The organism is Bacteroides sp. AF34-31BH, assembly GCF_003602795.1.
In the GTDB taxonomy this organism is placed as follows: domain Bacteria; phylum Bacteroidota; class Bacteroidia; order Bacteroidales; family Bacteroidaceae; genus Bacteroides; species Bacteroides uniformis.
The window spans coordinates 1-57,671 of sequence record NZ_QTLV01000013.1 but is presented as its reverse complement, the minus strand read 5'-3'; the positions used below and the strand labels follow the sequence as shown (position 1 = coordinate 57,671).

General features: G+C 40.9%; 59 protein-coding genes and 2 pseudogenes (1 of these 61 running past the window's edge). 19 read left to right on the top strand and 42 right to left on the bottom strand.

Annotated features, from left to right (window positions below):
* Both DWZ67_RS16910 and DWZ67_RS16905 read right to left on the bottom strand, forming a co-directional pair.
* A protein-coding gene (locus DWZ67_RS16910; protein ID WP_005830923.1) for a succinate dehydrogenase/fumarate reductase cytochrome b subunit crosses the window boundary here: on the bottom strand, window positions 1–213 show its start. It extends 486 nt beyond the left edge of the window; only the first 213 of its 699 coding nucleotides appear in the window; its start codon is at window positions 211–213; its stop codon lies off the left edge, out of view.
* A gap of 162 nt (window positions 214–375) precedes the next feature.
* The gene (locus DWZ67_RS16905; RefSeq protein ID WP_022400963.1) at window positions 376–1,278 is read right to left on the bottom strand and encodes a helix-turn-helix domain-containing protein; all 903 of its coding nucleotides are present in this window, start codon (window positions 1,276–1,278) and stop codon (window positions 376–378) included.
* Between the two features lie 105 nt (window positions 1,279–1,383).
* Here DWZ67_RS16905 and DWZ67_RS16900 point away from each other — a divergent pair, with 105 nt between their 5' ends.
* Entirely contained in the window at window positions 1,384–1,986 is a 603-nt protein-coding gene (locus DWZ67_RS16900) for a phosphatase PAP2 family protein (RefSeq protein WP_005830921.1), read from the top strand.
* A gap of 82 nt (window positions 1,987–2,068) precedes the next feature.
* Here the strand turns inward: DWZ67_RS16900 and DWZ67_RS16895 are convergent, their stop codons facing one another.
* From DWZ67_RS16895 to DWZ67_RS16875, 5 genes are all read right to left on the bottom strand, one after another.
* The gene (locus DWZ67_RS16895; protein ID WP_034529349.1) at window positions 2,069–3,682 is read right to left on the bottom strand and encodes a S41 family peptidase; all 1,614 of its coding nucleotides are present in this window, start codon (window positions 3,680–3,682) and stop codon (window positions 2,069–2,071) included.
* A 31-nt stretch (window positions 3,683–3,713) separates the two neighbouring features.
* Window positions 3,714–4,172: a pantetheine-phosphate adenylyltransferase gene (gene coaD, locus DWZ67_RS16890; RefSeq protein ID WP_005830918.1), complete on the bottom strand. Its 459-nt coding sequence runs from the start codon at window positions 4,170–4,172 to the stop codon at window positions 3,714–3,716.
* On the bottom strand, window positions 4,169–6,103 hold the full coding sequence (locus DWZ67_RS16885) for a DNA topoisomerase IV subunit B (RefSeq protein ID WP_373123983.1): 1,935 nt from the start codon (window positions 6,101–6,103) through the stop codon (window positions 4,169–4,171). Before DWZ67_RS16885 ends, coaD begins: the two co-directional genes overlap by 4 nt.
* A gap of 117 nt (window positions 6,104–6,220) precedes the next feature.
* Entirely contained in the window at window positions 6,221–7,357 is a 1,137-nt protein-coding gene (locus tag DWZ67_RS16880; RefSeq protein WP_120139382.1) for an N-acetyltransferase, read from the bottom strand.
* Window positions 7,358–7,507: 150 nt separating this feature from the next.
* Window positions 7,508–8,488, bottom strand: coding sequence for a calcium/sodium antiporter (locus DWZ67_RS16875; RefSeq protein WP_120139405.1), 981 nt, complete (start codon window positions 8,486–8,488; stop codon window positions 7,508–7,510).
* A gap of 168 nt (window positions 8,489–8,656) precedes the next feature.
* Here DWZ67_RS16875 and DWZ67_RS16870 point away from each other — a divergent pair, with 168 nt between their 5' ends.
* On the top strand, window positions 8,657–10,462 hold the full coding sequence (locus DWZ67_RS16870; RefSeq protein ID WP_117887734.1) for a mechanosensitive ion channel family protein: 1,806 nt from the start codon (window positions 8,657–8,659) through the stop codon (window positions 10,460–10,462).
* 9 nt (window positions 10,463–10,471) lie between these two features.
* Here the strand turns inward: DWZ67_RS16870 and DWZ67_RS16865 are convergent, their stop codons facing one another.
* The 12 genes and pseudogenes from DWZ67_RS16865 to DWZ67_RS16805 form a co-directional block, all read right to left on the bottom strand.
* Window positions 10,472–11,764 carry a WD40-like domain containing protein gene (locus DWZ67_RS16865; protein WP_034522959.1) on the bottom strand — a complete coding sequence of 431 codons (1,293 nt, stop codon included), beginning with the start codon at window positions 11,762–11,764 and terminating at the stop codon, window positions 10,472–10,474.
* A 179-nt stretch (window positions 11,765–11,943) separates the two neighbouring features.
* Entirely contained in the window at window positions 11,944–12,873 is a 930-nt protein-coding gene (locus tag DWZ67_RS16860; protein WP_005830908.1) for a metallophosphoesterase, read from the bottom strand.
* Window positions 12,874–12,933: 60 nt separating this feature from the next.
* Complete coding sequence (locus DWZ67_RS16855) at window positions 12,934–15,702, bottom strand: TonB-dependent receptor (RefSeq protein WP_005834321.1); 2,769 nt, start codon at window positions 15,700–15,702, stop codon at window positions 12,934–12,936.
* A gap of 273 nt (window positions 15,703–15,975) precedes the next feature.
* On the bottom strand, window positions 15,976–17,223 hold the full coding sequence (locus tag DWZ67_RS16850) for a THUMP-like domain-containing protein (RefSeq protein ID WP_119958604.1): 1,248 nt from the start codon (window positions 17,221–17,223) through the stop codon (window positions 15,976–15,978).
* A 201-nt stretch (window positions 17,224–17,424) separates the two neighbouring features.
* Complete coding sequence (locus tag DWZ67_RS16840) at window positions 17,425–18,192, bottom strand: M15 family metallopeptidase (protein ID WP_057098019.1); 768 nt, start codon at window positions 18,190–18,192, stop codon at window positions 17,425–17,427.
* Between the two features lies 1 nt (window position 18,193).
* Window positions 18,194–19,345 carry a hypothetical protein gene (locus DWZ67_RS16835; RefSeq protein ID WP_243635181.1) on the bottom strand — a complete coding sequence of 384 codons (1,152 nt, stop codon included), beginning with the start codon at window positions 19,343–19,345 and terminating at the stop codon, window positions 18,194–18,196.
* Window positions 19,346–19,484: 139 nt separating this feature from the next.
* A complete protein-coding gene (locus DWZ67_RS16830; protein WP_005830884.1) occupies window positions 19,485–20,699 on the bottom strand; it encodes a sodium ion-translocating decarboxylase subunit beta in 1,215 nt (404 codons plus the stop codon).
* A 2-nt stretch (window positions 20,700–20,701) separates the two neighbouring features.
* A complete protein-coding gene (locus tag DWZ67_RS16825; RefSeq protein WP_008662481.1) occupies window positions 20,702–21,139 on the bottom strand; it encodes a hypothetical protein in 438 nt (145 codons plus the stop codon).
* Window positions 21,140–21,235: 96 nt separating this feature from the next.
* Entirely contained in the window at window positions 21,236–21,676 is a 441-nt protein-coding gene (locus tag DWZ67_RS16820) for a hypothetical protein (RefSeq protein ID WP_229081845.1), read from the bottom strand.
* Window positions 21,677–21,787: 111 nt separating this feature from the next.
* A pseudogene (locus tag DWZ67_RS16815) lies at window positions 21,788–22,267 on the bottom strand (LytR/AlgR family response regulator transcription factor); the annotation flags it as partial.
* Between the two features lie 92 nt (window positions 22,268–22,359).
* Window positions 22,360–22,578 (bottom strand): annotated as a pseudogene (locus DWZ67_RS20495) (hypothetical protein); the annotation flags it as partial.
* 234 nt (window positions 22,579–22,812) lie between these two features.
* Window positions 22,813–23,229, bottom strand: coding sequence for a hypothetical protein (locus DWZ67_RS16805; RefSeq protein ID WP_005834337.1), 417 nt, complete (start codon window positions 23,227–23,229; stop codon window positions 22,813–22,815).
* Between the two features lie 353 nt (window positions 23,230–23,582).
* Here DWZ67_RS16805 and DWZ67_RS16800 point away from each other — a divergent pair, with 353 nt between their 5' ends.
* From DWZ67_RS16800 to DWZ67_RS16755, 10 genes are all read left to right on the top strand, one after another.
* Complete coding sequence (locus DWZ67_RS16800) at window positions 23,583–23,855, top strand: hypothetical protein (protein WP_120139380.1); 273 nt, start codon at window positions 23,583–23,585, stop codon at window positions 23,853–23,855.
* Window positions 23,856–23,943: 88 nt separating this feature from the next.
* Entirely contained in the window at window positions 23,944–24,915 is a 972-nt protein-coding gene (locus DWZ67_RS16795) for a phage integrase SAM-like domain-containing protein (RefSeq protein ID WP_120139379.1), read from the top strand.
* 110 nt (window positions 24,916–25,025) lie between these two features.
* Complete coding sequence (locus DWZ67_RS16790) at window positions 25,026–25,325, top strand: helix-turn-helix domain-containing protein (RefSeq protein ID WP_022400974.1); 300 nt, start codon at window positions 25,026–25,028, stop codon at window positions 25,323–25,325.
* 3 nt (window positions 25,326–25,328) lie between these two features.
* The gene (locus tag DWZ67_RS16785; RefSeq protein ID WP_120139378.1) at window positions 25,329–26,573 is read left to right on the top strand and encodes a hypothetical protein; all 1,245 of its coding nucleotides are present in this window, start codon (window positions 25,329–25,331) and stop codon (window positions 26,571–26,573) included.
* Window positions 26,574–26,619: 46 nt separating this feature from the next.
* The gene (locus DWZ67_RS16780) at window positions 26,620–27,348 is read left to right on the top strand and encodes a leucine-rich repeat domain-containing protein (RefSeq protein WP_120139377.1); all 729 of its coding nucleotides are present in this window, start codon (window positions 26,620–26,622) and stop codon (window positions 27,346–27,348) included.
* 15 nt (window positions 27,349–27,363) lie between these two features.
* Window positions 27,364–27,705 (top strand): hypothetical protein, encoded by a 342-nt coding sequence (locus tag DWZ67_RS16775; RefSeq protein ID WP_044469167.1) that lies wholly within the window; start codon window positions 27,364–27,366, stop codon window positions 27,703–27,705.
* 192 nt (window positions 27,706–27,897) lie between these two features.
* Window positions 27,898–28,647: a phage Gp37/Gp68 family protein gene (locus DWZ67_RS16770; RefSeq protein WP_120139376.1), complete on the top strand. Its 750-nt coding sequence runs from the start codon at window positions 27,898–27,900 to the stop codon at window positions 28,645–28,647.
* A gap of 138 nt (window positions 28,648–28,785) precedes the next feature.
* Window positions 28,786–29,100: a hypothetical protein gene (locus DWZ67_RS16765; protein ID WP_120139375.1), complete on the top strand. Its 315-nt coding sequence runs from the start codon at window positions 28,786–28,788 to the stop codon at window positions 29,098–29,100.
* Window positions 29,097–29,879 (top strand): hypothetical protein, encoded by a 783-nt coding sequence (locus DWZ67_RS16760; RefSeq protein WP_120139374.1) that lies wholly within the window; start codon window positions 29,097–29,099, stop codon window positions 29,877–29,879. Before DWZ67_RS16765 ends, DWZ67_RS16760 begins: the two co-directional genes overlap by 4 nt.
* A 226-nt stretch (window positions 29,880–30,105) precedes the next feature.
* Entirely contained in the window at window positions 30,106–32,958 is a 2,853-nt protein-coding gene (locus DWZ67_RS16755) for a BT4734/BF3469 family protein (RefSeq protein WP_120139373.1), read from the top strand.
* A gap of 137 nt (window positions 32,959–33,095) precedes the next feature.
* Here DWZ67_RS16755 and DWZ67_RS16750 read toward each other — a convergent pair whose 3' ends face one another.
* On the bottom strand, window positions 33,096–34,781 hold the full coding sequence (locus DWZ67_RS16750) for a hypothetical protein (protein WP_025019250.1): 1,686 nt from the start codon (window positions 34,779–34,781) through the stop codon (window positions 33,096–33,098).
* Between the two features lie 47 nt (window positions 34,782–34,828).
* Window positions 34,829–35,896, bottom strand: a complete 1,068-nt coding sequence (locus DWZ67_RS16745) for a dsDNA nuclease domain-containing protein (protein ID WP_025019249.1) — start codon at window positions 35,894–35,896, stop codon at window positions 34,829–34,831.
* A 473-nt stretch (window positions 35,897–36,369) separates the two neighbouring features.
* Here DWZ67_RS16745 and DWZ67_RS16735 point away from each other — a divergent pair, with 473 nt between their 5' ends.
* Window positions 36,370–36,675: a hypothetical protein gene (locus DWZ67_RS16735; protein WP_025019248.1), complete on the top strand. Its 306-nt coding sequence runs from the start codon at window positions 36,370–36,372 to the stop codon at window positions 36,673–36,675.
* A gap of 91 nt (window positions 36,676–36,766) precedes the next feature.
* On the opposite strand, the gene DWZ67_RS16730 is transcribed toward DWZ67_RS16735, so the two are convergent.
* The 5 genes from DWZ67_RS16730 to DWZ67_RS16710 all read right to left on the bottom strand — a co-directional run bounded on the left by DWZ67_RS16730 (window position 36,767) and on the right by DWZ67_RS16710 (window position 39,847).
* Window positions 36,767–37,351 carry a hypothetical protein gene (locus DWZ67_RS16730; RefSeq protein WP_120139372.1) on the bottom strand — a complete coding sequence of 195 codons (585 nt, stop codon included), beginning with the start codon at window positions 37,349–37,351 and terminating at the stop codon, window positions 36,767–36,769.
* A gap of 425 nt (window positions 37,352–37,776) precedes the next feature.
* Window positions 37,777–38,142: a type II toxin-antitoxin system HigA family antitoxin gene (locus DWZ67_RS16725; RefSeq protein ID WP_016277803.1), complete on the bottom strand. Its 366-nt coding sequence runs from the start codon at window positions 38,140–38,142 to the stop codon at window positions 37,777–37,779.
* 4 nt (window positions 38,143–38,146) lie between these two features.
* The gene (locus DWZ67_RS16720) at window positions 38,147–38,440 is read right to left on the bottom strand and encodes a type II toxin-antitoxin system HigB family toxin (protein WP_120139371.1); all 294 of its coding nucleotides are present in this window, start codon (window positions 38,438–38,440) and stop codon (window positions 38,147–38,149) included.
* 249 nt (window positions 38,441–38,689) lie between these two features.
* Window positions 38,690–39,562: an urea transporter gene (locus tag DWZ67_RS16715; protein ID WP_120139370.1), complete on the bottom strand. Its 873-nt coding sequence runs from the start codon at window positions 39,560–39,562 to the stop codon at window positions 38,690–38,692.
* An 18-nt stretch (window positions 39,563–39,580) separates the two neighbouring features.
* Window positions 39,581–39,847: an HU family DNA-binding protein gene (locus DWZ67_RS16710; RefSeq protein WP_120139369.1), complete on the bottom strand. Its 267-nt coding sequence runs from the start codon at window positions 39,845–39,847 to the stop codon at window positions 39,581–39,583.
* A gap of 138 nt (window positions 39,848–39,985) precedes the next feature.
* Between DWZ67_RS16710 and DWZ67_RS16705 the strand changes: the two genes are divergently transcribed.
* The 6 genes from DWZ67_RS16705 (at window position 39,986) to DWZ67_RS20170 (ending at window position 45,098) form a co-directional block, all read left to right on the top strand.
* Entirely contained in the window at window positions 39,986–40,897 is a 912-nt protein-coding gene (locus DWZ67_RS16705; RefSeq protein ID WP_120139368.1) for a helix-turn-helix transcriptional regulator, read from the top strand.
* Window positions 40,898–40,941: 44 nt separating this feature from the next.
* Window positions 40,942–41,331, top strand: coding sequence for a hypothetical protein (locus tag DWZ67_RS16700; protein ID WP_120139367.1), 390 nt, complete (start codon window positions 40,942–40,944; stop codon window positions 41,329–41,331).
* A 595-nt stretch (window positions 41,332–41,926) separates the two neighbouring features.
* Window positions 41,927–43,963 carry a hypothetical protein gene (locus DWZ67_RS16695; RefSeq protein ID WP_133302954.1) on the top strand — a complete coding sequence of 679 codons (2,037 nt, stop codon included), beginning with the start codon at window positions 41,927–41,929 and terminating at the stop codon, window positions 43,961–43,963.
* Window positions 43,964–43,978: 15 nt separating this feature from the next.
* On the top strand, window positions 43,979–44,536 hold the full coding sequence (locus DWZ67_RS16690) for a GIY-YIG nuclease family protein (RefSeq protein WP_120139365.1): 558 nt from the start codon (window positions 43,979–43,981) through the stop codon (window positions 44,534–44,536).
* A 76-nt stretch (window positions 44,537–44,612) separates the two neighbouring features.
* Window positions 44,613–44,876, top strand: a complete 264-nt coding sequence (locus DWZ67_RS16685; protein WP_120139364.1) for a hypothetical protein — start codon at window positions 44,613–44,615, stop codon at window positions 44,874–44,876.
* Window positions 44,877–44,945: 69 nt separating this feature from the next.
* Window positions 44,946–45,098, top strand: a complete 153-nt coding sequence (locus DWZ67_RS20170) for a hypothetical protein (RefSeq protein WP_165852488.1) — start codon at window positions 44,946–44,948, stop codon at window positions 45,096–45,098.
* A 123-nt stretch (window positions 45,099–45,221) separates the two neighbouring features.
* Here the strand turns inward: DWZ67_RS20170 and DWZ67_RS16680 are convergent, their stop codons facing one another.
* From DWZ67_RS16680 to DWZ67_RS16600, 16 genes are all read right to left on the bottom strand, one after another.
* Window positions 45,222–45,506: a helix-turn-helix domain-containing protein gene (locus tag DWZ67_RS16680; protein WP_120139363.1), complete on the bottom strand. Its 285-nt coding sequence runs from the start codon at window positions 45,504–45,506 to the stop codon at window positions 45,222–45,224.
* A 17-nt stretch (window positions 45,507–45,523) separates the two neighbouring features.
* Entirely contained in the window at window positions 45,524–45,703 is a 180-nt protein-coding gene (locus tag DWZ67_RS20300; protein WP_120139362.1) for a hypothetical protein, read from the bottom strand.
* Between the two features lie 11 nt (window positions 45,704–45,714).
* A complete protein-coding gene (locus tag DWZ67_RS16670) occupies window positions 45,715–46,524 on the bottom strand; it encodes a hypothetical protein (protein ID WP_120139361.1) in 810 nt (269 codons plus the stop codon).
* Between the two features lie 222 nt (window positions 46,525–46,746).
* Window positions 46,747–46,995 (bottom strand): hypothetical protein, encoded by a 249-nt coding sequence (locus DWZ67_RS16665; protein ID WP_120139360.1) that lies wholly within the window; start codon window positions 46,993–46,995, stop codon window positions 46,747–46,749.
* Between the two features lie 497 nt (window positions 46,996–47,492).
* A complete protein-coding gene (locus tag DWZ67_RS16655; protein WP_120139359.1) occupies window positions 47,493–47,867 on the bottom strand; it encodes a hypothetical protein in 375 nt (124 codons plus the stop codon).
* Window positions 47,828–48,130, bottom strand: a complete 303-nt coding sequence (locus DWZ67_RS19995) for a hypothetical protein (protein WP_133302953.1) — start codon at window positions 48,128–48,130, stop codon at window positions 47,828–47,830. Before DWZ67_RS19995 ends, DWZ67_RS16655 begins: the two co-directional genes overlap by 40 nt.
* Window positions 48,131–48,147: 17 nt before the next feature.
* Window positions 48,148–49,137, bottom strand: a complete 990-nt coding sequence (locus DWZ67_RS16650; protein ID WP_120139404.1) for an HNH endonuclease signature motif containing protein — start codon at window positions 49,135–49,137, stop codon at window positions 48,148–48,150.
* A gap of 13 nt (window positions 49,138–49,150) precedes the next feature.
* Window positions 49,151–49,777: a hypothetical protein gene (locus tag DWZ67_RS16645; RefSeq protein WP_120139403.1), complete on the bottom strand. Its 627-nt coding sequence runs from the start codon at window positions 49,775–49,777 to the stop codon at window positions 49,151–49,153.
* 600 nt (window positions 49,778–50,377) lie between these two features.
* Entirely contained in the window at window positions 50,378–50,698 is a 321-nt protein-coding gene (locus DWZ67_RS20295) for a hypothetical protein (RefSeq protein WP_133302952.1), read from the bottom strand.
* A gap of 331 nt (window positions 50,699–51,029) precedes the next feature.
* The gene (locus DWZ67_RS16630; protein ID WP_120139357.1) at window positions 51,030–51,413 is read right to left on the bottom strand and encodes a DUF2200 domain-containing protein; all 384 of its coding nucleotides are present in this window, start codon (window positions 51,411–51,413) and stop codon (window positions 51,030–51,032) included.
* Between the two features lie 138 nt (window positions 51,414–51,551).
* Entirely contained in the window at window positions 51,552–52,007 is a 456-nt protein-coding gene (locus tag DWZ67_RS16625; protein WP_120139356.1) for a hypothetical protein, read from the bottom strand.
* 198 nt (window positions 52,008–52,205) lie between these two features.
* Complete coding sequence (locus DWZ67_RS16620) at window positions 52,206–52,919, bottom strand: hypothetical protein (protein WP_120139402.1); 714 nt, start codon at window positions 52,917–52,919, stop codon at window positions 52,206–52,208.
* 5 nt (window positions 52,920–52,924) lie between these two features.
* On the bottom strand, window positions 52,925–53,359 hold the full coding sequence (locus DWZ67_RS16615) for a hypothetical protein (protein WP_120139355.1): 435 nt from the start codon (window positions 53,357–53,359) through the stop codon (window positions 52,925–52,927).
* A complete protein-coding gene (locus tag DWZ67_RS16610; RefSeq protein WP_120139354.1) occupies window positions 53,356–53,697 on the bottom strand; it encodes a hypothetical protein in 342 nt (113 codons plus the stop codon). Before DWZ67_RS16610 ends, DWZ67_RS16615 begins: the two co-directional genes overlap by 4 nt.
* Window positions 53,698–53,834: 137 nt before the next feature.
* Window positions 53,835–57,194, bottom strand: coding sequence for a M64 family metallopeptidase (locus DWZ67_RS16605; RefSeq protein WP_120139353.1), 3,360 nt, complete (start codon window positions 57,192–57,194; stop codon window positions 53,835–53,837).
* Between the two features lie 22 nt (window positions 57,195–57,216).
* On the bottom strand, window positions 57,217–57,671 hold a 455-nt coding region (locus tag DWZ67_RS16600; protein WP_165852487.1), incomplete at its 5' end, for a BACON domain-containing protein.

Below are 57,671 nucleotides of genomic sequence, written 5' to 3'. Positions count from 1 at the left end.
GATGATGTGGATGATGAATAAGGCAGCCAGACCTACCGTAGCCACCAATGCGTACCAGTTTGCTCCCAGGAACTCACAAACCATGTTGTAGCCATTAGCCGAGACTAATGCAACCAGGTTCATCGCCATGTGAAATGTCAGAAACAGGACAAGGGCGATACCGGTAACGCTCATCACCACTTTCCTTCCTACAGATGAATTACTTAACCACATAAATGATTGAATTTAAGTTATTTAATAGTTTGAAAATTTGTTCTATCAGGATACTTCTGTAAATGTTTCGCAAAAATAGGAGAAATCCAGCGATAAAGCAAGCGATTAAAGAAATAATTCCGTAATCCGGCAGAATGCGAAGTTTACGGACAAGTAAAAGGTTTACTCGTCCTCCTGGTCTTTGCCTTGCTCTTTGCAGATAATGGAAATCTTTTCTCCGTTTGCTGAACGTTTTCTCAGGGCGCGGGGCGTGTCTCCGAAAGAGTCTTTGCAGAAGTGGGCAAAGTGGGATAGGGAATCAAAGCCATAGCGGGCGCTGATGACTGAAATGCGTTGTTTGGTGTATTGCAGGTCGTTCAGAATTCCTTCACGTTTCTTGTCCAGAATCCATTCATAGACCGGGACCCCATACATATTTTTAAACAGACGGCGGAATGTGGTGGTGGTATATCCGCCGAGGTGGGCAAACTCTTCCACATTCTTCACCTTGTCGTAGTTCTGCATGACGAAATATTGGAAGCTTTCCGTATAAGTGCTGATGGGGTAGAAGAATGTACTGATTTGGTGTAGCGGATAGTAGCATGTCAATATGTATACCAATTCCTGGCATTTCATTTCAATGTATTTGCTGCACGCATAGGGTTGCTCGTTGAGGTAGCAGGCAAGGCTTTTCAGGAGCCCTTCGAGCATGGAAATCGCGGTAAGCGGGGTATAAGTCAAGGGGGCTTCCGAGCGTTTCAGTATCTCCTTGTAGCGCTCTTCGCAAATCAGAGGAAGCTCGGTGAACCAATAGACAATATATTCCACTTCGGTCAAAGCCAGGAGTTCTACTTTGGAGCCGATGGCTTGCAAGATGAGCTGGCGGCTTTGGAGAGTGGTGCCCGGATATTCGTCACTGTTTACAAGTAATTCACCTTTCAGCATAAATATCATGCTGTTCTGTGTGCACTTTTCAGCAGAGAAATGTTGTCCCTTGGGGTAGTGGCGGTAAACCAATACTCCTTCTGATTTTTGGGGACATACCATACAATCAATCTGTCGGTTGCAGCAAGTTTCCAGTCTCATGAAATGATTAGCGAATTATTATAAATGTGGCAACAAAGATAGAATTTTTTTGTGAAAACTCTATCTATTTGTCCTATCTTTGCGTCAAACTAATATAAAGGACTTATGAAAAAGGCTATTTTTTTTGTATATTTTATCTGCCTTGTTGTATCCGGTCTTTCGGCACAGAATTGGGATATTAACACTTTGCACCGGGTTAACAGTTGGGATGGCAAGTTTGTCCGTAACTATAATAAGATAATTTCACGTTCGGAGCCCTATGTTGCTGTCGGTGTTCCGGTGGCGATGGCGGTTGCCGCTTGGATAAAACATGATAAGGGTTTGCTGAAAGATGCGGTCTACGTAGGTACAAGTGTAGCGGGGGCTTTTGTTGTGACTTATGGAATGAAATATCTGGTGGACCGTGAGCGTCCTTATGATAAATATCCCGACAGAGTGCATGCATATAGCCATGAAGGCAGCCCGTCTTTTCCTTCTGGACATACGGCGACGGCTTTTGCCCTTGCCACCTCGCTCAGTGTAAAGTATCCTAAATGGTATGTGATAGCTCCGTCTGCCCTGTGGGCTTGTTCCGTGGGAGTTTCCCGTATGAACGAGGGAGTGCATTATCCGTCAGATGTGTTGGCGGGGGCTGCAATCGGTGCTGGATGTGCTGTGGTCAACATCTACGTCAACAAGTGGCTGAATAAGTGGCTGTTCGGAGAATGATTTTAGGCGCGAATTACGCGGAATACGCGGAGTTAGATAAACTAAATCCGCATAATCCGCGCCTAAGTTTGTTTCAAGTCGGCTATTGGATAATAGTGCTGTAGATGCCTTCGTTCAGCACTTTTAGAGCTTGCTGCACGCTCTGGTTCGTGCTGTTCATCACCTGGAAGTATTCGTTCATGTCCCATAGGTCACGGGCTATCAAGGCTTTAAGTTGTGTCTTGATGAGCGGTAGGGATTGGTTGTACTGTTTCTCGTCAAACTTGATTTTCTCTTTGTCGGCAAGCGTACGTATTTCGGCAAGGAAGTTATCGTCTATCTCGAACTTCTCGTTGAAGGCTTCGAATTTCTTGTATTTGTTCTGCAACTCCTTCCGGTGCTTCTCGATGTAGCCGGTAGTGGCTTTGATAACCACGCCTTTGGCTACGAGGTTGCGGTGATAGTCTGTGTACTGGGTAGTGTCGATGGGGACGAAGAAGTCGGGCATGATACCTCCACCTCCGTAAACGGTACGTCCCATACGCTTGGTCTGTGCTTTCAGGGAGTCGGCAAAATGGATACTGTCCGCATGAATCATTTCTCCATGATTGAAGCGGTCTATCAGTTCCTGGTTATACTTATCCTGACTGTTCTCGCCGGTTAGGCGGCCGTCGAGGTTGGCGGTGCTGTCGTAAGGCTTCTGGATACAACGGCCCGAAGGAGTATAGTAGCGGGCGATAGTGAGGCGAATCATGGAACCGTCCGGCAGGTCGATAGGACGCTGTACTAATCCCTTGCCGAAGGTGCGGCGTCCTACTACCACGCCTCTGTCCCAGTCCTGGATGGCTCCGGTCACGATTTCACTGGCAGAAGCGGAGTACTCGTCCACCAATATGATGAGACGGCCGTTCTTGAAGTTGCCCGTACCTTTGGCAAAGAAATCACTGCGGCGTGCGGCTCTTCCTTCGGTGTAGACGATGAGTTCTTTTTGCTTCAGAAATTCGTTGGCAAGGTCGATGGCGGCATTCAGATACCCTCCTCCATTTCCTTGCAGGTCGAGGATGAGGTCTTTCATTCCTTTCTTTTGCAGGCTTTTCAGGGCTTCTGCAAACTCTTCGGCGGTGGTTGCCCCGAAGCGGTTGATACGGATATAGCCGGTTTTGGGTTGTATCATGTAAGATGCGTCCAGGCTGAGGATGGGAATTTTGTCACGCTTCACGGTGAAGTACAGCTGGTCGTCCACGCCACGGCGCACAATGGTGAGTTTCACTTCCGAGTCTTTCGGTCCGCGCAGGCGGCTCATAATATCTTCCGTGCTCATTTTTACTCCGGCAATGGCGCTGTCATTGACGGCTACGATACGGTCGCCGGCAAGGATGCCCACCTTCTCGGAAGGTCCGTTGCTCACGGGTTGTATCACAAGCAGGGTATCTTCTATCATCTGAAACTGTACGCCGATGCCCTCGAAATTGCCTTGCAACGGCTCGTTCATCTTCTTCACTTCTTCGGCGTTGTTGTAGGTGGAGTGCGGGTCGAGTTGTGCCAGCATCTTGATGATGGCTTCTTCCACCAGCTTGTCTTCATCCACCTTGTCCACATAAAGGTTGGTGATGGCAAACTCTGCCATTTGCAGTTTGCGCAGGGCTTCATTGTTCGGCTTTTGCGCTTGCGCCGTCACCGCGCATATACATATTATAATAGTAAATAGTTTTTTCATCATTTCCATTTTAATCCCTAATCCTTTATCCTTAATCCCTAATCTCCATTCCCTCCGGTATGAACATGCTTATGTCCTTGCCGTATTGCAGCAGTTCGCGCACGGTGGTGGAACTGACGCAGGTAAGTTCTGGCTCGGTGAAGAGCAGGATGGTTTCTATGCCGGTCAGTTTGCGGTTGATGTCGGCAATGGTTTCCTCGTATTCGAAATCCTTCACGGTGCGTATGCCGCGTATTATCAGACTGGCATCTACCTGCCGGGCAAAGTCGATAGTCAGGCAGTCATAGGACTGCACAATGATGCGCGGCTCGTTCCGGTAGTAGTCTCGTATCATTTGTTCGCGCTTTTCCAAGGGGAAATACGTATTCTTATTTTCATTGATGCCGATGCCTATGACGATTTCGTCTATAAAAGTCAGTGCACGGCTCACTACCGAAGAGTGTCCGATAGTAAACGGGTCGAATGTTCCCGGAAAGATAGCTCTTCTCATGATGCCAAATCTTCTTCTATAACCAAGTTGTTGATAATAAAGTTTTGTCGTTCCATGGTATTCTTACCCATGTAGAATTCCAGCAGCTCTTTTACGAGGTCTGTCTTGCGCAGGGACACTTGTTCCAGACGCATATCCTTGCCGATAAAATGCTTGAACTCGTCGGGCGAGATTTCTCCCAGACCTTTGAATCGGGTGATTTCGGGGTTGGGACCCAGTTCTTCAATGGCTTTCACACGTTCCTCCTCTGTATAGCAATAACTTGTCTTCTTTTTGTTGCGCACGCGGAAGAGAGGGGTTTGCAGGATATATACATGCCCTTTCTTTATCAGGTCGGGGAAGAATTGCAGGAAGAAGGTGATGATGAGCAGGCGGATGTGCATGCCGTCCACATCGGCATCGGTAGCTACGATGACTTTGTTGTAGCGCAGTGTCTCTATGCCGTCTTCTATATTCAAGGCTGCTTGAAGCAAGTTGAATTCTTCGTTTTCATAAACTACTTTCTTGGTGAGTCCGTAGGAATTTAGCGGTTTACCACGCAGGCTGAATACTGCTTGGGTATTCACGTCGCGGCTCTTGGTGATGGAACCGCTGGCAGAGTCTCCCTCGGTAATGAAGATGCAGGATTCGGTTTCCTGGTCTTTGCCTTTACCGTCACTCAAGTGGTAGCGGCAGTCGCGCAGCTTGCGGTTGTGCAGGTTGGCTTTCTTGGCGCGTTCGCGTGCCAGCTTGGTGACGCCGGCAATGGCTTTGCGCTCTTTCTCGGAGTCTTGTATCTTTTGCAGCATCACTTCGGCCACAAGCGGGTTCTTGTGGAGGTAGTTGTCCACTTCCGTCTTGATGAAGTCTCCTACGTATTTGTTCACCGTGGGGCCGGCGGGCTTGTGTTCCTGCGGCGCGGCAGGCCACATGTTGTTGCTGCCCAGTTTCGTTTTGGTCTGGCTCTCGAACATGGGTTCCTCCACGTCGATGGCAATGGCGGCTACCAGTCCGTTGCGGATGTCGGCATATTCCTGGTTCTTGTTGTAGAACTCCTTGATGGTACGGGCAATGTGTTCCTTCAAGGCAGTCTGGTGTGTGCCGCCTTGGGTGGTGTGTTGCCCGTTGACAAAGGAGTAGTACTCTTCGCCGTATTGGTTGGTGTGTGTGAAGGCAATCTCGATGTCCTCTCCTTTTAGGTGGATGATGTCGTAAAGGCCTTCGCTGGTCATGTTGTCTTTCAGCAAGTCCTCCAGCCCGTGGCGGGAAATGATGCGCTGGCCGTTGTAAATGAAGGTGAGGCCCGTATTCAGGTAGGTGTAGTTGCGCAACAGGGTTTCTACGAACTGGTTCTGGAAGGAATAGTTCAGGAAGAGTGTGGCGTCCGGTTCGAAGAAGATATAGGTTCCGCTTTCTTCTGTCGAGTCTTCGGTCACATCACTCAACAGCGTTCCTTTCTCGAAGATGGCGGTACGTACTTTGCCGTCGCGGTAACTGCGTACCTCGAAACGGCTACTCAGCGCATTGACCGCCTTGATGCCCACGCCGTTCAGTCCGACACTTTTCTTGAAAGCCTTTGAATCATATTTACCCCCGGTATTCAGTTTGCTGACCGCCTCTACCAGTTTGCCTTGCGGAATGCCTCGTCCATAGTCGCGTACGCTGACACGCAGACTGTCTTCTATAGTCACTTCTATACGCTTTCCGGCACCCATCTTGAACTCGTCGATGCTGTTGTCCATCACTTCTTTCAGCAACACATAGATGCCGTCATCGTTCTGTGAGCCGTCGCCCAGACGGCCTATGTACATACCGGAACGGACACGGATATGCTCCATGTCGTCCAGGTGGCGGATGTTGTCGTCGGTATATTCCACGCTGGAAACGGGGCTCTCTGTGATATTGTTGTCTGCTTCTTCCAGCGGCAGGGTCATATTGTTGTTATCTTCCATAAGTACGTTATTCCTTCATATTGCGCATTGCGACAAAGGTAATGAGAAATTCGGGGGTTCGCAAAAAAATAATGTCTTTTATGGACTTCTGACAAGCTTATATTCTGGATTTAGAACTTATTTTATTCCTTTCACAAAGCATCTTCTCCGTTTATGCTGTTCCGTCTTGAAGTACTCCCACTGCGCTTGCACCTTGCCGTTCAGCTCCAGCTCCGGATTACTCTCGGCATACTCGAAACCAAGTTGCTGATAGACGGGGATAAGGTCGGAGAACAACAATGCATTTACCCCCTTGTTCTGATACTCCGGTTTCACGGCAACCAGCAGCAAATCGAGCATCTTGGGATATTTCTTCAAGAAGATGGTCTTGGCCAGGTGATACCAACCCATAGGAAGCAGGCGCCCGTGGGCTTTTTGCAACGCTTCGGCGAGTGACGGCATGGAAATGCCTACGGCAAGCAGCTGGTCATCGGCATCGGTAATCAATGTCACCATGCGTAGGTCGAGGATGGGCAGGTACATCTTGACGTATTGGTCAATCTGCCGTTGGCTCAGTGCAGAATAGCCATAGAGTGGCTGATAGGCTTCGTTCATCAGTTCGAAGATGGCCTGACCGTAGTCTTGGGCAATCTTCTTGGCAGATGTGTATTTCTTTACCTTGAGGTTATACTTGCGCTGGATGAGGTCGGAGATGCGCTTGTGCTTGTCGGGTATGGCGTCGGGAATGTAGATTTTGTATTCCACCCAATCGGCATCCTTCTCAAAGCCCATGCGTTCCAGATGTTGCGGATAGTAGGGATAGTTATAAATGGTGGCCATGGTGCTGAACTGGTCGAATCCTTCGATGAGCATACCTTCGGCATCGAAATCTGTGAATCCCAGCGGGCCTTGTATATGTGTCATTCCCCGTTCTTTTCCCCATTCTTCCACGGTGCGAATCAGGGCATCGGAGACTTCCGCATCATCGATGAAGTCTATCCAGCCGAAGCGGACTTCCTTTTTGTTCCAGGTTTGGTTTGCCTTGTGGTTGATGATGGCAGCTACACGTCCTACGATTTTACCTTCCCGATAAGCCAGGAAATAGTCGGCTTCACAAAATTCGAATGCAGCGTTTTTCTTCTTGTTGAAGGTGTTGAGCATGTCATCGAAAAGGTCGGGGACGGAATAAGGGTTGTTTTTGTATAGCAGGTAGTTGAAACGGATAAAGCGCTCCAGTTCCCGTCTTGTGGTTACTTTCTTGATTGTAATTGCCATAGTTGTTCAATATTGAGACCACAAAGGTAATGCAAACTGAGAGCAGAACAAAATAAGCTTGCTTATTTTTTATGCCGAGGTACAGCTTGCCTTATTTAAAAATACGTGATAATCTTTAAAATACCGCGTAGGGTGTTTGTAAATTTGCTGTTAGAGGTTGTATATCAGTACCGCTGTGTAGGCAATGTAGCAGAGAATCAGAATGCTTCCTTCCACCCGGGTGATGATGCGTTTCCCGAAAAAGATACCGAACAGCCAAAGCAGGATGCTGGACCCTACGAGTACCCACAAATCGAAATTGGTGATGCCCGTCAGACGCAGTGGAGTGATGGAGGCCGAACAACCCAGTACGAAGAATATATTGAAGAGATTACTTCCGATGACGTTTCCGATGGCTATTTCGGGGTTTTTCTTCAAGGCGGCTACGATGGAGGTGGCGAGTTCGGGTAATGAAGTGCCGCCTGCTACGAGCGTGAGACCGATGATGGATTCGCTGACACCCAATCCGCGGGCTATGCCGCTGGCACCGTCTACAAAGAAATTACCTCCGATGATGAGGCCGGCAAGTCCGCCGAGAATGTATAGGGCGGACTTCCACGCGGGTAACAGCCTGATTTCGTCTTCTTCCTGTAAGTGCTCCTTTTCCGGTTCCTTCATACTTCCATCCCTTTTTGCAATGGCAAAAGTATAACTCAGGAAAATGGTAAAGAAGCATAGCAGCAATAGGCCGTCGGTGATGCTGAGTATGTTCTCCCCACTGCTGTCCAGTAAGACGTCGTTGGCACAAATCAGCAGGGCGAAGGATGAAAGGATGCAAAGGGGTATTTCGCGTTTCAGTGTGTTACGGGTAATGGCTATCGGGGCAAAAAGGGCCGTACAACCCACAATCATCAGGGTATTGAACGTATTGCTTCCCACCACATTGCCAATGGCAATGTCTGCACTGCCTTTGAGAGCAGAGGATATGCTGACGGTGAGTTCCGGTGCGGAAGTGCCGAAGGCAACAATGGTAAGCCCGATGACGATGGACGGTATATGGAAACGTTTGGCAACGGATGCGGCACCGTCTGTCAAGCCATTGGCACCCAGAAGAATGAGGAGCAGTCCTCCGACAAGAAACAATATATTCATAGGTATGTCAATTTTGAGTACAAAGATAGTGCAAACCGGATACAGAACTTTCATGTTTGCATGAAAAAGTTATGTCGATTAGGGTAGGAAGTTAAAAACATTCCGTATGTTTGAAGCATTTATTGGGTATATTTGCATAATTAAAGAATCAAATCAAGAAGTTTATATATGAAGGTTATCCGTGCTTTCTGTCTTTGTTGGCTGTTGATGCTGGCGGACGGAGTGTCAGCTCAGTTGGTAGATAAAGTGCTCAGTGTTTTAGGTGAGGATAGTGTGGGGAGTGTCACAGTGGCAAGGACTGACTCCGATTCGATTCAGTTGTCGCTTGTCCGGCAGGAGTTGGAAACAGCCCGGCTGAATGAGGCGAACCTGCGGATGGAAATGGAGCAGATGAAGTTGGCGGGCTATGCGGCCGATTCGGTGAAGCTGGCATTGCAGAAACAACGCATTGATTCGTTGCGGACGGTGACACCGGGTATTCCGGTGGTGGTGGAGAAGGACACTTTGTTCTATCTGTATGCCAAGCGTGGAGGGCATACGCCCCAACAGCGAGCCAAAGATGTAAGCAACGTCATCGAAGCATTGGGTACGCGTTTCAATCTGCGTCCGGACTCTGTTTATTTAGAGAGTACGGATATTGTTACAGACTTGATGTATGGCGAAAAGGTCATCATTTCCTTTACCGATCAGGATGCTTTGTGGGAAAACTGTACCCGCGACCAGCTGGCCGCCAGCAAGAGGCATGTCGTGGTGGACAAACTGAAAGCCATGCAGAAGGAGCATAGCTTGTGGCAGTTGGGTAAGCGTATCTTGTACTTTATCCTGGTGCTTATGGGACAGTTCTTCTTGTTCAAGTTTACCAACTGGCTGTTCAGAAAACTCAAACTACGCATTCAGAAGCTGAAGGATACCAAGCTGAAACCGATTTCCATTCAGGATTATGAATTGTTGGACACGCAGAAGCAGGTCAACCTGCTGGTGTTTGTTGCCAACCTGGTGCGCTATGTGGTCATGTTGTTGCAGTTGCTGCTGACGGTTCCACTGTTATTCTCCATTTTCCCTCAGACCAAGAGTTTGGCTTATACATTATTCTCCTACATCTGGAATCCTATAAAGGTTATTCTGAATGGAATAACCGACTATATACCCAATCTGTTCACAATCTTTGTGATATGCTATGCGGTGAAGTATCTGGTCAGACTGGTGCGTTATCTTGCCAATGAGGTGCAGGCTGAACGGCTGAAGATAAACGGCTTCTATCCGGATTGGGCCATTCCTACCTATCATATTGTGCGCTTCTTGCTTTATGCGTTTATGATTGCCATGATTTACCCTTATCTGCCGGGTTCCAAGTCGGGAGTCTTCCAGGGAATCTCCGTGTTTGTCGGCTTGATTGTTTCGCTCGGTTCCAGTACGGTTATCGGCAATATCATTGCAGGACTGGTCATAACCTACATGCGGCCTTTCAAGCTGGGTGACCGCATCAAGCTGAATGACACTACTGGCAACATCATTGAGAAAACACCGCTCGTCACCCGCATCCGTACTCCGAAGAATGAGGTGGTGACCATTCCGAACTCTTTCATCATGTCTTCCCATACGGTCAATTACAGCCAGTCTGCCCGTGAGTATGGATTGATTATCCATTCGGAGGTCAGTATTGGCTACGATGTTCCGTGGCGGAAGACACATCAGCTGTTGATAGAGGCTGCATTGAATACTCCTGGAGTGATAGATGATCCCCGTCCGTTTGTATTGGAGACTTCCCTTCAGGATTATTATCCGGTTTATCAAGTGAATGCCTATATTAGGGATGCCAACAGCCTTAGCCAGATTTACTCTGATTTGCATCAGAATATCCAGGATGCCTTCAACGAAGCAGGCATCGAAATCATGTCTCCTCACTACATAGCTACGCGTGACGGCAGTGAGACGACCATACCCAAGGATGACTTACGGGAGAAAAAGCAGTAAGGGAGCCGGTTATCGTGCCAGTAAAATCTCTGCAAACGGTACGTAGAACATAAACATCCTCCATTCCTTTGTCTGGAAATCATAAGTTTCGATGAAGTCGCCTTCACGATAGCCTGCAAACTGCACGTAGAGTTTCCTTGTCTGCCCGTCCTTGGAGTAGTACATGGCAGCGGAGCGTACGGCGTTGGGGTAGGTGGCGAAAGGCTCTTTCAAGTTTCCGGCAGTAGTATCCCATAAGCAGAATTGCGTATCTCCACCATTGGCACGGGAAACGATATAGCCTCCTTTGCATTGCAGGCTGTTTGGGTTTTCGGGGGATGGTTCCATAATCCGGAAAGGTATCAAGGCTTCGGCCTTGATGGGGTCGTAGCAATGCATCTTTTCTTTGGCGATGTCTATCACGACGGGCGAGAAGGTGCCGTCGCCGTTGTTGGCCGAGAGCAGCATGTGGGCGTCGGCTATCACGCCCGGATAGCGTGAGAGGGATTCGGGCTTCAGTCCATCCGGTAATGGTATTTCGGGAGTATGTATCGGTGGCATATTCAACCGGGTATATACCGGATAAGAGATGCTACAGTAGGTGAGGAGCTTATCTCCGGCCATTTCCAGGGAAACAGTGTTGTTGAAGTCCGAGCAGATGGTAATTGCGTTACGTTCTACCGGGTTACACCAATAGTGCATGCAGAGGTCGTATCCGTCGATGAAACTACTGCCGTCTTTCTCCCGTATCCCGCAGAGGATGTTGGTGCCGGGGATGTTGGCGGCAAGGTGGAAATCTTCGTCGTCATGGAACTGGATTACTTCCGATATTTCTTGTGTTACCAGGTCGATACGGGTGATGCCGCGGGGAACGGTCGGTGTGTAAATGGCGTGGGAGTTGGTGATACCGTAGAGATATGGTTCTTCGGGGGATTGTCCGTCGGCTACCGAAATCTGGCCGAGAGGCTGAAGCTGTCCTGCCCGTTCCAGGAACATTTCTACCCGTGAGGCGGGCCAGTGTCCGGGGGCAAGGAAAGTAATGCTGTTGGTGGTTTGCTCCGTGGTAACGGCGCGTGTGTAGCGTGAATACCCTTCGGGAAAGAGAGGATTGTCGGCTATCGGCCAGTAGATGTCCAATATGATTTGGTCGCCGCTCTGCAAGCCGTCGGCTTTGACGGTCACGGCATCACCGGGATTGAAGGTCTTTCCGGCATCGGATATGGTGATATTGGTCACAAAAGCGGGTTGTTTCTCTTTGTCGTCATCACTGCAAGCGGCAAGTAGCAGGCTGATTAGTAGCAGGAAGTGTATCTTCTTCATCATAGTTATGTATTGACAAATGCAAATATAGGGCTTTTTCTTGTATTCCTGCGGATAGGCTTTGTTTTTGTCGTATGAGATGGAAAAATCCTCCTACGAAACATGGTCTTTTGCTTCGTGGGAGGAAAGTGGTTGTTCGGCAGGGCTTCGGGGGAATGCGCCTGCTTGCGTGCCGGCTTGGATTATTTGCTGCGCGTCACCGTGTGCAATACATTCCCTTTCTTGTCAATCATGCGCAGTTCCAGTGTCTTTTTGCTGGCCGATACAATGGAGAAACCCGGTTCGGGGCTGCAGAATACGGTCCCTTCGATGGGCTTCACCTTGCGGGCGAGCGAACCGGCAGAATTGGTGATATAGTCGATGTCGCTGCCTGCCACGCGTACGTGCTGGAAGTTGTGGATGTGCCCGCAGATGTACATATCCACCTTGTGCTTGCGCAGGATGGGATCGAGACGTGCCTGCATATCCGCGCGTTCGCTCTCGTCCTTCGGGGTTTCGGCATAGATGGGATGGTGTCCGGCAACGATAACCCAGTCCTCTTTGGCGGCAGTCAGTACGGAATCTATCCAGGAAAGTTGTTGCTGGTAATCCTGCTTGCAGGCATCGGGATAGGTCTCGCTTTCGTTGCGGTATTTGTCAATCATCGGGGCGGTGTCTACCCAAAGGATGCGGATGGTAGCGCCGTTGTCCTCGAACGTCTTGGTATAATAACGGGCGGGCATGGTCCAGCGGCGGCTGATATTACTGTAGTCGAGCACAGCCTGCGTATTACCGCGGTATTCGTGGTTGCCCAGCAGGGGAAACCAGTCTATCATCAGCTCCGGGTGGCTGTAAATAAGTTCGTAGTTGGTCATCCAAAGCGGGTCGTTCACGCTACGTACGCCTTCAAAGTGGTGTACATCGCCGGTGGCAAGAACGAATTCGGGGCCTACTTCTTCTGCCATTTGTCCCATCAGTTCGGCGATGGGCTTTTGGTCGTAGTAGCCGTTACGGCCGAGGTCGTTGGCTACGTAGAAGTTGAACTTCTTGTCGAAGATGGAGTAATCGGTGATTTGGGCAATGGCTGCGTTGCCGAGTAGGGCAATAAACAGTAAAAGGAATATTTTCTTCATTGTCATTATTAAATTGTTGAGTAGTTAATGTTGATAACTTGTTGAGATAGAATTCGCTGTTTAAAAATTAATCTTCACTCCCGCATTCACTTTCACGCCGTAGTATTCTGCCTGCATGGTACGGTCTTTTGTGCCCTGGTAGTAGCGTAGCGGCTGGTTCAGCAGGTTGTTGGCTTCGGCGTAGAAGGTAGTCTTGAACTTCTTTCCGAAGGTATAGCTGGCGTTTACGTCCATATAGTTCACCTTGTCGTAGTAGCGGTCGTAGAAGGTGCTTTCTCCCATTTCGTCGATGAAATCGGAAGCGAAGTTATAGCTCAGGCGCAGATTCAGACCGCCTTTCTCAAAGTATAGGGAAGCATTTGCGGTATGCTCCGGAGAGCCTGGCATGCTCAAGTCTTTCTCATTCTCGCGGCCTTCGAAGTTGAAGTCTTCCACACGGGAGTGGGTGTAGGTGTACGTTCCGTAGAAACCTACACATTTCAGAGCGGGAGCAATGAAGCTGAAGTCGCGCTGGTAGGATAACTCTACCCCTACCAGGTTGGCGTTGCCCGCATTCTTGGGTTGGGTGAAGCGGGTGTAGGTGTTACCCTGGTATTCGTAGTTGGTGCTCACCTGGTCTACGATGAAGTCGTCTATCTTCTTGTAGAAGATGCCGGCACTTATCAGACCGATGCTGCGGAAGTAGTAGTCGGCACTCAAGTCGAAGTTGTAGGAGACGGTAGGTTTCAGCTCCGGGTTTCCGATGGTGATTTCGTTGTCGGAACGTTTGATGTTCACACTGGGCACGAGGGCCGAGTATTTGGGGCGTGACAAGGTTTGGGTAAACGAACCGCGCACTTTGAAGTCATCGTTTACATTCCACTTTACGAGCAGCGACGGCAGGAAGTTGATGTAGCTGTTGCGCTGACGGTCGGTCTTGCTGGTGAGGTCTTCGTCGGCATCGTAGGTGCGTCCCGTATAGGCAAGGTTGGTGTTCTCTATGCGAAGTCCGGTCATCAGTTCCACGTCTTTTGTCAGTTTTTGGTCGAAGCGGAGGTAGCCGGAAGTCACGGTTTCGCGGGCGTTGAAGTTTCCGGCAAGTTCTTCCTGTACCTGCTCTTTCTCAAAGAGGGAAGCGTTGTTCAAGTCTAAAGAGCCGGTGTATTCCTTGCTGGCGTAGATGCCTGCCTGGTATTTGTTGTTGGGCATGAAGTTCTTGTTGGTCTGGTCCACTGTATTTGCTAGGCTGTTCGTCATGAAGGCATCCTCGTCCAGAGGAGAGTATTCGTAGAAGTCCACTTCTTTATCCTTGGTCTTGCGCACTACCTTTGCGCCGAACTTCAGCTTGTTGCCGTTCTTGAAGGGAAGTTTGAAGTTGGCGGAGAACTTCAGGTCCTGCTCCTTGATGTCTTCCTGCTGTTCCGTCAGCTCTTTCAGGCTGAATTCATCGTTCAATGTCATGGTAGAGCCTGTTTTGGGGCTGGCAAAGGGTTGGCGTTCGTCGCTCAGGTCCATGTCGAACTTCTGTTTCTTCAGTTGGAAGTCGATGTAGCGTTCGTTGGGACGTTCTTCGCTGGCTTTGGCATAGCTGGCGTGCCAGTCCATGGAGAGGGCGCCGAAGAGGTGTTCGCCGCCGAGGGCAAAGTCCATGGTGCGCTGGCGTTCCAGGCGGGCGTTACGGTTGTCCGGCGTACCGGCTTTGGTCTGTATGCGTACGGTGGCGTTGCCGTCGGGGTCAAGGTCTTTCAGCGTGGTACGGTAGCGATTCTCCCAGTCGTTGCGGTTGTTGAAGATGCCTTTGAAGGTCAGTTTGTGGTTGGCATTGATGTCCCAGTCCAGTGCGGCAGAGTAGCTTTGGCGTTCGCGGGTGACGTAGTATTGGCGGATTTGGTAGTCGTTGACGTACGTCTTGCCGTTGTCATCCTGCTCCCATACAAATTCGGTGTCGTAGGAACCGGAAGGTGAGTTCTGATAGGAGGCCGATACAATCAAGCCGAGTTTGTCGTTGAAGAAGCGGTCGCCGTAGGTGAAGCCAAGGTTCAGTTGCGCCTTTTCGCTCACCCAGTTGTAGCCGGTTCCGGCGGTGGCGGCAATGGTACGCTTGTAGGGGGAGTTCTTGGTGACGAGGTTGATGCTGCCGCCGATGGCGTCGCCGTCCATATCGGCGGTTACTACCTTGTTCACTTCGATGGTCTGAATCATGTCTGCCGGAATGAGGTCGAGCTGTACGTTGCGCGTATCGCCTTCGGCAGAGGGAACGCGGTTGCCGTTGATGGTGACGGAGCTGAGGTCGGCACTCGTGCCCCGCACTTGCCCGAAGCGTGCCTCGCCTTGGTCGTACTGCACGTTGATGCCGGAGATGCGTTTAAGGGCGTCACCGATGTTGGAGTCGGGGAACTTGCCTACCTGGTCGGCAGAGACTACATTCGTAATCCCCATGTTGTTTTTCTGTGAGTTGATGGCACGGCGCTGTCCCTGGAAGGCGCCGCCTACCACCACTTCCTGCAACTCCACGCCTTCGTTCAGTACGACGTCTTTTTCCAGTGTACGGCCTGCGGGGATGGTGATTTTCAGTTCTACGGGAGAGTAGCCCACGTAGCTCACCTTTACTGTATAGGTTCCCGGGTCAAGGTTAGAGAAAGTGTAGAAGCCGTTGACGTCGCTCGTCACGCCAGTGTGTAGTTTCTCGATGTAGATGGATGCGCCCGGGAGAGTTTGTTTAGTGGCGTCGATGATGCGTCCACGTACAGTTCCTTGTTTCGTGACATTTGCTTTTTCGTCGGCAATGGCCGTATTGACGGTGGCGGTGAATAGGAGTAAGAATAAGAATGCTCTCAAAATCTGTTTCATACTTGTTATTATCTGTTAATAATCTGCCGCAAAAGTAGAGGGTTGCCGTTACGTGGAGGTTGCGGAGCGTTGAAGAACAGATAACGATTCAGTTACAATGAGGTTACATAAATTCTTGGAGGTAGTACCTTTTCGGCGGTATCTCCCTTTGCCGTCATCTGGCAGATTGACGCTAAAGATGCACGAGATGTGCATCTCGGACTGTATGAGATGTACATCTCGAGCAACATGAGATGTACATCTCGTGCAGGGGAAGGTATAGGGGTTGGTGTCTTATCCCGTAGCCTGGCAGCGGATAAGTACCTTCTTCTCGTCTGCCAGAGTAGTGGCAAAGAGATAAGTGCCTCCCCCTTCGGCCAATTTCAGTCGTTTGCGCAGTTCGGCCACGGTGGCGGGGAAGTTGCGCACGGTGAGGTTCGCCTTTTTCTCGGCAGCCAGCATCTCTTTCACTTCTTTCTTGCCGAAGCCGCAGGAGGAGGTAATCCGGAACTTGCGGCCGGGGAAGTCCGGCAGGAAGTGGTCCGAGGTGTAGAGGTGGCTGTTGGGATGCAGTTTTTCCACCTTATACAATGAGGAGAGGCTGCGGAATGCACCGGCTTTCAGCACGGAGGCATTCGGTTCGTAGAGGTATGATTTCAGTTGAGGGGTGTAGGGGCATGCACGCTCCTTCTCCTGCCGGCGGGTGAAGACGAGGGCTTGGGGAGCCGGTACACCGGTGAAGTTGACGCAATGGATGGGGATGTCGTCTGCCGGCACTCCTTCGCCTTGTCCCAGCAAGAGCAGCAGTTCCTTGCATTCGTTGCCCACGGAGACGATGTGTGCCTGGTGGACATGCTTCAAATCGTTCAGGGCAAGGGTGAGGTCGAGCATGGGGGAGAGTTTTACCAGTACGTGTCTTGCCTTGCGTAGCAGCAGTTCTTCGAGGGCGGCTATATCGGGTTCGCAGTCGCCGATGGCTACGGTCTTTCCACCGTGTCCGTCGCGGCGGGCAGGGTCTATGAATATACAGTCCACGGGCTCCATCTCTTGCAGATGGCAGACGCTGTCTGCGTGGCAGACGGAGATGTGGTTCAGGCCGAGGACAGGGAAGTTGTGTGCGGCTATCTGGCAGAGGGTTTCCTGGCGCTCGACGTAAGTGGCATGCCCGAAGCGGGAGGAGAGATAGGCGCAGTCGATGCCGAAACCTCCGGTGAGGTCGGTAAAGGTGCCGGCTGATGCGGGGGTACTGTTCTGCGCGGGATGTTCTTGTTCTGTATGTAGCAGGTTAGTTATAATCTCCGCTTTATACTGTGCCGTTGCTTGGGAGGAGCATTGTTCCAGAGAAAGGTGGGCGGGGTAGAGTATATGCTCGTTCTCGGCCCATGCGGGTATCTTCTCTTTGGCAATCTGCCAGCCGGAAATCTGTGTGATGGCGGCGGGCATGTCTACCGAAGGGTAGCGGCGTGCCTGCAAGGCAAGGCTGCGCACGTCGTCGTGGCGATGCTCGCGGATGAAGCGGAGGGTGTCTTGGGATAAAGGCATGGCTTGGCTTATTTATTCTGATGCAAAGTTATCTCAAAAAGGACAAAGTGGGGCATAAATTCGCAGCTTTCTGTCTGATTATTTTTCAGACACAGATGACGCTGATAATACAGATTAAGAATATTAAAAATCCGCGTCATCTGCGTCATCCGCGTCAAAGCGATAGCAAATTTAAGTTTCCGGACAAGCTGGGGGTGAGAGTTAAGGGATGACCCGGTATCGCTCCTTTGCCGTCTGCCTGCTGACGCGGTTGAAGTGCCACCATTCGCTGGGTAGCGGGTGGAATCCGGCTTCTTTCATTACCTGCCGGAGCAGCAGCCGGTTTTCACGTTCTTGTTCCGTCAGCTTGCCTTGTGCCACGAGCACGGCTTCTTCTGTGATGTGGGCTTCCCTGCCCAGATGGTCTACCGGGGTGCCCATGGGCAGAGGAGTTCCTTTATCGTCGAGTATGCTGATGTCCACCGCCAATCCGTAGTTGTGCAGGCCGCCGCCGCGTGAGGGGTTGGAGACATAGATGTATTTGGAGGTTCCTTTCACTACGTCCCACATCTTCTGCTGTACGGACAAGGGGCGCGCTGCGTCGTAGACGATGAGGCTGTAGCCGGGGTACTGTTCTTTCAGTAGGCGTTGTGCCCGCTTCAGGCTTTTCATGGCATCGGGGTGCAGGTAGGCTTCTTTCAGGTCTTCGTACAATAGGGTTCCGGTGAAGTTGTCGGCACGGGTGTACATCAAGTCGATGGCGATGCTGCTGTCCGCTTCGGCGATGTTGACGAAACCGAGGGAGTCCAGGTAGCGGGCTGTCCGGCTTTTAGCCGGAGCCGGAGGGACGGGTGCCGCTATGGTGTCGGCGTACGGGATGGTGGTCTCCGTATCCGGGTCTTGTGTCTGCTTTGGCGCTTGTTTTCTGCTACAACCGCATAGTGAGCAGCCAAGCAGTAGATATAACAAGTAAAAGAAATATCGTTCCATCTTACAAGGCATTCTTGGCGGTAAGGATTGATTTCATCAAGGCTATGTCCGAACTGACTTCTCCCTGCATCAAGTATTTGTTTTTCCGTTGGCAGGTGGCTTCGTAAATCTCCTTTGCTTTTGCTGTGTCCTTGTCCCGGTAGAGTGCCAGGGCGCAGAGCAGCCGCTGTTTGGAAGACGTCACATCCTTATATTGCCGGATGTAGGTATCCAGCTCATCGGTATATAATTCTTCTGCCCGTGCGGTCCTCTTTGTCACCAGTGCGGTGAAGAGCAACTCGCAAGCGTTTTCCTTTATCAAAAGTCCGATGACTTCGTGCCGGTGGCTCATTATTTTCTCAAATGCATTGTAGGCGGCTTCCCATTCTTCGCAGTCGAGCAGGCGCGAGGCGCTCATCAAGGCTATGGTGACCTGCAGGGCATCTTTGTAGTTGATGTCTTCCGTTTGGCTGAACCATTCGGCAGGCATGTCCTTAGGACGCATGCCCTCTTGCACCAGTGCGTTGATGCGCAGCTGGGTGACCAGTGCCTGCTTGCTCTTGCTGTCCTTGAGAAGCAGGCGCATGTTGTCGGCATCATTGCCGATGCCGCCCATCTTCATGGGGATGCCGTTCATCCCTGCAAGGAGAATGCCAATCAAAGAGAGCATCAGAAGGAAGAATTTCAGCAGGTAAGGCAGCCCGTCTACGGTCAGCAGGGGGAGGAAGGCAAGGATGGCGGTCAGCAGGTTGGCAAGCACTCCACCCAGGTTGTACAAGGTGGTTGGGATATCTTTAAGAGGCCTTTCGGGTGGGGTAAGCAGGCATTGGCCTCCCGTTCCGGCAAGGCTGAAACGCTTGATGCATAATTTCCCGTCTTTCCGTATGAAGGTAAGGTTGAAGATGCGGAAGGAGACGAAGCGGTAGCCGGTTGCCAGTCCGCAGACAAGATGCCCGCCTTCGTGCAGAAGCACTTGCAGGAAGATGGAGAACAGCAGAATCAGTATGGCTAACAAGGAAACTCCTACTGTCTCCAGCATGCCGGTTTCGGCAAACTTGCTGTGTAAACCGTCGAACGAGTCTCCTAAAACCAGGACTCTTACACCTATTATTCCTACAAAGCCGATGCATGCCCCGACCATGAATCCTCCGGCCAATTTAAATACTTTCTTCATCCTGATATCTTGATAAATGTGTTTGCCGGCAAAGGTAAAGGATTTTATCTGAAATGCAACAGCTTGCCCCATGTATCATAAAAAGAAAGAGATTGTGATTGCCACAACCTCTTTCCGTCACCTAAACCCACTACGCAGGCTACAGATAGGGAATTATAGTAATATAGATACCCGTAATGATGGCCGAAGTGATTACTCCTGAAATATTAGCACCCAGGGCATCTCCCAAGATGAAGGAATTGGGGTTGTCCTTGCTTACTATCTTCTGGGCAACCTTCGCCGTAGTAGGCACGCAGCTCACGGCTGCAATTCCGATGACCGGATTGTAATTGCCCCGCTTGATGAAGTACATGATGTACCCTCCAATGATTCCGCCGATACCGGAGAGCAACAGTGCGCCCATGCCCAATACCAACAATTTAAGAATTTTAGGGTCGAGCAGCAGATGTGCGTCGCAAAGTACGCCCAACAACAGACCGAGCATGAAAGTAGAACCATACAACAGCGGACCACTTACAAAATCGTAGATATGCTTCATCCCCGACTCGCGTACTGCCACTCCGAGGAACAGGGAGAAGAACAGCGGCGAGGCAACCGGGAACAGAAAACACAGTACAGCACACAATATAGCCGAGAAAGCCAGTTTTACTTTGGCATCATAGTTTTTGGGCGGCTTCTTGCTCGTCATCTTGATGGCGCGCAGGCGTTTCGGCACCAGCAGCTTCACCAGATAGGGGTAACCGCCATATGTCAGTCCCAGATAGAGATAGGCCACTACTGTGATGGGTACAAACAGATGTTTGGCCAGGGCCAAGGAGGTGAAAAGCACCATCGGCCCGTCCGCACCTCCTACCATGGCTACGGAAGCGCTTTCTTTCAAGGACAGTCCCAATGCAGATGCGATGGGTACAGTCAAGAAAGTTCCCAATTCGGCACATAGGGCAAGGAATATGCTGGCAAACGGTTTCTGTAGCAGGAAGCCCACGTCGAGCAGGGTACCGATACCCATAAATACGAAGCATGCAATCAATCCGTTGCTGAAGGTCAGGGTGTAGACCGGTTGCAGGAAGTCTATCTGCATGGTGTTCATCAAGTCGTCCGTATCCGAAAGCATCGGGTCCAGAAAGAGATTCCCCAATGTGCCGTCGGGCATGAAAAGGGTGCCGCAATTGATGGCGACCATACCCAGTCCCATGGGAATCATGACCATCGGCTCCAGTACGCCTTTCCATCCCAGGTATATGAGCAGCAGGCCCAGGGCTATTAGAAATACACGGGCAGAGGAGAGTAGCCAGCCGCTTTCCATCATTGTTCCGAATCCTTGGAACAAGGTTGCAAAATCTATATTCTCCATAATTAGTCTTTGTTTTTGGTGTCGTTGTTCTTTTTAGTCTTGTTCTTGTTGTCACGGTGGCTGATGGCATCTTCCAGATACATCATAAGGGTATCTTCTGGGTAGAAGTAGTCTACCAGGTTTCTTTTGGAGACACCGTGGCTTACTCCGTGGTAATAGCCTCGAGGCTTTTCGTTTTCACGGTCCACACCCCGGCTGTAGTCTTCGCGCGTGTCGTTGCCGAAGATGTTTCCGTGCATGGAGGGGGTGTGTAGCATCAGTTCCATCTTCTGGCGGAACTTCTTTATGCGGCGCAGGCGGAGTAACTCCTGCTGGTGGGAACTGTAGAAATCGAGTGAATCGGCTGCGCTGGCTATCAGTTTGATGATGAATGCCACAAAGAAACCGATTGCAAAAGTGAGCCCCATCATCTCAAGGGTGGGGAGGAATAAATCGGACATAGTTATGATATTAATGTGATGAAATGGATAATAAAAAAGCGAAAGATGTACATGCAGTACACCTCCGGTAATGGTTTGCAATAAGTCCGATAAAGTCTAAATCAGGATATGCAGCAGTGCATAGATATAGTATCCGCAGGAATAGCGGAGAGCATTGGGATTGAATGAAAGGTTGGCGCTCTCTCCGGCAGACAGATGGCTGGAAAGCAGATGCTCCAGTTGCCCGGCTGGTTTCAGAATTCTCATCTTCAGGAATTTCGGAGAGGCGTGGTTATGTGTGTATAGGCTGTTCGGACACAACGCTTCGTTGGTCCAGCAGTCGGTATTTTCGTCATTGAATAGTGAACGGTGGGTGGCTGTGTACGATGCGCACTGTGTGTAGGCGGTAAAGGAGCATTCGGAGGCCGGACTTCCGACAACTATTCCCGCCGGACTCCCGGTAGTATTCCGTGAGTCTGGCTGTTCCTCCTGGGAGATGGCAGTCAAACCCAGACAGAGGAAGGTAAACATAAGTATGTAATACAGATGTTTCATCATAGCAAGATAAAGGAACAAATAACTTTGGACAAAGTTATATATTCCGCTGTATTTTAAGATTAATTGTCTTTTTCCTCTGCAGGAAGTATTCTGAAGGACTGGTTGCGGCATTTATATGCCCAACCGTTCCTTCAGTAACCGGTATCTGGAGAGGCTTACCCGTAGCTTGACGCCACTTTTTAACGTCACTTGGTAGGTCTCTTTTCCATACTGTTCTACTCGTGATATCTGGGTTACGTTGACAATGCTCGAGCGGTGGATGCGGACAAAGTTATCTGCTGGCAAATGTGTTTCAAAGTTTTTCATGGTCTGTTCCTTGATGTACTCTCCGTCGGATGTCACCAGGGTTGCGTAGTCCCCACAAGCCTGGATGTATAATAGGTCTTCCACTTTGATGATGTGAATCCGGGAGCCGTCTTTTATCGTGATCCGGTCAATACTTTCTTCTTGTGGCAGGGGAGCGGCCTTTTCTGCCTCGGGGGCGGTGAAATCTTCTGTTTGTAATGAAGTGTCTGCCACAATCTGCAGATGATACCACAAAAGGATAGCTGTCCAGGCAGGAATACCGAACAAGAGGCGGAAAGGAATGCTTGTTTGGCAGGTGTGCCTTGCCAGCGTTTGTCTTCACATCCGCCGCAAAAGCAACTGCATTCTATGCGTACTTGCCAGTCGGCGGGTATGTGCAGTTCCACTCCTCCCCAACTGCAGTCCAGGTCTATGTAGGTTTCTCCGGGTGCTATGTTCGTGTGGCGCAGGTCGATGGTAGTACCGCCGAAATAGGTGCGTATGTTCGCTCCCTTGAAAAGCTCGTCGAGTACGACGTGGCGTACGGCACTCAGGGAGTTGTTGGAGTAGAGGAATCCGTCGTCAGACTGGCATTGTTGTTCCTCTTGCTCTCCCATTCTCTTGTTCATCATCCGTTGTACCATCTTGGCACGGCGATGCACTGTCCTTTGGTGTGTCCAGTTTCTCCTATGGTGATGTCTGAGAAGGAAGATGCCGATGAGGATAAGGGCCAAGGGCCACAGCATGGCTTGGAAATTGCCGGGGAATAGCAATAAGCCTGAAAGGATAAAGAACGAGGCGGTCAGCACTTTGCCGGAGCCTGCATAGGATGGGAATCGGTGAATCCGGAGTTATCTGTTCCTCCACCAATACCAGATGAAGCGTAGCCCGGTGCCGAGAAGCGCGAGAGAAAGTCCGGTATAGAACACTGCGATGAAGGAGTCGGGCAGAAGGTGGCAGGTACGTATTACAATTCCCATTGCAATCATGCCTATCATGACAATCCATCCTTTTACGTCGAAAAAGGAAAAGGGGCAGTGCTTCCCTTTCTTCTGTGAGATACGGAGAGTATGTTTCTTGTATAGCCTATGGAAAATAATGCCGAAGAACAGAAGGAATACCAGGCTGGCTTCGCAGACTTTGAATAGCCAATAATGTCCGTCATCTATCCAGCAGGTCAGGCCTATACGCAGAATATTGACTCCTGCCAATGACCATATGGTTCCGGCAGTTATGAGCAGTGTATTTGGAGATACTCCGTATTTCATGATGAAGGTTGTTTTATTACACAAATACCGGGCTTGTATAGCGGAGTCCAAAAATTAAAAGAGGCTCTATTCTATTAAGAATGAGCCTCTTGTTTGTGGACCAGCCTGGGTGATTTTTTGAGACCTAATGAGAATAGTATAAGTATATATAATACTGTAATACAGCTATTTATTAGTATATATAATTTTATAAGATCTACCTAAGTTTCAACAGGAATGTTTAGCGTTGACAAAAATAAGTGCTTTTTGTCAACCGTTTACAAGAAAGGAGGAAAAGAATTCTTTTATGTGATTTTATCCCCCGAACAATATGCCGCCTTTGCCTTATTTTCGCAACATAAAATATTGAAAATATGGCAACTATAAGACTTTATTTATCTAGTAAACAACAAAAAAGTAACGGTAAATGTGAAATTTATCTACGAATGTCAGCAGCTCGTAATAAAGTGTTCCGAGCAAAGTCCAATTTATATGTATTGCCGAAGTATTGGGATGAAAAAAAGGAAAAGATAATGATTCCACGTATTCATGTAAAAGAGCAAGGAGATTTGATTAATCTACAAAAACAACTTGATGCCCTTGTTACTTTTATAAAGTATTATCGCACCTATCGAAGAACTCAGTAAAGTTTGGCTAGAACGTATTATCAATGAGTTCCATTTCGGTAAAGATGAAAAAGAGAGTGACAATGATGAACTAGCTTTTTTTGATTTATTGAAATTGTTTATATCCGTCCGTGTAAAAACCGGAAATAGAGAGGCGCAGTTTGGTACACTGATACGAGTGTTGAAAAGATATGAGATATACCGAGGTAATGGTTACTCTCTCAATATTCATAAAGTTACAGACTTAGACTTAATTAAGTTTGAGGAATTTTTACGCATTGAACATACTTTTTTCGATCAAGACGGGAATTGTATCAAATATGCAAAGATATACAAAACATATCCCGAAATGCGAACTCCAAAAGCTAGAGGTACTAATGGGGTACACTACATCTTGAAACGTCTTAGGACTTTTTATAATTGGGCAGTTAATACAGGCAGAACTACTAACAATCCTTTTACGAAGTATCATCTACCGACTTGTGTCTATGGTACTCCATTCTTTATAACAATAGAAGAAAGGAATAAACTGTTTAATTTTGACTTTTCAGATGATCCGCAACTGGCAATACAACGTGACATTTTTGTTTTTCAATCTTGCATAGGTATTCGTTCTGGTGATCTTTATAGATTAACAGATGATAATGTCGTGGGCGATTCTATTGAGTATATACCAAGTAAGACCGCAGATGAATGTGGCAAAACCGTAAGCGTACCACTAATATCTCAAGCTAAAATAATTCTCAACCGTTATGCAGATAAAAAGTGTAAAACGTTATTGCCTTTCATTTCAATACAACATTATAATAAAGCTATAAAAATAATGCTCCAGAAAGCTGAAATTTCAAGAATCGTGACAGTTATCAATCCAATAACAAGAAAGGATGAGCAGCACCCCATCTATGAAGTTGCAACATCCTATATGGCAAGAAGGAACTTCATTGGAAATCTATATAAGGAAGTAAAAGACGCTAACTTAATAGGTAGCATGACAGGACACGCAGATGGCAGTAAAGCATTCTCCAGATATCGAGCAATAGATGCAGATATAAAAAAGTCTGTTATTAGTTATTTAGAATAAAAAAGTGCTGGCCCATTGGAACGACCAATGGGCTTTTTATTTGTAGGGGGAATAATTTTTTTTCTCTTCTAAATACCCCCTGAAAAAGCTGTGGAAAAATCTCGTACTTTGTGGCATCAAAAGAAAAAATCATGAACGAACTAGTAAAAAAAATAGTAGAAACGATTGCCGATCAAATTGTTAATCGAGTGCTAGAAAGGGTGGAGCAATCCTCCCAGAGTATAAATGTAAACAATGTAGGTACGAAACTATATACAACAAAACAGTTGTGTGAAATGCTTCATATCTCTAAAGCAAAGTTATATCGCCATAGGGAGCAAGGTTATTTAAGACCTACAAAATATGTAGGACGGACACCTTTATATGATCAAACTGCTATTGATGCTTATTTGAATAACTTTTCATACTAAAAAATGAAAGAAAACAACCAAAGTCCTGTGACTGCATTGGCAGAGCAGGCAACCATCCAAGCGATGATAGAGAGTATTAACAATGGTATGACACCTCAGGGTAGTGCTACGCCTGACAGTGACAGTAGCGCAAAAGAGAAGGAACTGCGAGCGCAACAACTTGCAAGTAGTGTGCAAATAGATGGGGAATCCCTCAAAGCTAAAATTTTTATGCAATTAAGTAATGGCGAGAAGGTAGGAGTTTTTGATTTCCATAGAGCCGGTGGGAAATTTGCATATCTTGATAAAAACCGGTCAATCGACATGAAACATGTGGAGTTTCTGTTTGGCTCCTTCAAGCGTGTCGGTATGCTGAACAGCATTAAGGTTGTAGCAGCCCGAAAACTGATAGAAGAAGGACATACTCTGAGAGATCGCACGGGCAACATGCTTACATTAGCCACTCCCAATATAGATATGTATTATTGCATTCTTGACGGGCAGCACAAAGCGGATGCGCTTGCTCTTTGGTTAGCCAGCGAAGAGACCAGAAACATTCCGTTGGATGCACGGATGGAACTGGTGAATATTCCTAAAAATTTTTCTGTAGGAGCATATATTGGAGAATATAATCTTGCCTGTAAGAAATGGAATCATCGTGATACCGAAACACTTCTGGTACAGACCTTTGAAAAAGAGGGCAGGACTGTTCTTTCCAGTATAGAAAAATGCGTGAATGAGGATAAGATGACCCAGCGTGCCGCGTGGAAAATTTACAAGATGATTGACGGCTATAGAAAACAGAAATTTGAGGATGCGCTGTTTTACAATAAACTGTCTGATGAACTTAGAGGTACGGATGCTGAAATAGAGCGTGGAGACAGAATACGCAGAGCCATCCAGGTAGCATGTAGAAATGAAGTACGGATGAAGAGGAACAGTGCCATCATTGATGCTGTCATTGCAGCTTATAATGCCGTTTCTGATGTACAGAAAGCTGAAACGATGGATCAACTGATGCTTTTTATCACTTCTTTGTCCAAACAGACACTACTTGCTGCCATAAAAGCAGATTCTGTAAACCAAAAAACAGAAGTAATAACCCAAGCATGGAAAAATTTCCAGAAGGAAATCAAAAAGGATGGTAAAAAGGAAGAGTACGAGGCTTTGGCTTTAAATGCGGAAGAGGAGTACGACAGGATGGTTTCCAGTGTAGCCTCACCCAAAAAATCATCCAATCTTGACAAAATCAAAAAAATTCTTTCATAAAACAACTTCCCCCATCTTCGTGGTGGGGGATCAACTATAATTTTAAATGATGAAAAATCAGAACAAAGAGTGTAATGGTGCATTATATTCAGGCGATGGAAAGGTATTTCTAAAGCTATTGAATCAAGAGTGCTGTTATTATGCTGTCGAAAACGGAACAGAGAGTATTTCGGATAATGCTTTTGCTACCCTCTCTTTTTCCAATAAGACCGAATTCTTGGATTTACCTGACTCGGTTACTAAATTAGGTTCAGGAGCTTTTCAAAGGATGGCTCTAAACTCAATAGCCATTCCTCCAAAGGTAACAGAAATACCGGAAAAGTTATTGTTCGGCTGTACCAATCTTGAACATGTACACCTGCCGGAAGGAGTGGAATGCATAAATCGGGAAGCGTTTTGGAAGTGCCCAAACCTAACCCGTATCACATTACCACATAGCTTGAAGGAAATCATAGGAAATCCTTTTGCCTATTCCGGTATAAGGGAAATTGACAATCTGTCTGAATATTTCAAAATACAGGATGAATGTCTATATACGGCTGACGGTACACTGATTTTTAATTTTTCTAACAAACGGGAATTTGATGTGCCGTTCTGGGTTATGGAAATAGACGGGAGTGCTTTTGAGGGGAATGTGTATATGGAGAAAATCAGTTTCCCCAGGTTAATTAAAATTGCCCCCAGAGCCTTCGCAAATTGTACTTCATTGACTACAATTTCTGTTCCCCAAAAGACAAAATATCGCTTTAACGTAGGAAAAACAATTATAAACTGATAAAAGAACGTGATGATGAAAACATTAGATCAACTTAGGAGTGATGGATATATTCTCTGTCTCCCTCAAAGGACCAAACTTGATACCGGAATCATCAACAAACTACAGTGCCGGTTGAAGTGCCCTTTAGAGAGTAAGATAATACTTCATGTGGTATCTGCTTATGATTATCTGGTACGTGATATTTCCATAGTTGATGATAATGGAGACCTTGTTACTTCCCTTGATGACGCTCTGGAAAAGAAGCTGGTTATTGTCGGGAAGGATCTTAACCTTTGGTATGCTTTACAACAATCCGCAATCAGGGATGAGGAGATTGGCATTGAAATAGTCTCCTATAGGTGCTTGAAATTCTGATATTAGTCAGCAAGCATAGGCGCCGGCTTGCTTGCTCATAATTGAACTTTCTAAAAACTTTTGGATAATGAGAAAACAAAAAATTCCCATTACAGCCCTTTCTATGCCTGAAAACATCCCGGGTATAGAGTATAAATGGCTTAGAAACAGGTGGATGTTGAGTTTTAATAATAAAATAACAATGAAAAAAATATGAGTAATAATACAAAAATCTCGTGGACTAGCATTTCTTGGAATATAATGACAGGTTGTACTCCGATAAGTGACGGATGTAATGATTGTTATGCGAAAGCTATGGTTAAACGACTACAAGCTATGGGACAAGCGAAGTATCAGAACGGTTTTACTCCGACCATACATCCCGAGTGTATGAACGAACCCTTTTGGTGGAAAGGCAACAAGCTTGTGTTCGTGGCAAGTATGGGTGATTTCTTCCATATAGAAATCCCGTTTGATTTCATCGACAAAGTAATGGAAGTTATCAACCAGTGCCCACAGCATACATTTCAGATTCTGACAAAACGGGCAGATAGAATGTGTAAATATTTTTCAGTTCATACTATTCCTGAAAATGTCTGGCTCGGTGTTACAGTTGAGAATCAGAAGGTGAAAGATCGCATTGATTACCTGAAGAAACTGGATGCTCCGGTACGGTTCCTCAGTTGCGAGCCTCTGTTGGAAGACCTGGGAGCACTTGACTTGTCTGATATTGATTGGGTTATCGTTGGCGGTGAATCTGGTAATAGAGCCAGAAAGATGGAAAAGGACTGGATTTTGAATATTAAATCCCAATGTGACGCTTCCACAGGTACAGCTTTCTTTTTTAAGCAATGGGGAACTTGGGGGGCTGATGGAGTGAAACGTAGTGCTAAAGAAAATGGGTGTCTTTTGGACGGAAAAGAATACCACGCTTATCCGACTCCAAGAAAGATAAAACCTTGACAATAAACAGTGGGGAAGCATAAATATACAAATAACAAGGCTTCTCCACAAATAATCAGATTTAGGAATTTCAGGGCCATAATCCGCTCCAAATCGCTAAAACGCTCTTCCGTAACCCTCTAATCCTTACTTCTGAAAATGATTCTAAAATTAAACAGTACATCCATTGAAGGTTCAGAATCTTCATTGGGTCGTCAGGAAAATACTGCTCCTGATGTTATCATCCAAAAAGTAAGTATAACTCCGAAAAAATTCAAAGATGATGTCGAAGCACTGGCAGGTTATATCGGTGAGGAACATTTCATTTCCGGTCTCAGCATTGAAGTTACATTGGGTGAACTTCTTGCTGTAATTCCAAGAAAGCGTAGAAGATGCGAAGCGTATAACTCTTTGGTGAAATACCTGAGTGAAGAAAGAAACATTTTATTAACCATTAAAAGCAGAAGACGATGAATACAAAACAGAAAATAAAGGCTCCCAAAATGATAAACGGGAGAATGATGCGGTACTGTGTGAAGTATAATGTCTGGGTGAACAACGCCGGTGATTATGCTTATCGGGAATATAATGATCCTACTTGGAATTGTCCCCTGATAATCCATACAAGACCTGACGGAAGTAAATTTCTAAACACCAAAAGTCATGGTGAGATTCCACTCGATGAAGCTATAGCCATCTGTTACAGACCCATGCCGAATGATGGAAAGAAATATATTCTAATCCATAAAGATGGCGACTTGGGAAACTGTCAAGCCAATAATCTTGAATGGAAAGAGGTCAGGAAGTATAAACCAACAGCCACTAAACGTAAATTAGATAACGGTTTGGAAGTGACGGCTGATGGAACAATACTTGATAACAAGGTTGCTTTGCCAATCGTGAAAGAAATCGGAGACAGAGATAGAGATCAAATGGTAGCAATAGAAAATCCTTATGTTTCCTATAGGCGAAAGAATAAGTGGGGAAACTATGAAGAAAAAAGAGCTGGCGTAGATGATCTGATGGCTGCGGCAGAATATGTAGTGGACGGAGATAAATCCACAATGCAAAGACCGAGAGTGCTTCATAAGAACATGAACTATCTTGATTACCATGCTGACAATCTTAAATGGGTGGAAGAAAGCAGTCCTGAATATCAAGAGTATATGAAAAGGAAGAAGGAGGATATAGATAAGCTGGAGAAAGAACTAAACCATAGCAATCCCAATTTCAAGTTACCAGACAATCAATAAATGAATAATCTGGGTTGGTCGGAGACAAGGGTATGGAACGTAGTGGAATGTAATACATAACTGGAAGACAAGGTGGAATAAAAAATGTTACAATTCATGTACAAAAGCTTAAAGAGTAAGCATTTATGTAGATAAATTATTCCATCCCTTCCGGGTTATGTACCATACTCATACTTCATATAGGCTTTTGTCTCTGACTAACCCACTAATCAATACCTATTTTATAATGAAGAAAATAAAATTAGATGTTCCATCCGGTATCAAGTATTTATCGGATTGGGATGAACTTTGGGAATTATTACCCATCGACAGGGCTTTCATCCTCAATAAACGAATCTGTGGTTGTGGTGCCACTGAAATGTATATCCGTTCCGACAAGAAAGTAATCTTAGCCGGTCCAAGGAAACATCTGCTGTATAACAAGTATTCCCAACATCTTTCCGACAGCCTTCATCTTTACCGTTTTCAGGGAGACAAAAAGAAGTATTTTGAAAGCAAGACAGGCAGTGAAAAAGAGATCCTGACTTTTAACTCCGAACTTCAGGAATACATCAAATCCGGAGGGAAGAAGATTCTGACTACCTATGACTCGCTTGGGAAAATCATGGAAGTATTGGTTGGCTTAGGGGAGAATCTGAATGAGTGGATCGTCGTGGTTGATGAGTTCCAGGTTATCTTCTATGACTGCCATTTCAAACCTACGACAGAGTATGAATTGTCGGAAGTACTACAGAAGTTCACCCAAGTAATCTATCTTTCAGCCACTCCTTTTCTTGAATCTTATCTGGATATGACGATACAATTCAAGTCTCTACCCATCTATGAATTACTTTGGCCGGAGAGTATGACAAAGTTACCCGATGTAGAGGTAATAAAGTCCAGAAAACCAGTATTGGAACTATGTAAGGGATTGATAGAGAAATATCGTTCAGGAAATGGCAGGAGTACGATGGTAAACGGTGAAGAGTTTATAGCGAAGGAAGCCGTTTTCTATATCAATTCTGTTTCAGAGATTATAAAGATTATCAAGAGGTCTGGATTGAGACCGGAAGAGACCACTATCATCTGTTCTTCCAAGAGTGACAATATAAAGAAACTGGATGAATTATCAAGGCAGACCGGAATGAAGTTCAGGATAGAAGAGATCCCGGGTAAGGGAGAACCACATAAGATGTTTACCTTCTGCACCTCAACCGTTTATGTAGGAGCCGACTTCTATTCAACCAATGCCTATTCTTATATATTTGCCAATCCCAAAGTAAGCAGCATGACGATAGATGTCTCTGTGGATCTTCAACAAATCATAGGAAGGCAAAGACTGGAAGAGAATCCTTTCCGTAACTCAGCCACCTTATATTATAATACACGGGAAGCAAAGGTAACGAAAGAGGCTTTAGAGAAATCAATCAAGGAAAAGAACGACAGCACCAACCGACAAATAGAAAACTACGAAGCTGCTCCACATAAAAATGATCAGCTTCAAATTATGGAGAATACAATCAGACAGCAAGGGCATAAGGAGCATTATTGTTGCATCGTGAAGGATAAGAACAATAACGTAAGGATAGTTAAAAATGAAATCCTTGAAATAGCGGAACGGAGAGCCTGGGAAGTTTCAGACCAGATTTATCGGAGTGACTTTTCCATGTACAGGGCTTTAAGTTCCGGTGTAAATGTTACCAAATCTACAGACAGTGATAATCCTGAGATGCAGAAATTATTCAGCGAGTGGAACAAGGACGGTCAATTCTCCAGAAAAGCAAAGATGTATTGTGAACTCCATGATACTCTCCCCGGTTTGTTGGATGAATGTACCTTTATAGAGAAGAAATTCAAGACCTATTATGAAGCTCTCGGAAAAGAAGGTTTTAAAGCATTGCATTGGAGGGAGGACTATATCAGACAAGCCATTGAACCTGCTCCTTTTGATAAACTTCCTAAAGATAAAATAGCGAAGGAACTGATAAAAGTGCTGAGGGTTGGAAAGGACTATACGAAAGCGGAGGTCAAGGAATTACTTCAAAACATATATTCCAAACTCGATATTCCCGGTAATCCAAGTGCTTCTGATATTTCCGATTACTTGACTTGTGAGGATAGGACCAACCGAATGGAAGGTAAAAAGGTAGCTGTGTTTAGAATAGCCTCCCATATCCGAACAAAAATATCATTGTTCGGCAGGATTACAGACATCAATCACCCTGAAGAATATGAAATAGATAAGGTGCTGGATATTATCAAGACTAGTAGTTATTATCATGTAGCCGAAAAAGTAGATGCGGTAAGGAAAGCCAAGAAAGATGAAGACAAGGATAAGGCTAAAATGAAACTTCCGGCTGTAACATGGAACGGAACTTTCAAGACCAAGAACAGGAATGATTTGATTCACTATTCTTCTTTTACCGCTCTTGACTTCGACCATATTCAGCCGGAGAAAATGGATGAGTTTGGGAAATGGTTACAAAGTTTTCCATGTGTCTATGCCTATTACGTTACTCCAAGCGGTAAGGGTTATAAAGCGATTATTCTTCATGATAATTATGAGCCGCTTTACCATTATGACCTGTATAATCAGCTTTTGAAGTTGTTTGATTGCCCTGAGATAGATAAGAGTACAACGGATTTGGCCAGAGGTAATTTTTTAAGCTATGATCCGAACCTATGGAAAAATCCTGATCCTGAGCCTTTTCATTTTGTTCCTTCCACCTCTGAACCAATTATACCCGAAACTGTTACAGAAACCATAATAAAGGATGAAGCCGAAAATGAAATGATAACCGAAGATGATTCTTATGTAGCCAAATTCCTGAACACTCTGAGCAGACAAGTTGTTTCTGATGATAGTATAATTCGTATCCTTGGGAAAATCTGGACCGGAAAATCTTTAGCTAACGGAAGAAACAATACTGCGATGTCTTATGCTGGAGTTCTATGTAAGGCAGGAGTAGAGAAAAACAGAGCCAAATCATTCATCGAAAAGCTTATTCCGGATTTTGATATTACTGAAATAATTGAATACGCCTACTCTCATAATACTTTCGGATGTGAACGTAGAAGATACAAGTCAAGAAAGAAATAGCCAATAAAAAGAAAAGGAGACTGAACTTCAATGCTCGGTTTCCTTTTAATTCTTGATTGTTTACTTATCATGTCAAATAGCTAAAAATAATCTAACTATAAAAAATGTTTATATATCTATATTGATAAAGCACTTTCCTATTTAAAAAAAGAATTGCTCAATAACTTTTCTATATTTTTCTTAACACCTTGATATTCCTCTTCTTTTAATAAAGGTATATTACTCTCTATTTCAATTAGATGACAATTTGTCGCATCAAATTCATCATCTTTGTTAATACCCAATATAAGCTGAGAATCAACTGGTTTGTTCTTTATTATATAATTATTCATCTTCTTCATTGTTTCTGCATCAATAGAACTTTGACGTGGAGAATCTATGACAATTGGTGCAAATAGAGCCCTAGAATTCTCATTTATTATTTCTAGCATACTATAATTATAGGCTATAATACATCTAGGTGCAGCAGAACCAACACCCTTTACAACACCTGTAATTTTATTAGGCTTAGGATTAGAATTCGGTATAGAAAGTGCTATATATGCTTTATTGATAGAATTAGAAAATTTTTCCTCAATATTTTTTTGCTTTTCCTTATTATTTAATCGGCTTAATGATTCATTTAGACTATGTTCTAATAGTATTTTTTTATTCTTTTCCTCCATAAGTTTATTGCGTTGCATATCTATCACATCATGAAGTTTTTGATTTACTAAGGACTCGATTACGTCTTCAAACGAGTAATTTTCTCTTTTTATAGCCAGTAAATTTTGTATAGCTACTATTTTTTCTACAACAACTTGTGTTTTATTTTCCACTGCATCAATTTTTCTATTCAAATCATCCAAGTTGCTTTGGAGATTTAATCTTAAATCTTTAGATTGGTCTATATCTAGCAGCATTTCATATCTCCCCACTTCGCTATTTTCAACTTTTGATTGACAGATAGGACATATAAGAATATTTCGTTGTTGCAATGCAAACAAATAATCCTTTTCTATTTCCGATATATTATTATCTAATTGCTGTAATTGAAATTCGAGAGATATTTTTTGGTTATATAGCTCTGACAACTCGTTTAAGTGTTTTTTTTGAAGTTTTTTTAACTCTTCTGATTTTTCAACTAATTCTTTTTTTTCCGCATTAAATTTGTTTATATCGTAATTTATACTTCCTTTATCAAACTGTTTTTTTAATTGTCTGATAAATGTTTTTATCAGTTCAATAGAACGAGTACACTCTTTAATTTCTTTCTTTATCAGAATCAATCTATTTTTTGCATTGTTATAAGAGTCAGTATAAATGCCAGCATGATATAGTTGAGCTGTAGATTTTCCATTAGGTATACCAATTTTATAAAAAGAATTCCAAACAGAGTTCCATCCCCTATCTTGATCAATATAAAAAGGAGCAAATAAAAATCCTAATGGAATTACTCTCACATTATTCTCATTATCTAACATCTGGAATTCAATCCCCAATAATTCAGTTAATTTATCAGATACTTCCCATGAGTTTTTAGAACGAAATCTAAACGAACCATCACAATTATATAATATTATTTCATTACCAATGCGAAGTGATTGATATGTTATTCCATCTATTTTAAATTTTAATAAATATATAATATTAGCATCCAACCATCTTTGAGGCCAAACCTCAATTTCTGTACCTAATGAATAATATAATGATTTTATCAAGCTGGATTTACCTGATCCGTTTGCTCCTTTTATTATAACAACATGATAATCAAGATTTATTGTTAGTCCTCTCTTTTCTCTGTAAGAAAGAAATTGTATCTGAATAAACTTTATTTTTTTCATTACACTTTGTTCTTAGATATCGGATTAATAATTTAAGAGATGCACCTTTACTCATTATTGACTATATATAAAATTAATGCCTTTAAGTAATACTCACTATGTCTCATAAGATTAACATATTCCCTTGCAACCATATCATATATTTTACAACAATATTGATAAAGAGTTATATCATCTTCTATCTCAGTGGTTTTATAAACGCTTGATATATATTTAATCAGTTCCCTAATTTCATAATTTCTATAATCCATTAGATCGACCTGTATTTCTTTCCATGATCTTTGCAATTCCTTTATTGTTTTAAAACTAACCTTGTCGTTGTTAAGGATTCCAACAATACTTTCACAAGACTTTTTGAATGTTTCAAAATTATTTATCTCATTCAAATATATATCAAATCGTTTTTTAGTAAAACTTTTTTCACTAATTAAATCATCTGCGCTTGTTATATCCGTAGCATAACGAATTTTTCGTTCTATTTCATTATGTAGTGAATCATAAAATATTTTAGGCTTCAGATCTGGACTCAAATTACTTTCTTTTATAAAATCAGAGACTCGTCCAATCATGATTTCATTATGCCAATTATAGTGTAATTGATTTATAAAGAAGTGTAAATTATCGAGCTTGCTAATATTTACTTTCGGATCTTCTTTTTCTAATCTTTTCTTTATTGAGGCTTGAGTAGTACTTTTTAAATCATAAAAATGAATCAAATTTTGAGAAGTACTCCCTATTTTCAGCATACTGCTTGATAAATAATCATTGGTAACAAAATATATATTTCTGGTATAACTTATTATAGCGAAATGAGATAACAATTTCCATAAAATAGAATGTCCACCTTTTTCATACTTTGTCAATCGGTTAATAGTCCATTGATTATTATGGCTAGTTTTTATTTGATAAAAATCAACATTTTGCAAGTTTACCTCTCCATCTAAAACAACTATATCATCATGATAATCAAAAACAATAATATAGTCATTGCCAGATTTATGCAAGGTTAATAATTTGTCCATTCCCCAATCACATTGATAAGAGAAACCACCAGAAGCCCATGCCCCGCCTTTTTCTATAGGCTGATTCATTACTAGATTACTTAATGCATTCATTGATTACTTAACCTTATGATAAAACCTATGTTGCAAATATAGTCAAAATAAACAATTTACCTATCTTTAAGTAATACTTTCTATAATTAGTTTCTTTATGTACTAAAAAAGTTGTTATACTGAAAAGTATTACGACTTTAATAAAATATGAACTATATCCACCATTTCCAATTACTTATTCGTTCAGTTTATCCAATCCGATACAGTATCTCCCTTATAACCTTTTTCCCATACAAACCAGGCATAAGCAATAACATTCCCATTTGTCTGAGCTGCTGTAAAATCCCCACTTTTGGCTACAACAGCACGGGAAGAAAAAACGTGGATTTCCAGTGGGGATTGGTTGAAAGACTTCCAAGAATGTTAGTTGTAGCTATCACTTCCCCCTTGTTCCCTCATTGGACATTTCCAAAGTTTTCTCTATAAATAAATTCTCAAGTATTTTATAAAAATACATTGATAATAAAGCCAAGATGCTTTTCTGTCTGAACGAGCTGCCAAAGACCAATGACAAATCGAACGGATATTTCAGGAGGTTTCTTATCGTTCCCTTCAAAGTCCAGATACCCAAATCGGAAGTGGATCCGAAACTGGCTGAGAAGATTGTTTCTACAGAGTTACCCGGAATTATGAACTGGGTGCTTGAAGGTAGAAAACGGCTAATCACTCAATCCGGTTTTACTGAATCTTCATTATGCCAGATACAATTGGAGGAATACCGTTATGGCAGTGGAGTACGGAAAAAGGTGAATCTAATCCTGCCTGATGGATTTAAGTGATAAAATCTAAAAAGGGAGACTGAACTTTATTGCTCGGTCTCCTTATTTTTTTGCAATATAATTTCCAATGGAAAAGTGTCAGTCTATTAAATCAAGAAAGATATTTTTTGTATTCCTCCCTAAGCTGTTCTTGTATAGAAATAATTATATATTTCTGATTCTCAATTTCTTTTGAATAATCCTGTAAAACAAAAGCTTCTTCTTTCTGTAATAGTTCATACTCTGAAAGATTATTTTCCAGATCAAGTTTAGATACCTTTTCTTCTATTTTTAAGATTTCTGTAAGTTTGTCATTTATACGCTCCAATGATTCTGTAGCATGAAATTTTCTTTCAATCTCCTGAAAATCATAGTACAAATATAAAGGGTTAAGCCTACTTACTGATTCTTCAAATAGATTATTACATTTCATTATTAATTTTTGCAATGTAAGCCATGTAGTTTGATTGCTTGTGTCTATTCCCTTGATTGTGATTTGCATCATATTATATGTATCCAATGCTTCCTGATACCATGCTATCGCTTTTTCCACTACATCTGTTTTTCTTTTAAACACTTGCATTTTTAGTTCTCTTCTATACTGATTATGAGCATTTAGCATATCAATAACTGATTTAATAGTCAATGTAGTAACAGAGCCAATAAAACCAGCGGATATTAATTCGGAAATATTCATTCTTATTTAATTGGAAAAGTATTATTAGAAAGAAACAAATCAGAATAACAATAAGTTCAACAAAGATGCCATTTATTATCTATGTACAGAAAGCCCTAAACAAACTGATTATTTTGATAGTGGTATAATCCGTATCCTTGGAACTATTTGGACTGGAAAATCTTTAGCCAACGGGAGGAACAATACTGCGATGTCTTATGCTGGGGTTCTATGTAAGGCAGGAGTAGAGAAAGGCAGAACCAAATCATTCATCGAAGAGTTTATTCCAGATTATGATATTACTGAAATAATTGAATATGCCTACTCTCATAATACTTTCGGATGTGAACGTAGGAGATATAAATCCAAACAGAAATAGCCAATAAAAGAGAAAGAGACTGAAATATACAATGTTCGGTCTCCCTTATTTTTTTATATAGATAAAATTATACTCCCAATACAATATTTGCATCAATATTCAACTTCCGACTTATTTCTCTCGCAACTTTCAAGGTTGGTTCACACTTCCCGGAAATATAATCACTGAGACGTGAAGGGCTGACACCTACTAATTTTGCAAGTGATTTCTGATTCAACCCCATTTCATACATACGAAGCTTAAGAACATCAACAAGTGAAGGTTCTCCTAAAGAAAAATGTTCTTCGGAATAATCGGCAACTAAATTAGACAGAAGTTCTAATTCTATGCTGTTCGGGTCATTCAAAGGAGTATCATCTTTCACCAATGGAAGAAGTTCCTCTACTCTTTTCACCGCCCATTCATACTGGGTTTGATTTTCTATCTTTGTCATACTACTAAATATTAGAGCAATCTATTTTATTATATTCTTTATGAGTACCAATAAAGCGAATATACACAAACTGAATGGTGAATTTGATCACTACTACCAAACGATAGTTGTTGCCTTTGATGTTGAAAACATAGTGTTGATTGCCTACATTATCAACGCTATTAAACGTTTTCTTAATATCGGCAAAGCAAGTCCACTTACTTCTTTTCACAATAGTAGTCCATTCTTGCAAGGCAACCCTTGAATCAGGATGGTTCTCTGCATATTCTTTTAATGCTTGTTCGGTAAATATTCTCATTGGTAACTCAATTATCCAAGGACAAAGATATATAATATAATTCTATAATTCAAAATAAAATTCTAATATTTATAATTTGAAGCGCGAAAAAATAGCGGAAACTCCGAAAAATCACCGCTAATTATTCTATTTCTCTTGTTACAAAGTTATAAGCCTCATAATCTTTTTAGCTAAGAAGCTGATTACAAAAAAGGAGACAGAACTTCATTATCCAGCCTCCTTATTCTATTATTAATCGTAATACCTGAATCAACTCTTTTCTATTCTGACACTCACCAATTTCTGTATTCCTATTATGATCCATACAGATACGACAAAAGGGGCGGTCAGAGTAGTAATCTCCAAGTTCATCCCTATAATCTGCAAGAGAGTGGAAAGCAAGACTGAACATGAGTCCCATACAAGACTTTTCAGGGTTCTGTCCCCTAAAGTAATGGCACACAATACACCGTTATATCCCATCAATCCCATATTCAACGTTTCAGCATCTATCCCCAGCAAGATAGCCAAAGGAATAGGGAAAAGTGCTCCAATTACAGTATAGAAAGCAGCAGTTTGTGAATTTACAAGAATACCAACTAAAAACAATAAACCAGTCCAGATATTCCCTTGAAACATTACCTGACCGATACCAAAACTGAAGGTCTGAAAGTAATTGATTCCTTGTGTAGCATCAGTTACCGTATCAGAAACCAACAAAATATCAGGCATAATCCAGGAACAGAACCCTAATAACATCCATACGGAAAGGATGAAAGGTGCTGTAAATCCGGGAAGTGAACGTTGCAAATTGAAAAGTCGTGATATCCAGGTTGAAATACATGCAGCCACAACCATCAGCAATAAGGAACCTAAAGACAGCTTCATGAAGACTCCGACTGCTATTCCCACCAATGTACCGTTAAAACCATACAGACCATCCTTTATATCATCACGTCCATAACCTGAGAAATAAGCTGTCAATGTACTTATTATATTACCACTTACAGCCAATATTCCCATCTGCCATGAATTCAGGAATATTCCAATCAGCATCAACAGACCAGACAACGCATTGTTCTGGAACATCACTTGCCCTATTCCACGACCTAAGATCAGTAATGAGCTGTATAATGAAGCCATTTTATGAATTTATCGCATTTAATCTAATGTGAAATCTCTGGACGGTTTGAAATGGGGAATATCATGGGCCGGAACAATCATGGTAGTATTATTGATAATATTACGGGCCACCTTCTCAGCACGGTGTTTCAAGATAAAGCTGCCAAATCCTCTCAGATACACATTCTCACCGTCAGTCAATGCCTTTTTAACACTCTCCATGAATCCTTCCACGATCTGAAGTGCTTCTTTTCTGTCTGTTCCCGTTTTCAAGGAGATCTCATTTACAATTTCTGCTTTTGTCATAATCTTATCTGTTTTAGAGTTGCAAAGATATCCAAAGTTTATTAAAGAGAAGAGGACCGGAATAAAATTTGTTCAACGACACGTTTTGTCGCTTGCCTTCAATATCTTTGCCCATAATAAAATCAAATTCATAATTATATGGGGAAAAAGTTGGAAAGATTACAGCGTATGCTGGTTATCATCAATAAACTGAAAGGACTTCAACGGTATGTCCCCCGTGAAGAACTGGAAAATTATGTGACACATCGCATGGAAGAACGTGGTGGGATACCTGTAGACCTCAGAACATTGCAACGGGACTTTAATGCGATAGAAGAGATGTTCGGTATTCGCATCTGTTTCGACAAGAAACGGAATGGATATTATATCAATGAAGAGGATGACACAAAAAAAGAACAATATGAAAGGCTCCTTCTCAACTTTGATATACTAAATGCTTTGGATACCTCTTCAGGCCTTCATACTTATGTAGTTGCAGAACATCATCGTCCGGTAAACAACGAATATCTACCACTTCTAATCAAGGCTATTAAATTCTCACATCCCATAATCTTTAAATATATGTATGTCCGGGAGAATGGAAAGGTGCGTGAAAAAGAAGTGCTGCCACACTATTTGAAAGAAGACCAATACCGGTGGTATCTTCTTGCTTATGAAGAAAACGTATTGAAAACTTTCAGTGTGGACTGTATTATTGACCCTCAAATATTGTATGGAAAAACATTCAAGCGTAATATGGACATAGACATAAACAGCCTTTTTAAAGATTGTTATGGCATTTGGAACCAGACAAATATTCCTATAGAAGAGATCGAATTGAGTTATAGCCCTTTGGATGGCAATTTCCTAAAATCTGTTCCATTGCATCATTCCCAAGAGATCATTGTAGATGATGAGAAAGAATTCCGAATTAAACTACATCTCCGTATTACCAATGATTTTGTGATGGCCTTGCTTTCAAGAAGCCACTCGCTGACAGTCATCAAACCTCTACATCTGAGGGAGCAGGTGAAGGCAATCTATGAAGAGGCTCTGAAAAGAAACAGATAACAACAATTCGTTCCCTGAACACACCCCTCTAATAACCAAAAAATATGAACAATAACTCTTACTGGAACAAAAGTAATCTTCTGAAAGGCATAGGTACTCTTTGTATCTTTATCATCTTTGGATATTACGCTTATCAAGATGCCATAAACAGAAACATGCTGGAAAGAAGTCTGAATGAAAACGCTGCCCCACCGCAACGTGACTTTGCTCACAAATCTTCTCGATTACAACGTTCGTCTGCCATACATGGAAATACGATTTATAAGGATGTGGCTGGAAAAACTCAGAATGTAGAATCTAGGGAATTGAACGATTACGACACTTTCAACGAACATCTGGATGAATATCTTGAAGATCCGGAAGATGAAGCCGCTTATCTGCCTGAAATCTATGATGCACTGATAGACGACACAGAAGAGTTGATGACAGAATAAATTGATTAATACAAAATATAATATAATAATGAATCATTTCAGAACATCCCGTACAAAAGAAGCATTTTTATTTAAAGATGCGATCATTCTTACCTCATTTACTATTATTTGTCCTATATTGGGGATTCTTCTCTTATGGCTACTGCAAAGACGCAGCAATTGGTATTATCCATTCTTCCTGATTGGCATTCTATTGTTCATTTGTTGGGCTACTTTTATAGAACGGCATTTTGATATTGTATATATACCATAGTTTTACCAGAAGTGAATAACAATGTCCCCTTTGAGTTTGATAATCAATAAACTTTTTGTAGTTTTGCAAAGTCCCAACATGACTGGTTAGGACACATTACATAGTTTATTGATGAAAGTGTAGCTTTTATCCTTGTGTTGGAGATCTGGTAAATTTCACGAAATGCAATAGGAAAGCAATCACGCTCATCACTTGTTTGTATATACTTACTCAAGCTATATACATCACAAGTGTGGGGATATTGTTTATCTTGCATTTAGGTTTACCAGAACCTCCAACACGATAGATGATGTGACTCCACACTTTCTTTTATAATTATTAAACCGGAATACCCAAACCATTATGGCAATATTTGAAAAAGGATTAAGTTACAACTTCATGGTAGAGAGAATTGCCGAAGCAAAAGGTAATTACTACTATGTAATAGTAATTGATAATAAAGAATGTTGGATAAAAATGCTCCCTTTTGAAATATATCAAAACACAAAGAAAAATATCATAAGATGTGAGTATAGAGGTGTTGATTCATATGGTTCTCATATATTTATAGAAGACAAGCTTTCTATTTTGTATGAATTGTACAAGGAAAAAGAAGAATATGATTTTAACTATGTAAAGGAAGGTATAGATATGGAAGGAACTCATTTTTCTGTATTAAAAGATAAGTATGGACTAGTCCATCGTCTATATGAAAAACTTTCATCTAATCAGAAAAATAAAGAAACTCCAATAAGATGCAAGATAAATTATATTGATAAAACACAAAAGGCACTTATATTACAAGTAATAGAAAATATCAATGGCAACTGTGTGGAAACTAATATTCAAAATACTAATAATGTAACAACTATTGCATGGATAGACGAAACATCTCTGTTTAAATATGCCAATAAGGAAGAACTTATAGATGATTTTTTTTACAATATAATTCACTTTTCTGAGGATATACATTTAAAAAATGCAACAAACTTATACCAAAGTAAAAACAACAAATGGATTGTGCACTATATTAATTATCTTGATAAAACACACAAATACATATTAATTCAGAAAGGGAATTTATATGAATTAGCAGAATTTGCAGATCTAATGATTTGTTTAATCAACTGGACACGTACATTTAAAATCAGTAAGATAAAAAAAATTCCCCGATTAAAAAAATACGAAGGGCTACAAAAAGCAATTAAAATTCTTCAGACAAATTCACTGAGTAGCTATAAAGAGACCCTTATTGGCACTGAAAATACTATTTCTGAAATGTCAACTCTATTTGGCTTATTTGAAATTGATCCTTGCTTTTTTAGCGAAAACTTCTCTTTCTATAGAGAAGTCTGTAAAATGCTATATAATATTTTAACAATTAGCTCACCAACTGAAGCACTTCAAGTAAAAAAAGAAAAGTGTCTAAAAGCATTCCAAGGAATATTATCTTACAGAATAAAAATAGAACGAAAGCAAATTGTAAACAAGATTATACAGATATATGATCTTTCGCTTGGAACAGAAGAAACAACAAGCAGCAACATCTTTAGTCTTCTATATTCTTTACTAAAGAATCCTGAATGCGTAAATAGTAAAAACATACATTCATACATTGACATGCAACCACAAACATTAAGTGCAATTGCTTGCATCATTTATGGCTACAAACTACTTGAGAAAAAGGAAGAGTTCAAAAGATTGCTAAGTGACATCAATAAAATGTTTTATTTTTCAGAAAAATATGAAAAGGGTAGAGTTGAAGATAAACATTTTGAAATTGAAGATATAGAAGAGACGGAAAAGAATATCTATTCATCCGAATCTATTTCCAATCAAATCGAAACAAGATCAAACGAAAATATTTTCTTTCTAAACTTATATAAAGATGGCACGTATATTATTGCAAACAAACAACTTTCTGAAAACAATATTATTAAAAGTATTTCCATAAATCCCAATACAGACAAATTCATACTACAATGCTATGCACATGGAAGTGTCAATAAGATACCTATCAGAATATTGCAAGAAAAAAAAAGGGAAAGAAAATACCTCAATGGATGCTATTCACAAGACTGCTTGAAAGATATATATGTTATTAGTGAAGAAACATACATTGCAGCTCTCTCATCATATAATAATGATATATTTATAAAATTATATTCTACAGAATATATCTCAGAACATTTGTCGTTAGGCTTGAAAGGAAACCAAGTCGTAGGTACTAATGTTGATTCTACAGAATATTTTTTGATATCCTCCGAGCACAGTAACCAGCTACCTAAACGATTGGTATACAACTCGCCTACTCCACTCGGGAAAAATATCAAGAATCCATATTATGAAAATGACATTTTGACTTTAAAAGAATTAGGAATACTAAAAGAAACTATTTAAACAAATATCAAAACCATGAAAAATTCATTCAAACTTTTTGATCCCATGAGAGATTACAGCTCTATTCTTCCTGATATTCCTGGAAATTACTTGGTTGTTCTACGGACTTCTTCGCTACTTCCTCAAATAGAGGTGCTTCCCGAATTCCACTATATGGATTATAATAACAACCATTACCCAATAATATACACTGGAATTAGTGCTGTAAGTATTAGAAAACGTGACTATCAGCAGCATTTCATAGGCAATAATGCTGGAAAATCCACTCTTCGTAAATCTCTTGGCAGTTTAATGGGATTTCCTAAAATTCCAAGAGATAAGAACAATCCTGATAATGGGAAAACTAAATTCAATGAAAACGATGAAGAAAGATTGTCACAATGGATGAGAGAAAATCTATTATTATTTTATAGTGTAGAAAACAGAGAACAAGAACAAATCGAAAATCTTGAAAAGAAACTTATCAACGACTATAATCCACCATTAAATATATTAGGAAACAATAATCCAATTAATAAAGAATATAGAGCACTATTAAAAAGGTTGCGAAATAGAACCAGTCTTAACAGTTAATTTATACGTAATCTAATCATTTTATAGAGTTAGTAACACATCTTGTAACCAGTTTATTTTCTAAAAAGCAAGAGATATGACTTGGAAAGAATTGAAAAAAACAATTATAGCAGAGTATGACAGTCGAAATTTAAAATCAAGAGTACGCTACAATGCCATTGAACGAATTGAAATCTTCATTGAGCAGCACCATGTTCAAGCCATAAAAGAAGTAAAAAAATTGATGGTTGTAAACAAACAATGCCTGAAAAAACAATATGCCGAACAAAAAGGGAAAAGTATCAGTGGAGCAGAAAGTAGTGTAATTGATGAAATTTATAATCAACTTTCTAACCTGTAATACTTTATTTCAACCTTTACAAAACTGAAACCTCCATAATGTATTGATCAATAAATTAATATCTATTTTATGATAACACCAGAAGAACTAATACAAGATTTAATAGATTTTTATGGATATGAAGTTGATTTATCTTATGCTATCAACTACATAGATATAGTGGGGCAATATGCAGAAGTTGACAGTTTTCATCTATGGCTGCTAGATTTATCAATAACATAGGTCCAGAATAATCATAGAGCTTGTTTAATCTCTGTTTGAAGACAGACAACTCATTACGTTACATTCACACTTCACAAAAAGGAGAGACTGAACTTAATTGCTCAGCCTCCTTTACTCTTTTTATTACAAATCATGAATTAAGTCTTCCTTAATAGATTCACACAATGTATTGTAAAGAATCCGCTTATTTTCGGGAATATCTTCTGCTGAAATACTGAATAATAACAGATAGGATTCTGGAATTTCCAAAGCTTTACATATTCTGATAATTGTATTTTTTTCAGGAAATGATTCTCCTTGTTCTATACTACATAAAGCATTTGCTGATATATCACATAATTTTGCCAGCTCCTTTTGGGAAATTCGCTTATTTTTCCTAAGTATTTTTACAGCATTTCCTATGTTCATAATTCTAAGTATAAAAATTATTTCAACGAGAAATAGTCCAATATTTTAGGGCTTATTTCTATCAGTTTATATACTATCAGTAAAATGGTATTTACATCAATTGTACCGTATTGTTTGATGATCTGGATTGCTTCCTCTTTACATTCTTCTGATAGATTACTGTTTTTTATTTCAAAAATTATATTTTCTTTATTCATTTTCTACAGTTTTATCCTGCTATTGGTAGTGGATATGAACTGATTCCAATAGCATTCGGTTGATAAATAAAAGGATAATCACTCTTAATTACAGTACTATTGGAATCTTCATCTGATCCTGTAGAATAGATATGGTATCTTGCTGAGATATAAATATTCCTTATTTGGAAATCTATATGCCATTGGGGTTTACTATATGTGGACTTTGCTACATAATAATAACTATGTACAATATTGTCTAAAAGTTCATCTGTTCTTTGTATGCTCAGTTCTTGGATGATATATTCATAAGAAACAGTGAAGCATGATGCTGAATTATCTATATAAGAAGAGCAATTATCTTTTTTTTGCTTTCTCACTACAACACGAGCAAGCAAATCAAGATAAGATGAACAAGTCGATTGGGAGGATGTTTTTCTTCTTACTTTATCAATGAAAGTTTCTCGTAAATGTTCTACGTCTATATCAGACCATTTCAAAGATTCTCCCTGTAAATCTGTTTTTTTAAAGAATTCAACAAACTGATGAAAATTATTTAGTTCATTTTGAGTCAATCTACTAATATTACGAAGAGAACTAAAAAAATAACTCCGGATCTTGCGAATATAGGCTTCCGCAAAAATCTCAAGCCCTTTTTCATCTATACAAAAGCTTGCAGTATCATCAACATCATCATATCCATTAGCCCTTAACAGAGAGGTTAATGCACACATCGGCACATTCATAATCTCTTGTATAATGTCTAAAGAAGTTTTGAATGTAACAGTCCTATCCTCAAATGATATTGGTGTAAAATTCCTTATTTCTAAATGTTCAACCATTAAATTTAGTTTTTACGTGGCAAATATATGATAAAGGTTTATGAAATCAAAATAGAAAGCAATAAAATACAATAATAACTTGTATTTTGAATCGAATTAAAGGTGGGGATACTATTTATGAATAGATTCATATATTCTCATTTAAAAAAGCCGCTATACATTTTCCAGTACAACGACTTTAATAAAATATGAATTATCCATCATTTCCGATTATTTATCCGTTCAATTTAGCCAATCCACCACTGTCTGCCCCTTATATCCCTTTTCCCAGACAAACCAGACATAGGCGATTGCATTTCCATTAGTTTGAATACTTGTAAAATCTCCACTTTTGGCTACAACAGCACGGAAAGAAAAGACGTGGATTTTTATCGGTGGATTGGCTTGGAAAAATGATTTACGTCTTTTACCTTTCAGAAATGTAAGTTTCAGAAACGTCGCTATCTTGGTTCCTTCATCCGATATATCCAAGGCTTTCTCTATAAATCAATTCTTGAGTATTTTATAACGGTATATGAATGATGATTGTTTCTACAGAGTTGCCCGGAATTATACTGGGTGCTTGAAGGTAGAAAACGGTTAATCGTTCAATCCGGTTTTACTGAATCTTCTTTATGCCAGAAACAATTGGAGGAATATCGTTATGGCAGTGGAGTACGGAAAAAGGTGAATCTAATCCTGCCTGATGGATTTAAGTTATAAAAAGAAAAGAGGAGACTGAACATATCATCATTCAGTCTCCCTATTCTTTACTTTAAAGTTAATATGGATTATCGAAGCCGTCTATTATCATTAACCTCCTTACTTCATAATTAATTTCAAAAATAACAAGCATTATTTTTATAGAATTTTACATAACTTATTTTGCTCATATCTAAAATTCAATGTAGGTATTCCTCTAGCTTGAGCAATCTGTATCATAGAGATCTTCTATCCCAATATCAACTTTATCCCTTTGCTACTGTAATCTATTTGAATACATCACACGATTTCAGGTCATTAAAAAATGTCTTTTGCTTTTCTGATAACATTTCTTCCGAAATTATGGTTTTTACAATAGAGACATCTCCATGTTTCTCACCAAAACAGTATCCTCCTGCTGTTACTGACACAAAATTTATCACCTCATCATTATAATGTCCTTCAAAACATTGGTAGGTTGCTTCCAAATCCTTATCAATATCAACGCACGTTAGTCCCCTACAATTTTGGAAATATTCTTTGATTATCTCAGATATTGGTAAATTATCATCTTTAAGAATACGTTCTTGATATCTCTTGAAAAAATGGGGAGCATATATTGTTATTTTTGATGTAAAAGGTTGATAAACAGCGGCGTACATCCTTCCTTACGTTCATATATACAGTATATACCTACGATAGGATTATCATGCTGCCCTCTTTTATTAGCAACAAAAGTTATGACAAATAAATTTCTTCTCTTGAGACTTTTACAGTCATATGATTCTTGTACTGGAAATTTATAAGACCTCAAAACTTTCGATCTAAAGTCTTTACGGAATCGTTCTATTGGTTTGTCCAGATCCGCTAAATCTTTAAACAGCTCTTCCCGGATTTCTTTCTCCGTCATTGATGGTACAATCATAACATTCACAATTAGTATTAGCAATAATCGTCAATTCCATCAGGGCCATCCCACTCCAATCCTTTGGCTATTGTGAGAGCCTTTTGTGCTCCACGTTCTTCAAAATATGTACGCCCTTCATGGATATATTTACCATCCTCAAAAGTTATAGAAACAGAGGTGTATTTCTTTATATCCTCTGACAGGCTATGACATATTACCATTATTAGATTTTCATTACATAGAGCAAAATCATCTATAATTTGAGTAGTATATTGATTTCTCGTTATAACTTTCCCAACACAAAGGTTATCAATATATGAAGCAAGTGGAGTCTCACTGATTTGAATAGGGCAAAGTGGGAATTCAGTGGGTGTTTTCCATTCACGTTGCAAGGCAGTATCAGGTGAAAGAGCGGGGAACAGAACTTGCCTATATGTATCTTGAATTATCGGAGAATCAGGTTGGGCAAATATCCATTCTCCCATATTACCTGCACTGGAATACGGCTTGCTCGGTTCTTCAGCCCATTTCATAACCCGTTCATAAGCTGCTTTGGCCTCTTCCCGTGTAACCGTTCTCATCCACATTACATTTTGGTTTGTACCTGTGAGATCTCTCAAGCAACTTGGATTATCGATGAATTTCTGAATATCACCGTCACATAAGTATTCTATTTTTTTTCGTGTAGCGGGGTTGTTCAATGCATTCTCCAACCTTGTGAGCCATCTCAAATTTTCAGGTCGGTTGTTACATCTGTTAGTATCAATATGGTCTACTATGTCTCTTTTTGAATCATGACTACCATGGAACGCTGTTGCAACAATTATGTGGACTCGATGCCCTCCTATAGTCATATATCCTGTTTTTTCATTCTTAGTACCAAAGAGCCATTGTTCATCCAGTTTCCTTGGCTTGTGTCCATCTTTGGCGTGACGAAAGACTGCTCCATTATCACGAACAGAATAGTGCTCATCTTTATAGGTACAATCTTTGACCTCTGTGTATATATCAATATCTACTTTCATAACGGTTCTAACTTTATTTTCTAAATGAATTATAGACTTCAAGAGCAAATTTTAAAGTATCATACCATTTATCTTCTGATTTATAATCTAACTTTATGTTTATGATACGGGAGCCATGCAGATGATTTGTCGAGATCTCAATTGCAATGCCTTCCTTGTTTTGGAGACTTTCAATAGAGACGAGTCTTGGATGATAGAAATCTTTTGCACGTTCTTGAAAGGTCTCTCCAATTGTAAAAGAGATAGCATAATCGGGAAGCATAAAGTCTGGAACAGGACTACCTTCGTATTCTCCATTCTCACTGACACTAAATACGATGATGGGAGAGGCGTTCAATTTTCGTAATACTCCTGGGACTTTTTCCATAAACTGAGAGACGGCTCTTCTGTTTTGAATATCTTCTTCTGATTCATCCGTCTCATTGACAAGGTCTAAGTCTTCTGCTAATTCCTTGAAAAAATTACATCCTAATACTTTGGATATTAATGCAAGTTGTTGAATATCCATATTATTACGAGTGAATAAATTATACACGTTATTCCTTTTACAGCAAATTCTATCTGCAAATTCAACAATTGAAAGCTGTTGCCTACGAACTTCCTTTTCGATGAGTTCTCCAATAGTTCTTTTTTCTGTCATATTTATATTTTTTTTGTTATGCTGCAAAATTACACCGACATAGATAAACTTCATAGAAAACGGTGTATCCTGTTATTGTGCATTCTTCTATAATGTCATGTGTCAGCATACATAGTATTTACATTATATACAAAGTTAGTCAAAATCTCTTAATTCTGTTCGCTAGTTGTGATACTTTTATTAGTCGTTTGTGCCGTTCCCGTTAATGAGACGAACAACATAAGCGAAATTAGAGTTTTTCTATTCATGATTTCCTTTTTGAAATAAAAAATTGGATTTTAGAGATACCAGTTGTCTAGGATTCTTTTTAGCAAGATTTGTGCATAATCTATGGCTTCTTTTTCAGAAATTTCATTTCTTCCATTATAACCCCAATCATTGACAAACTCCATACTTACAACAAGCTCTACTTCTTCTTTTTTTTAATATTTAGTCCATTTGTTGAATTCCATAGAATCTTCAGCCTCAAGGTTATGAACGATGTCGGTTATGTAATCTACTAACCATTGATTCAGTTCTTTTTTGATATTAATTAATTTCATTGTTATATGTTTTTGTGTATTGATAATTGTAAATACAAATGTTCATTAATCTCATTTATTAACTCTCATATTCTGATTTCCAGAAAGATATTTTTCCAAGTGACAAGGATTGTAAAACGTATGATATTTTCATGTTGTTTTTTGCAGACTTCCAACCAAGTATTTGGAAAAATATATAAAGATTACGTCTCTTAATGTATCTTGTTTGAAAACCACGGTAAGAACATTCTTCAATACTGTCTGTCTGGGATACTGTAAAAAGAGAATCGTTGATATTGGACGAAATAAACTTCATACATGCAACCATTTCTCCTGGGAACAGAAGGAAACAGACAATAATATTTTCATGATGCCCTTTCTCATAAGCCTCTTGATCCATGAAAACTTCCCTTAAAGATAGAGATATTATCCGAAATTTGAATAGCATTTAATTTCTATTTCTCGATACCCTGCTTTAAAACAGTTCTTTTCTTGGCAAGCTAAGATATAATCAGGAGTTTGGCAGAGCCAGAAGTATGAAACGTAGTGAAATGTAATACATAACTGTAAGACAAAGTGGAATAAAAAATGTTACAAATGATGTACAAAAGCTTAAAGAGTAAGCATTTATGTAGATAAATTATTCCATCCTACGGTTATGTATCATACTCATTACTTCATCTGTACCTCTGTCTCCGACTAACCCTTGGATATAAGATCGTTTGTCAGACCTATCTGTAAAATAATAGAGATACTGAATTATAACCTACTTCCTTAAAATCTTCTCCATACTTTCCTTTAGTCAATTCATCAACCAGTTTATCCAAGTATCTGATTTTTTGCATCAATGGGTCTTCAATATTTTCTACCCGGCAACCACAGACCACTCCTTTTATCAATCCACAATTAGGATTCATTTGTGGTGCTTCATTAAAGAAAGTGGTAAAATCGGCTTCCTTATCCAGTTGTTCTTGTAGTCCTTCCCTATCATATCTGGTCAGCCAGCAAATAATCTCGTCCACTTCCTGCCTTGTCCGGTTCTTCTTTTCCACCTTTGCGACTAATAATGGGTAAACCTTGGAGACTTTCATCGTAAACACCTTATTCTTTTCCATCACAAATCAATGTTTATGATTCTTTTTCAGAGACAATATATTAAAACCTCCCCCCTCTTCAATATTCACTCAATCAAAAATATAAAAGTGTATCAAACATGGAACAGTATTAATGCTGTTAATTTTAATGCTTGTTTGTTATGATTCCCTTTCTAGTGCCGTTTTCATTCTTATATATGCCTTATTAGGAATATTGAATAAACAGTTAGGAGTATTTGGAATTTGTTGGAATTTGTAGCCGACATGATACATTGCAAGAATCAATGTACCATTGCTTACATAGTTAATTCTTCCTTTCGTTATTTTGTGAAGTAGCTGTTCGACAAGATGCTTCAATCCATAAGAAGAATATCTTTCGTTGAATTTGTAACATTTGCCAGATGGTGAATAAAAATAGCACCTTATAATATCCGTAGCACACATTAACTCTTCCAAATTGAAATCATTAAGATTTAGACGATATTTAGAGCTAGTTAATCCGCGAGGGGTTAATCCTTTAAGCTTATCCTCCTTTTCAAGATATGCAAAATCTTTTAACCAGTCCTCTTTATTGTTATTCCAAAAGTAATAGAGGTAATCTTTTTCTTCTTCCATAATTAAAAATATATTGTTCACTAATTATTTTTTTGAAGCTATAAAAATAAGGTATAATGATAGTATATTCATTTATCCATCAATTGCCTTTTTCTATAACAACTCATTTCACAAAAGTAGCAAAAAAAGAAAACCGAAACCTTTTATCAGTCTCAATTTCCTTTTTTAATTTATGATAATCAATACTTATCATATTTTTTATGCTGCTATTTTCCCACCCCATTGATCAGCCATTGCATCTGCTATCCCGGGAAAGGTCTTGCTTTTCAGTTTCCTTCTTTCTTCAGGCGATACACCTGAGAAGAATATATCAGTGAACCACTTAGGGGATTTGTTTCCACTCTTTGCAGTATAGATCTCACCTTTCCCAACTATATTTGTAAGTATCAGGAGAGGTAAGTTTTTCAACCACAGACAGGTCTTTTTACTAGCTTCATGACCAAACATCCAAGGTTCTATGATTTGATTAGGCTTTCTCCATCGGCTGCTCATGATACCTACCGGATTCTCGATGGCCAGTTTATCCACCCCAATCTTTGAAACATCCATAAAGAACCGAACAGCATCTTCACAGTCTTTTGCTCTGTCAGGGAATTTCGGATGTGGTCTTCTCTGTTCTGTCGGAAGGTTTTTATCGTCGGGATGATAATACCACCTTGCACCACTTACAGCCAAGAATGTACAAGGAGGATGGGCTATGATTAAGTCCCAGTTACTATCAAGGAAGTATTTAGTACCATTCTCTAAAGTTCCACCACGATTGGCTATTACATCAAACATATCCCCCTTGAAATGATACTCGGGAAATCCACCGCTACATTCCTGAAGGTCGCAACTGAAAGCATTATGGCCCAGTTTTCTGAAAGCCAGACAAACGGCCTGACTTTCTTCACATGCTACCAATACATTCATAAGGATTAAAAGATTATCTGCATTAAGATACGGTCCGAATAACATCTCAGGCCTATATGCTCCACTGTCTGCCCCGTCTCTTCAAACAGCTGGAATTTATAGAACCTGATGAAGCTTGTGATGCCAGTATAGAAATTCTTCCCGGCAAAACTCAAGGGATAAATCATCGGGTATCCTCCGACTTGTTGTGGCTGGAATGCTCCTATTCCCACTCCACTTATTAAGGCCATGTCAGCGTCAAAAATGATCGGTTTGTTTGGATCATAGTCGAAGTCCCTGACAAAGAACATCCTGACCTCCTTCTCGCTGATTTCCTTTATTCTGAATTGCGCCATTCCGGAAGTGTTCTCGTCTAATGATTCCTGTACTCGTGATTCCATTTCTTTAATGCTCATATTTGTATTGAGCACTTCTCCGTTTGCTATAAAATAGTTCTTCATAATGATTTAGATTTAGTTTTTTGTGATGTGATTGATAATGTAATGTCTAATTCCCTTTTCAAATAAGATTGCAACCCTCTGTAGGAATCGGTACGTCTTCTTTCTCTCGGCATGATTGATAATGCTTCTTGTAGAGTTAGATTAATACAGAATCCGGTTTTAAAGGCATACCCATATTTGCTTCGGAGTGATGCTACGTCTTTTTTGTATTTCTCAGGGATAGGTCTGTTGCTGTCTTTTGTCACGATAACACTTGGCACAGCATCATTTTCCAAGCGATTAGAAACCGAAGGTCTTCGTTCGGCACCTAATATTCTGTTTATAAAATCAGTGAACATAAAAATAAGTTTGGTTTTAATTCAGATATTAGGTTCTGGCTGGCTGTGAATAGCGTTTTAGCGATTTGGGAATAAGGACAAAAAATAACGCACCAAGATTTATGTCCTAGTGCGTTAACTTAAAACTATTATCTTAATTATTGCTTATTAATTAGTGTTTCTCTTCCTTGAATATAAGCTTCATGGGTGTTATCTATCATAGTAACTTTTGTCATTTTTTTTAAAGAGCGACTAACATTACGGGGTAGTATTTGCTGCTGCTTAGGTGCATTATTTTTAGCTTTATACCAAGGGGTTTTAATGACAACTGGAGCATGTAACGGAATATTATTACTATCTGTAATACGATAGGGAATATGTGTTGAAGTTCTTGTTTTACGATTAATGGCATCGTATGCCACAAATTGTTCATAGTCGTATTGCCAACTTTCACCATAAGCCAATTTATGAATGCGATAATAAATGGCTTCTCGTGAAGGTGCATTGAAACCACCTGTATTATAACGCATGATACTATTTTCCGTTGGACGATAAACACCTTTTTCAAAAGTAGAAGCTCCTTCAAATACATTCAGCCCATCATAAGCATAACGTGGGTCATTGAGGAATTTACTCCATTTCACAGTCATTGGATTATAAGTGAAGTCTATATTTTTCCACCAGCCATTTGAAGCCAATCGTTGACGCTCATTTATAAAGTCTTCTGTTGGGGTATTAATTTCTTGAACAATGGTATATTCATCATCGAGTTTTGCGAACCCATGTCCTCCTGCTTCGTGATGTAGGACTTCTTCAAGTGCCGTTTCATCTGTTCCAACGGGAAAATAAGCAATAGATGTACCATTACTATAATCACCACCTGACGGGTGATACATATAACAAGTTCCAGCATATTGCGTACTGTTCATCATCACAATAACCAATGCTTCATCCATGCGGTTTATAGGAAGAGCCTTTTGGGCATATTCCAATACACGAGCATCGTTGCCTCCTACCAATGTTCCACTTCCCAAGAAAGAAGAAAATGCAGTCTCTTTCCCAATACTGAAGCCCTCATTTTTAGATACCGCAGTTACAGAATAAATATTAAAATTATTGCGGAATGACTTGTAAGGTTCTTCGGAGAAGAATTTATCCATAGCCAATCGCATTGTATTGTTATAAGTACCATCAGCAATCAACCTGTCTGAATATCCATCTCCCATAAATACAATATCAATTCCATTTCCTTGTGTTGCCCGTTGCAGTGTTGTAACTACACCATCTTGTGCATAATCGACAGATTCATAAAAATCATTACCATCCTTATAGACGAATTGAGTGCTCTCATCTATCTGATAATCAAAACTTTGTTCAGGAATTATATAAATGCAAGACAGGTTCGGATTTCCCTGAGTTGCTAACCACTCTAAATGAGGGTTATTGCTGATATCAAGCATAGATAAATTCATGGAATATGCCCATAGTTGAGTTAAAGCGGTCTGATTGCTTACATCTATTGAAGATATAGGATTATGAGAACATTCTAAATTATCCAAAAGTGGATTATTACTGACATCCAGATCTGTCAATCTCATTCCATAACAACTAAATGTCTCTAATAATGGATTTTTACTAACATCAATAGTAGTAAGATGATTGCCAACATTTGTCATATAATTCCCACACAAGAATGATTTCAGTTTGGGAAGCATTGTTACATCCAAAGAAGATAGTTGGTTTTGATGACACCATAACGTTTCCAGTTCTATATTGCGGCTTACATCTAATGATGACAGCTCATTGAAATGACAGTAGAAGGTAGATAATTTTGTATTATTACTTATATCAATGTTAGTTATTTGATTACCACAACAACCTAATGATACCAATTCTCTATTTTTACTTATGTCAATAGCTGACAGTTGATTGTTATCACAATGCAAATTATTCATACTAGGGCAATTGCTCACATCAAGAGATTTTATTTGGTTATTGAAGCATGACAACTCTTTTAATTGGTTGTTATTATGAACATCCAATTCTGTCAATAGATTGTCATTACATCCTAAATGTTTCAAAGATAATAAATTACTTACATCTATAGTACTTATTGAATTAACACCACACTCTAGGTATTCCAATTTCGGGCTATTACCAATATTAAGCAAACTTAACTGATTGAAATTGCACCATAAAGTTTCTAATTTAGGACTATTATTAATATCCAATTTTTCAATTTTATTATTACTACAATGCAAGTGTTCCAATTCAGGCTTATTACTTACATCCAAAACTGCTATTTGGTTTCCTGAACATATCAAATAGTCTAAACGATTATTTTTACTAATATTCAAGGTTGTCAGCCAATTATTTTCGCATGTTACGGTACGTATTTTGGGGGTATAACTTAAATCAATTTCTGTCAATCTATTATTTGAAACCCATAAGGCTTCTAATTGGCTTAAATTGGCAAGTTCAGATACCAGTATTTTTCCTTTAAGATTATTATCGTTTAAAACAATAGATTGAACAAGCCCTTCAGTTGCTGTGATCCCATGCCATTGGGAAACCGGCTTGTCACTACACCAGTTTTCATTATTGCTCCAATTATCCCCATCTGTGGCATTATAGAAGGCAATCAATGCATCCCGTTCTTTTTTTCTGATTGTTTCGTTGTCATTCTCATTTAGATATAAAGTATATACATTACCAGCTCTAAAACCTCCCGACGGGGCATTTTTGATTATTAAATATTCTTTTTCTCCATCATCATTCCAAGTCTGTATTTTGATCTCTGCATTTTCTGTTTGAGGAAGTATGGCTATATAACATGTAATTTCTTGCTTACCTTCCAGTTCTTCATCTGAAGGAACAAAGTAGTATATGTCATTAAAAAAATCATCAGCAGTGAATTCTTCTTTCTCTAAGTTAAAATAGAGTATATCTTCATTACTATGGCAAGCTATTTTTTCCGAGGATCTGACAACAAATGCAGTATGATTATCTCCTCTTCTTGGAATCAGTTCTAAAGGAATAGTTATTTTAAGAAATGCGAACAAATGCTTGAACTGCAAGGATAATATATTGTTATCTACTGTTCCTATAGCATATATAAAATCCCGTTCTGAGGCGTTCCTTTTATAGTGTTGAAAGGCCAAACTTGGTAATTTTACTTGCTGAAGATTTTCTGTACCTATAGAATAAGGATAATAAGCATACACCTTTTCTCCTTCTGTAGCTGTTATTTTTTCTCCTAAAGCACCAAACTTTGTTTCATCACCATCATTCAAGGCTGTATATTGAAGGTTATTCTGTTCCTTCGTAAATAATCCGATAGCATCTCCCGTATTCCAAGTAACATGTGTTACTCCATCATCCTCTACAAAAGTGGTACGTGTTTTTGCAAATCCTGCTGTAACTTCTATATCGCCTTTACTTTTGAATATCTCTTCATCGGTACAGCCCAATAAAGTTATAGCGACCAATATCTGAATTATATATTTCATCTTGTCCATAATCTCTTTTCATTTATAAAGTTTACCATGGTTGAGTAGGCATATCGTCAATACCACCACTTGTATTATCTTTTCCTGCTTGTCTTATAACAATAATCTTAGTTATGTCACCACCAGTCAAAGTTACACTTCCTGTTCTTTGGCTTTCACTGTCATTTGCTAAAATTGTAAACCGTAAAATTCCGGTTGATAAAGCACGGGTAGTAATCTGTTCAATCCAATTCTCAGAAGTGGTAACTGTATATTCTACATTTGCATCTACCTTGATTTCTATAGTTCCTCCTTCACATCCGAGAGTATATTCATCTTGCCCTATAAAAATAGCATCCAGTTGCTTTTGGATCACTTTTACCGTTTCAGCCAATCCGCTTTCTCCGTCAATGAAGGTTATCTCAGCTGAACGTTCATCATATCCTTCATTAGCTGTAGCTAACACTTGAAAAGGGACCCGGGTAGCATTTGAAACGTGTACCACCC

Bases quoted from the DNA above. Each gene is read 5' to 3' on its own strand.
- DWZ67_RS16785 (WP_120139378.1), top strand. From the start codon at position 25,329: ATGAAAGAAAACAACCAAAGTCCTGTGACTGCATTGGCAGAGCAGGCA.
- coaD (WP_005830918.1), bottom strand. From the start codon at position 4,172: ATGAGAAGAGCTATCTTTCCGGGAACATTCGACCCGTTTACTATCGGA.
- DWZ67_RS16905 (WP_022400963.1), bottom strand. From the start codon at position 1,278: ATGAGACTGGAAACTTGCTGCAACCGACAGATTGATTGTATGGTATGT.
- DWZ67_RS16840 (WP_057098019.1), bottom strand. From the start codon at position 18,192: ATGGAACGATATTTCTTTTACTTGTTATATCTACTGCTTGGCTGCTCA.
- DWZ67_RS16865 (WP_034522959.1), bottom strand. From the start codon at position 11,764: ATGATGAAGAAGATACACTTCCTGCTACTAATCAGCCTGCTACTTGCC.
- DWZ67_RS16700 (WP_120139367.1), top strand. From the start codon at position 40,942: ATGAACAATAACTCTTACTGGAACAAAAGTAATCTTCTGAAAGGCATA.
- DWZ67_RS16680 (WP_120139363.1), bottom strand. From the start codon at position 45,506: ATGAACATAGGAAATGCTGTAAAAATACTTAGGAAAAATAAGCGAATT.
- DWZ67_RS16745 (WP_025019249.1), bottom strand. From the start codon at position 35,896: ATGAATGCATTAAGTAATCTAGTAATGAATCAGCCTATAGAAAAAGGC.
- DWZ67_RS16860 (WP_005830908.1), bottom strand. From the start codon at position 12,873: ATGAAGAAAATATTCCTTTTACTGTTTATTGCCCTACTCGGCAACGCA.
- DWZ67_RS16610 (WP_120139354.1), bottom strand. From the start codon at position 53,697: ATGTTCACTGATTTTATAAACAGAATATTAGGTGCCGAACGAAGACCT.
- DWZ67_RS16820 (WP_229081845.1), bottom strand. From the start codon at position 21,676: ATGATGAAACATCTGTATTACATACTTATGTTTACCTTCCTCTGTCTG.
- DWZ67_RS16850 (WP_119958604.1), bottom strand. From the start codon at position 17,223: ATGCCTTTATCCCAAGACACCCTCCGCTTCATCCGCGAGCATCGCCAC.
- DWZ67_RS16695 (WP_133302954.1), top strand. From the start codon at position 41,927: ATGGCAATATTTGAAAAAGGATTAAGTTACAACTTCATGGTAGAGAGA.
- DWZ67_RS16645 (WP_120139403.1), bottom strand. From the start codon at position 49,777: ATGACAGAAAAAAGAACTATTGGAGAACTCATCGAAAAGGAAGTTCGT.
- DWZ67_RS16710 (WP_120139369.1), bottom strand. From the start codon at position 39,847: ATGACAAAAGCAGAAATTGTAAATGAGATCTCCTTGAAAACGGGAACA.
- DWZ67_RS16875 (WP_120139405.1), bottom strand. From the start codon at position 8,488: ATGAATATATTGTTTCTTGTCGGAGGACTGCTCCTCATTCTTCTGGGT.
- DWZ67_RS16705 (WP_120139368.1), top strand. From the start codon at position 39,986: ATGGGGAAAAAGTTGGAAAGATTACAGCGTATGCTGGTTATCATCAAT.
- DWZ67_RS16615 (WP_120139355.1), bottom strand. From the start codon at position 53,359: ATGAAGAACTATTTTATAGCAAACGGAGAAGTGCTCAATACAAATATG.
- DWZ67_RS16625 (WP_120139356.1), bottom strand. From the start codon at position 52,007: ATGGAAGAAGAAAAAGATTACCTCTATTACTTTTGGAATAACAATAAA.
- DWZ67_RS16775 (WP_044469167.1), top strand. From the start codon at position 27,364: ATGAAAACATTAGATCAACTTAGGAGTGATGGATATATTCTCTGTCTC.
- DWZ67_RS16670 (WP_120139361.1), bottom strand. From the start codon at position 46,524: ATGGTTGAACATTTAGAAATAAGGAATTTTACACCAATATCATTTGAG.
- DWZ67_RS16770 (WP_120139376.1), top strand. From the start codon at position 27,898: ATGAGTAATAATACAAAAATCTCGTGGACTAGCATTTCTTGGAATATA.
- DWZ67_RS16650 (WP_120139404.1), bottom strand. From the start codon at position 49,137: ATGAAAGTAGATATTGATATATACACAGAGGTCAAAGATTGTACCTAT.
- DWZ67_RS16720 (WP_120139371.1), bottom strand. From the start codon at position 38,440: ATGAGAATATTTACCGAACAAGCATTAAAAGAATATGCAGAGAACCAT.
- DWZ67_RS16895 (WP_034529349.1), bottom strand. From the start codon at position 3,682: ATGAAAAAACTATTTACTATTATAATATGTATATGCGCGGTGACGGCG.
- DWZ67_RS19995 (WP_133302953.1), bottom strand. From the start codon at position 48,130: ATGATTGTACCATCAATGACGGAGAAAGAAATCCGGGAAGAGCTGTTT.
- DWZ67_RS16655 (WP_120139359.1), bottom strand. From the start codon at position 47,867: ATGTACGCCGCTGTTTATCAACCTTTTACATCAAAAATAACAATATAT.
- DWZ67_RS16755 (WP_120139373.1), top strand. From the start codon at position 30,106: ATGAAGAAAATAAAATTAGATGTTCCATCCGGTATCAAGTATTTATCG.
- DWZ67_RS16730 (WP_120139372.1), bottom strand. From the start codon at position 37,351: ATGAATATTTCCGAATTAATATCCGCTGGTTTTATTGGCTCTGTTACT.
- DWZ67_RS16835 (WP_243635181.1), bottom strand. From the start codon at position 19,345: ATGAAGAAAGTATTTAAATTGGCCGGAGGATTCATGGTCGGGGCATGC.
- DWZ67_RS16765 (WP_120139375.1), top strand. From the start codon at position 28,786: ATGATTCTAAAATTAAACAGTACATCCATTGAAGGTTCAGAATCTTCA.
- DWZ67_RS16715 (WP_120139370.1), bottom strand. From the start codon at position 39,562: ATGGCTTCATTATACAGCTCATTACTGATCTTAGGTCGTGGAATAGGG.
- DWZ67_RS16880 (WP_120139382.1), bottom strand. From the start codon at position 7,357: ATGGCAATTACAATCAAGAAAGTAACCACAAGACGGGAACTGGAGCGC.
- DWZ67_RS16800 (WP_120139380.1), top strand. From the start codon at position 23,583: ATGGCAACTATAAGACTTTATTTATCTAGTAAACAACAAAAAAGTAAC.
- DWZ67_RS16760 (WP_120139374.1), top strand. From the start codon at position 29,097: ATGAATACAAAACAGAAAATAAAGGCTCCCAAAATGATAAACGGGAGA.
- DWZ67_RS16855 (WP_005834321.1), bottom strand. From the start codon at position 15,702: ATGAAACAGATTTTGAGAGCATTCTTATTCTTACTCCTATTCACCGCC.
- DWZ67_RS16805 (WP_005834337.1), bottom strand. From the start codon at position 23,229: ATGAAATACGGAGTATCTCCAAATACACTGCTCATAACTGCCGGAACC.
- DWZ67_RS16780 (WP_120139377.1), top strand. From the start codon at position 26,620: ATGATGAAAAATCAGAACAAAGAGTGTAATGGTGCATTATATTCAGGC.
- DWZ67_RS16750 (WP_025019250.1), bottom strand. From the start codon at position 34,781: ATGAAAAAAATAAAGTTTATTCAGATACAATTTCTTTCTTACAGAGAA.
- DWZ67_RS16870 (WP_117887734.1), top strand. From the start codon at position 8,657: ATGAAGGTTATCCGTGCTTTCTGTCTTTGTTGGCTGTTGATGCTGGCG.
- DWZ67_RS16630 (WP_120139357.1), bottom strand. From the start codon at position 51,413: ATGGAAAAGAATAAGGTGTTTACGATGAAAGTCTCCAAGGTTTACCCA.
- DWZ67_RS16900 (WP_005830921.1), top strand. From the start codon at position 1,384: ATGAAAAAGGCTATTTTTTTTGTATATTTTATCTGCCTTGTTGTATCC.
- DWZ67_RS16685 (WP_120139364.1), top strand. From the start codon at position 44,613: ATGACTTGGAAAGAATTGAAAAAAACAATTATAGCAGAGTATGACAGT.
- DWZ67_RS16885 (WP_373123983.1), bottom strand. From the start codon at position 6,103: ATGGAAGATAACAACAATATGACCCTGCCGCTGGAAGAAGCAGACAAC.
- DWZ67_RS16605 (WP_120139353.1), bottom strand. From the start codon at position 57,194: ATGGACAAGATGAAATATATAATTCAGATATTGGTCGCTATAACTTTA.
- DWZ67_RS16725 (WP_016277803.1), bottom strand. From the start codon at position 38,142: ATGACAAAGATAGAAAATCAAACCCAGTATGAATGGGCGGTGAAAAGA.
- DWZ67_RS20300 (WP_120139362.1), bottom strand. From the start codon at position 45,703: ATGAATAAAGAAAATATAATTTTTGAAATAAAAAACAGTAATCTATCA.
- DWZ67_RS16825 (WP_008662481.1), bottom strand. From the start codon at position 21,139: ATGTCCGATTTATTCCTCCCCACCCTTGAGATGATGGGGCTCACTTTT.
- DWZ67_RS20170 (WP_165852488.1), top strand. From the start codon at position 44,946: ATGATAACACCAGAAGAACTAATACAAGATTTAATAGATTTTTATGGA.
- DWZ67_RS16735 (WP_025019248.1), top strand. From the start codon at position 36,370: ATGCTTTTCTGTCTGAACGAGCTGCCAAAGACCAATGACAAATCGAAC.
- DWZ67_RS16690 (WP_120139365.1), top strand. From the start codon at position 43,979: ATGAAAAATTCATTCAAACTTTTTGATCCCATGAGAGATTACAGCTCT.
- DWZ67_RS20295 (WP_133302952.1), bottom strand. From the start codon at position 50,698: ATGGATCAAGAGGCTTATGAGAAAGGGCATCATGAAAATATTATTGTC.
- DWZ67_RS16830 (WP_005830884.1), bottom strand. From the start codon at position 20,699: ATGGAGAATATAGATTTTGCAACCTTGTTCCAAGGATTCGGAACAATG.
- DWZ67_RS16620 (WP_120139402.1), bottom strand. From the start codon at position 52,919: ATGAATGTATTGGTAGCATGTGAAGAAAGTCAGGCCGTTTGTCTGGCT.